The 56,826-nt window shown below is 62.3% G+C and carries 51 protein-coding genes (2 of these 51 running past the window's edge); 22 read left to right on the top strand and 29 right to left on the bottom strand.

The features are described 5' to 3' along the window. Together E8Q41_RS06080 and E8Q41_RS06075 are read left to right on the top strand one after the other, a co-directional pair. A protein-coding gene (locus tag E8Q41_RS06080) for a PAS domain-containing protein (RefSeq protein ID WP_137154626.1) crosses the window boundary here: on the top strand, positions 1–864 show its end. It extends 2,019 nt beyond the left edge of the window; the window shows 864 of its 2,883 coding nt (coding positions 2,020–2,883); its start codon lies off the left edge, out of view; its stop codon occupies positions 862–864. A gap of 174 nt (positions 865–1,038) precedes the next feature. Continuing rightward, the gene (locus tag E8Q41_RS06075) at positions 1,039–1,278 is read left to right on the top strand and encodes a DUF2798 domain-containing protein (RefSeq protein WP_137154625.1); all 240 of its coding nucleotides are present in this window, start codon (positions 1,039–1,041) and stop codon (positions 1,276–1,278) included. Between the two features lie 62 nt (positions 1,279–1,340). Here E8Q41_RS06075 and rpoD read toward each other — a convergent pair whose 3' ends face one another. Further along, a complete protein-coding gene (gene rpoD / locus E8Q41_RS06070) occupies positions 1,341–3,401 on the bottom strand; it encodes an RNA polymerase sigma factor RpoD (protein WP_137154624.1) in 2,061 nt (686 codons plus the stop codon). Between the two features lie 548 nt (positions 3,402–3,949). On the opposite strand from rpoD, the gene E8Q41_RS06065 reads away from it, so the two are divergent. Together E8Q41_RS06065 and E8Q41_RS06060 are read left to right on the top strand one after the other, a co-directional pair. Further along, positions 3,950–4,771 (top strand): calcium-binding protein, encoded by an 822-nt coding sequence (locus E8Q41_RS06065; RefSeq protein WP_170976379.1) that lies wholly within the window; start codon positions 3,950–3,952, stop codon positions 4,769–4,771. 142 nt (positions 4,772–4,913) lie between these two features. After that, on the top strand, positions 4,914–6,209 hold the full coding sequence (locus E8Q41_RS06060) for an MFS transporter (RefSeq protein ID WP_137154622.1): 1,296 nt from the start codon (positions 4,914–4,916) through the stop codon (positions 6,207–6,209). Positions 6,210–6,231: 22 nt separating this feature from the next. Here the strand turns inward: E8Q41_RS06060 and E8Q41_RS06055 are convergent, their stop codons facing one another. The 11 genes from E8Q41_RS06055 to E8Q41_RS06005 all read right to left on the bottom strand — a co-directional run bounded on the left by E8Q41_RS06055 (position 6,232) and on the right by E8Q41_RS06005 (position 19,598). Then, positions 6,232–7,326, bottom strand: coding sequence for a chemotaxis response regulator protein-glutamate methylesterase (locus tag E8Q41_RS06055; protein WP_137154621.1), 1,095 nt, complete (start codon positions 7,324–7,326; stop codon positions 6,232–6,234). Positions 7,327–7,328: 2 nt separating this feature from the next. Beyond that, a complete protein-coding gene (locus E8Q41_RS06050) occupies positions 7,329–8,183 on the bottom strand; it encodes a protein-glutamate O-methyltransferase CheR (protein WP_137154620.1) in 855 nt (284 codons plus the stop codon). A gap of 29 nt (positions 8,184–8,212) precedes the next feature. Further along, entirely contained in the window at positions 8,213–8,698 is a 486-nt protein-coding gene (locus tag E8Q41_RS06045; RefSeq protein WP_137154642.1) for a chemotaxis protein CheW, read from the bottom strand. Positions 8,699–8,700: 2 nt separating this feature from the next. After that, on the bottom strand, positions 8,701–10,740 hold the full coding sequence (locus tag E8Q41_RS06040) for a methyl-accepting chemotaxis protein (protein WP_137154619.1): 2,040 nt from the start codon (positions 10,738–10,740) through the stop codon (positions 8,701–8,703). Between the two features lie 149 nt (positions 10,741–10,889). Then, entirely contained in the window at positions 10,890–12,785 is a 1,896-nt protein-coding gene (locus tag E8Q41_RS06035) for a methyl-accepting chemotaxis protein (protein ID WP_137154618.1), read from the bottom strand. A 62-nt stretch (positions 12,786–12,847) separates the two neighbouring features. Beyond that, the gene (locus E8Q41_RS06030; RefSeq protein ID WP_137154617.1) at positions 12,848–14,656 is read right to left on the bottom strand and encodes a methyl-accepting chemotaxis protein; all 1,809 of its coding nucleotides are present in this window, start codon (positions 14,654–14,656) and stop codon (positions 12,848–12,850) included. An 85-nt stretch (positions 14,657–14,741) separates the two neighbouring features. Beyond that, positions 14,742–16,421: a methyl-accepting chemotaxis protein gene (locus E8Q41_RS06025; RefSeq protein WP_137154616.1), complete on the bottom strand. Its 1,680-nt coding sequence runs from the start codon at positions 16,419–16,421 to the stop codon at positions 14,742–14,744. A 48-nt stretch (positions 16,422–16,469) separates the two neighbouring features. Continuing rightward, a complete protein-coding gene (locus E8Q41_RS06020) occupies positions 16,470–16,952 on the bottom strand; it encodes a chemotaxis protein CheW (RefSeq protein ID WP_137154615.1) in 483 nt (160 codons plus the stop codon). Next, complete coding sequence (locus tag E8Q41_RS06015; protein ID WP_137154614.1) at positions 16,949–18,931, bottom strand: chemotaxis protein CheA; 1,983 nt, start codon at positions 18,929–18,931, stop codon at positions 16,949–16,951. The genes E8Q41_RS06020 and E8Q41_RS06015 overlap by 4 nt, the downstream gene beginning before the upstream one ends. Further along, positions 18,928–19,296, bottom strand: coding sequence for a response regulator (locus tag E8Q41_RS06010; RefSeq protein ID WP_137154613.1), 369 nt, complete (start codon positions 19,294–19,296; stop codon positions 18,928–18,930). The genes E8Q41_RS06015 and E8Q41_RS06010 overlap by 4 nt, the downstream gene beginning before the upstream one ends. Continuing rightward, complete coding sequence (locus E8Q41_RS06005; protein WP_137154612.1) at positions 19,296–19,598, bottom strand: STAS domain-containing protein; 303 nt, start codon at positions 19,596–19,598, stop codon at positions 19,296–19,298. The genes E8Q41_RS06010 and E8Q41_RS06005 overlap by 1 nt, the downstream gene beginning before the upstream one ends. A 485-nt stretch (positions 19,599–20,083) precedes the next feature. Here E8Q41_RS06005 and E8Q41_RS06000 point away from each other — a divergent pair, with 485 nt between their 5' ends. Beyond that, a complete protein-coding gene (locus E8Q41_RS06000; protein ID WP_137154611.1) occupies positions 20,084–21,700 on the top strand; it encodes a chemotaxis protein in 1,617 nt (538 codons plus the stop codon). A 45-nt stretch (positions 21,701–21,745) separates the two neighbouring features. On the opposite strand, the gene E8Q41_RS05995 is transcribed toward E8Q41_RS06000, so the two are convergent. The 4 genes from E8Q41_RS05995 to efp form a co-directional block, all read right to left on the bottom strand. After that, positions 21,746–22,225, bottom strand: coding sequence for a GNAT family N-acetyltransferase (locus E8Q41_RS05995; protein ID WP_137154610.1), 480 nt, complete (start codon positions 22,223–22,225; stop codon positions 21,746–21,748). Beyond that, positions 22,222–22,944, bottom strand: a complete 723-nt coding sequence (locus E8Q41_RS05990; protein ID WP_137154609.1) for a ParA family protein — start codon at positions 22,942–22,944, stop codon at positions 22,222–22,224. The genes E8Q41_RS05995 and E8Q41_RS05990 overlap by 4 nt, the downstream gene beginning before the upstream one ends. Before the next feature lie 131 nt (positions 22,945–23,075). Further along, positions 23,076–23,753, bottom strand: a complete 678-nt coding sequence (locus tag E8Q41_RS05985; RefSeq protein ID WP_137154608.1) for a hypothetical protein — start codon at positions 23,751–23,753, stop codon at positions 23,076–23,078. A gap of 138 nt (positions 23,754–23,891) precedes the next feature. Next, a complete protein-coding gene (efp, locus tag E8Q41_RS05980) occupies positions 23,892–24,461 on the bottom strand; it encodes an elongation factor P (protein ID WP_137154607.1) in 570 nt (189 codons plus the stop codon). 141 nt (positions 24,462–24,602) lie between these two features. Between efp and epmA the strand changes: the two genes are divergently transcribed. Together epmA and E8Q41_RS05965 are read left to right on the top strand one after the other, a co-directional pair. Further along, the gene (epmA, locus tag E8Q41_RS05975; protein WP_137154606.1) at positions 24,603–25,658 is read left to right on the top strand and encodes an EF-P lysine aminoacylase EpmA; all 1,056 of its coding nucleotides are present in this window, start codon (positions 24,603–24,605) and stop codon (positions 25,656–25,658) included. 451 nt (positions 25,659–26,109) lie between these two features. Beyond that, positions 26,110–27,150, top strand: a complete 1,041-nt coding sequence (locus E8Q41_RS05965; RefSeq protein WP_137154605.1) for a lysine-2,3-aminomutase-like protein — start codon at positions 26,110–26,112, stop codon at positions 27,148–27,150. 3 nt (positions 27,151–27,153) lie between these two features. Here E8Q41_RS05965 and E8Q41_RS05960 read toward each other — a convergent pair whose 3' ends face one another. Further along, positions 27,154–27,468: a DUF6678 family protein gene (locus E8Q41_RS05960; RefSeq protein WP_246660097.1), complete on the bottom strand. Its 315-nt coding sequence runs from the start codon at positions 27,466–27,468 to the stop codon at positions 27,154–27,156. 49 nt (positions 27,469–27,517) lie between these two features. Beyond that, complete coding sequence (locus E8Q41_RS05955; RefSeq protein WP_137154604.1) at positions 27,518–28,036, bottom strand: MarR family winged helix-turn-helix transcriptional regulator; 519 nt, start codon at positions 28,034–28,036, stop codon at positions 27,518–27,520. Between the two features lie 129 nt (positions 28,037–28,165). Here E8Q41_RS05955 and E8Q41_RS05950 point away from each other — a divergent pair, with 129 nt between their 5' ends. Further along, positions 28,166–29,692, top strand: coding sequence for an MDR family MFS transporter (locus E8Q41_RS05950; protein WP_137154603.1), 1,527 nt, complete (start codon positions 28,166–28,168; stop codon positions 29,690–29,692). A 58-nt stretch (positions 29,693–29,750) separates the two neighbouring features. Next, complete coding sequence (locus E8Q41_RS25485) at positions 29,751–29,915, top strand: hypothetical protein (RefSeq protein WP_170976378.1); 165 nt, start codon at positions 29,751–29,753, stop codon at positions 29,913–29,915. 59 nt (positions 29,916–29,974) lie between these two features. Here the strand turns inward: E8Q41_RS25485 and E8Q41_RS05945 are convergent, their stop codons facing one another. The 5 genes from E8Q41_RS05945 to E8Q41_RS05925 form a co-directional block, all read right to left on the bottom strand. After that, entirely contained in the window at positions 29,975–31,036 is a 1,062-nt protein-coding gene (locus tag E8Q41_RS05945; RefSeq protein ID WP_137154602.1) for an ABC transporter ATP-binding protein, read from the bottom strand. A gap of 12 nt (positions 31,037–31,048) precedes the next feature. Further along, positions 31,049–31,831, bottom strand: a complete 783-nt coding sequence (locus tag E8Q41_RS05940; RefSeq protein WP_137154601.1) for an ABC transporter permease — start codon at positions 31,829–31,831, stop codon at positions 31,049–31,051. Next, entirely contained in the window at positions 31,828–32,709 is an 882-nt protein-coding gene (locus E8Q41_RS05935; protein ID WP_137154600.1) for an ABC transporter permease subunit, read from the bottom strand. The genes E8Q41_RS05940 and E8Q41_RS05935 overlap by 4 nt, the downstream gene beginning before the upstream one ends. Positions 32,710–32,865: 156 nt before the next feature. Next, positions 32,866–33,921 (bottom strand): ABC transporter substrate-binding protein, encoded by a 1,056-nt coding sequence (locus E8Q41_RS05930; protein WP_137154640.1) that lies wholly within the window; start codon positions 33,919–33,921, stop codon positions 32,866–32,868. A 180-nt stretch (positions 33,922–34,101) separates the two neighbouring features. Continuing rightward, complete coding sequence (locus E8Q41_RS05925; protein WP_137154639.1) at positions 34,102–34,983, bottom strand: MurR/RpiR family transcriptional regulator; 882 nt, start codon at positions 34,981–34,983, stop codon at positions 34,102–34,104. 163 nt (positions 34,984–35,146) lie between these two features. Between E8Q41_RS05925 and E8Q41_RS05920 the strand changes: the two genes are divergently transcribed. From E8Q41_RS05920 to E8Q41_RS05890, 7 genes are all read left to right on the top strand, one after another. Then, on the top strand, positions 35,147–35,902 hold the full coding sequence (locus E8Q41_RS05920) for an N-formylglutamate amidohydrolase (protein WP_137154599.1): 756 nt from the start codon (positions 35,147–35,149) through the stop codon (positions 35,900–35,902). An 89-nt stretch (positions 35,903–35,991) separates the two neighbouring features. Beyond that, entirely contained in the window at positions 35,992–37,542 is a 1,551-nt protein-coding gene (locus E8Q41_RS05915) for an amino acid permease (protein WP_137154598.1), read from the top strand. Positions 37,543–37,652: 110 nt separating this feature from the next. Further along, a complete protein-coding gene (locus E8Q41_RS05910; protein ID WP_137154597.1) occupies positions 37,653–39,020 on the top strand; it encodes a glutamine synthetase family protein in 1,368 nt (455 codons plus the stop codon). A 77-nt stretch (positions 39,021–39,097) separates the two neighbouring features. Further along, positions 39,098–39,583: a helix-turn-helix transcriptional regulator gene (locus tag E8Q41_RS05905; protein ID WP_137154596.1), complete on the top strand. Its 486-nt coding sequence runs from the start codon at positions 39,098–39,100 to the stop codon at positions 39,581–39,583. Then, the gene (locus E8Q41_RS05900; protein WP_137154595.1) at positions 39,576–39,992 is read left to right on the top strand and encodes a type II toxin-antitoxin system VapC family toxin; all 417 of its coding nucleotides are present in this window, start codon (positions 39,576–39,578) and stop codon (positions 39,990–39,992) included. The genes E8Q41_RS05905 and E8Q41_RS05900 overlap by 8 nt, the downstream gene beginning before the upstream one ends. Before the next feature lie 16 nt (positions 39,993–40,008). Next, positions 40,009–41,391: an aldehyde dehydrogenase family protein gene (locus E8Q41_RS05895; RefSeq protein WP_137154594.1), complete on the top strand. Its 1,383-nt coding sequence runs from the start codon at positions 40,009–40,011 to the stop codon at positions 41,389–41,391. Position 41,392: 1 nt separating this feature from the next. Then, positions 41,393–42,538 (top strand): iron-containing alcohol dehydrogenase, encoded by a 1,146-nt coding sequence (locus tag E8Q41_RS05890; RefSeq protein WP_137154593.1) that lies wholly within the window; start codon positions 41,393–41,395, stop codon positions 42,536–42,538. Positions 42,539–42,592: 54 nt separating this feature from the next. On the opposite strand, the gene E8Q41_RS05885 is transcribed toward E8Q41_RS05890, so the two are convergent. From E8Q41_RS05885 to E8Q41_RS05875, 3 genes are all read right to left on the bottom strand, one after another. Continuing rightward, complete coding sequence (locus tag E8Q41_RS05885) at positions 42,593–43,309, bottom strand: autoinducer binding domain-containing protein (RefSeq protein ID WP_170976377.1); 717 nt, start codon at positions 43,307–43,309, stop codon at positions 42,593–42,595. 331 nt (positions 43,310–43,640) lie between these two features. Next, the gene (locus E8Q41_RS05880; protein ID WP_137154591.1) at positions 43,641–45,017 is read right to left on the bottom strand and encodes an aminotransferase class I/II-fold pyridoxal phosphate-dependent enzyme; all 1,377 of its coding nucleotides are present in this window, start codon (positions 45,015–45,017) and stop codon (positions 43,641–43,643) included. Between the two features lie 253 nt (positions 45,018–45,270). Continuing rightward, the gene (locus E8Q41_RS05875) at positions 45,271–46,614 is read right to left on the bottom strand and encodes a L,D-transpeptidase (RefSeq protein WP_246660095.1); all 1,344 of its coding nucleotides are present in this window, start codon (positions 46,612–46,614) and stop codon (positions 45,271–45,273) included. Positions 46,615–46,821: 207 nt separating this feature from the next. On the opposite strand from E8Q41_RS05875, the gene E8Q41_RS05870 reads away from it, so the two are divergent. The 4 genes from E8Q41_RS05870 to E8Q41_RS05855 all read left to right on the top strand — a co-directional run bounded on the left by E8Q41_RS05870 (position 46,822) and on the right by E8Q41_RS05855 (position 51,052). Beyond that, a complete protein-coding gene (locus E8Q41_RS05870; RefSeq protein ID WP_137154589.1) occupies positions 46,822–47,652 on the top strand; it encodes a DUF4432 family protein in 831 nt (276 codons plus the stop codon). Between the two features lie 77 nt (positions 47,653–47,729). Continuing rightward, positions 47,730–48,062: a TIGR01244 family sulfur transferase gene (locus E8Q41_RS05865; protein WP_137154588.1), complete on the top strand. Its 333-nt coding sequence runs from the start codon at positions 47,730–47,732 to the stop codon at positions 48,060–48,062. Between the two features lie 227 nt (positions 48,063–48,289). After that, the gene (locus tag E8Q41_RS05860; RefSeq protein ID WP_137154587.1) at positions 48,290–50,179 is read left to right on the top strand and encodes a methyl-accepting chemotaxis protein; all 1,890 of its coding nucleotides are present in this window, start codon (positions 48,290–48,292) and stop codon (positions 50,177–50,179) included. 168 nt (positions 50,180–50,347) lie between these two features. Continuing rightward, positions 50,348–51,052, top strand: coding sequence for a pentapeptide repeat-containing protein (locus E8Q41_RS05855; RefSeq protein ID WP_137154586.1), 705 nt, complete (start codon positions 50,348–50,350; stop codon positions 51,050–51,052). 50 nt (positions 51,053–51,102) lie between these two features. On the opposite strand, the gene E8Q41_RS05850 is transcribed toward E8Q41_RS05855, so the two are convergent. The 3 genes from E8Q41_RS05850 to E8Q41_RS05840 all read right to left on the bottom strand — a co-directional run bounded on the left by E8Q41_RS05850 (position 51,103) and on the right by E8Q41_RS05840 (position 54,649). Beyond that, the gene (locus tag E8Q41_RS05850) at positions 51,103–52,764 is read right to left on the bottom strand and encodes a thiamine pyrophosphate-binding protein (RefSeq protein ID WP_137154585.1); all 1,662 of its coding nucleotides are present in this window, start codon (positions 52,762–52,764) and stop codon (positions 51,103–51,105) included. 53 nt (positions 52,765–52,817) lie between these two features. Then, a complete protein-coding gene (locus E8Q41_RS05845; RefSeq protein ID WP_246660094.1) occupies positions 52,818–53,630 on the bottom strand; it encodes a tellurium resistance protein TerC in 813 nt (270 codons plus the stop codon). Positions 53,631–53,692: 62 nt separating this feature from the next. Continuing rightward, on the bottom strand, positions 53,693–54,649 hold the full coding sequence (locus E8Q41_RS05840) for an alpha/beta hydrolase (protein ID WP_137154584.1): 957 nt from the start codon (positions 54,647–54,649) through the stop codon (positions 53,693–53,695). Between the two features lie 226 nt (positions 54,650–54,875). On the opposite strand from E8Q41_RS05840, the gene E8Q41_RS05835 reads away from it, so the two are divergent. Beyond that, positions 54,876–55,589: a ribonuclease gene (locus E8Q41_RS05835; RefSeq protein WP_170976376.1), complete on the top strand. Its 714-nt coding sequence runs from the start codon at positions 54,876–54,878 to the stop codon at positions 55,587–55,589. A gap of 114 nt (positions 55,590–55,703) precedes the next feature. Continuing rightward, positions 55,704–56,826, top strand: partial view of an energy-dependent translational throttle protein EttA gene (gene ettA, locus E8Q41_RS05830; RefSeq protein WP_137154582.1) — the 5' portion only. It continues 527 nt past the right edge of the window; 1,123 of the gene's 1,650 nt are visible here — the first part of the coding sequence; the start codon lies at positions 55,704–55,706; its stop codon lies off the right edge, out of view.

Below are 56,826 nucleotides of genomic sequence, written 5' to 3'. Positions count from 1 at the left end.
ATCCGCATCTACCTGCCGCGCAGCGACGCCCGCGAAGAGATTGCGGCCCAGTCGCCGGCGCCGCTCAAGGGCGGCGAAGAAACCATTCTGCTGGTCGAGGACGACGATGCGGTGCGCGAGACCGCCGTCGCCATCCTCCGCGATCTCGGCTACAGCGTGCTGACGGCGCGGGATGCGGCGAGCGGGCTTGCGGTGGTCGAGAGCGGCGCTGCGATCGATCTCCTGTTCACCGACGTGGTCATGCCCGGACCGATGAAGAGCACCGAGCTCGCCCGCCGCGCGCAGGCCATGCTGCCGGGACTCGCGGTGCTGTTCACCTCCGGCTATACGCAGAATTCCATCGTTCACGACGGCAAGCTCGACAGCGGCATCGAATTCATTTCCAAGCCCTATGGACGCGAGCAGATCGCCCGCAAAGTGCGGCAGGTGCTGGATGCGTCGCGCGAACCGCAGCGGCTGGCCTCGCTGCGGCCGCTTGAGACGCCCGCGCCGGCGCCGGCGCAGAATGTGTGGCCCAGGCGGGCGCTTCTCGTCGATGATGAAGCGCTGATCCGCATGACCACGGTGGACATGCTGGAAGATCTCGGTCTCGGCGTGGCCGAGGCCGGCACGGTCGCCCAGGCGGAAGCGGCCTTCGACGCGACGATCGACCTGCTCGTCGTCGACCTGCATCTGCCCGACGGCCATGGCCTCGACCTCGCGCGCAAACTGCGGGCGCAGAAACCCGATCTTCACGTGGTCATCGCCACCGGCGAAACTCCGAAATCGGTGAACCACCAGCTCGACGGGGCAGTGGTGATCGGCAAGCCCTACGACCAGGGAATGCTCGAGGCGGCGATCCGCGATCTGATCGGGGAGGGGTGAGCGCCCTCGCAACCCGGCTCTGGACACGGATCGAGAGAAACGCTAGGAAAACGACGCTCGCCGCTCGGCGGGCCGTAAGCGTCTGACGTCAGGCTACGCGTATCAACCCGGATCGTCCCTCTGGCGCTCTCGATACGCTCGCGCGCCGACGATCCCCATCTTGAAAGTCTGATCATGAAGATTGCGCGTCTGCCCGCCCGGTATGCGGGCCTTCTCCTGCCCTTCGTTCTGTCTTTGCTGATGACCTTCGTGGTCTCCGGCGTCTCCACCATCAAGGTCATCGGCTTGAGCCCCGACATCCTGGGCCACTGGATGTCCGCCTGGGGCGTCTCCTGGCTCATCGCCTTTCCCACGCTGCTCGTCGCCATGCCCACGGCGCGGCGAATCGTGCGGGCGGTGACGGAATCCGCCTGAAACGAAGAGGCCCGACTGGATCGCTCCGGCCGGGCCTGAAGATTTCGGGACTTCGACAGAATTTAGCTGTCCAGGAAGCTTCTCAACTTCCGGCTCCGGCTCGGATGCTTCAGCTTCCTGAGCGCCTTGGCTTCGATCTGGCGGATGCGTTCGCGGGTGACCGAGAACTGCTGGCCGACTTCTTCGAGCGTGTGGTCGGTGTTCATGCCGATGCCGAAGCGCATGCGCAGCACGCGCTCTTCGCGCGGCGTGAGCGAGGCGAGCACGCGGGTGGTGGTTTCGCGCAGGTTGGCCTGAATGGCGGCGTCGATCGGCAGAAGCGCGTTCTTGTCTTCGATGAAGTCGCCGAGATGGCTGTCTTCTTCATCGCCGACAGGCGTTTCGAGCGAGATCGGCTCCTTGGCGATCTTCAGGACCTTGCGGACCTTTTCGAGCGGCATGGCCAGCTTTTCGGCCAGTTCTTCCGGCGTCGGCTCGCGGCCGATTTCATGCAGCATCTGGCGCGAGGTGCGGACGATCTTGTTGATCGTCTCGATCATATGCACCGGAATGCGGATGGTGCGGGCCTGGTCGGCGATCGAGCGGGTGATCGCCTGACGGATCCACCAGGTCGCATAGGTCGAGAACTTGTAGCCGCGACGGTATTCGAACTTGTCGACCGCCTTCATCAGGCCGATATTGCCTTCCTGGATCAGGTCGAGGAACTGCAGGCCGCGGTTCGTATATTTCTTGGCGATCGAGATCACGAGACGGAGATTGGCTTCCACCATCTCCTTCTTGGCGATGCGCGCTTCGCGCTCGCCCTTCTGCACCATCTGCACGATGCGGCGGAATTCGGTGATCGAGATGCCGGTTTCCGAGGCGAGGTTCTGGATTTCCTGGCGGAGGTCCTTGATCGTCTGGTTTTCCGAGCGGGAAAATTCCTTCCAGCCGCGGGCGGAGAGATTGCCGATCGACTTCATCCAGTTCGGATCGAGTTCGGCGCCCATATACTGGTTGAGGAATTCGTCGCGGCTGACGCCGAAGCTTTCGGCCAGACGCAAAAGCTTGCCTTCGTTCTGCACCAGGCGCTTGTTGATCTCATAGAGCTGCTCGACGAGGCTGTCGATGCGGTTCTGGTTGAGCGACAGCGACTTGACGGCCGTGATCAGTTCGTCCTTGAGCTCCTTGTAGCGGCGCTCCTGGGCGGGCGACAGCGTGGCGGAGGCGGCGAGGCGGGCTTCCACCTGCTGGTCCTGCAGCTTGCGCAGCTTCTTGTAGGTCTCGGCGATCTGGTCCAGCGTCTCCATGACCTGCGGACGCAGTTCGGCTTCCATGGCGGCGAGCGAGAGGTTGGACTCGTCTTCGTCCTCTTCCTCTTCTTCGAACACCATGGCTTCGCCGACATCGGTGATGTCGTCGTCATCGCCGGTCGGCGGGCCGGAGCGCGCCTTGCGGTTCTTTTCCTTCTCTTCGGCCGCCTTGCGGTCGGCCTCGATCTTTTCCGGGCTCTGGAACTGCGGAGCCGCCTTGGCCTCCGGGCCGGAATAGGTGGTTTCGAGATCGATGATCTCGCGCAGCAGGGTGGTGCCTTCGTTGAGCTCGTCGCGCCAGATGATCAGCGCCTGGAAGGTGAGGGGGCTTTCGCACAGCCCCTGGATCATCGTTTCGCGGCCGGCCTCGATGCGCTTGGCGATGGCGATTTCGCCTTCGCGCGACAGAAGCTCCACCGAACCCATTTCGCGGAGATACATGCGGACGGGGTCGTCGGTCCTGTCGGTCGGTTCGCGCTTCTTGGCGGTGGCGACGGCGGTGCCGGCGGTCGGGGCGATCTCGCCGCCTTCGGACTCGCCGTCGGAGTCGGCTTCGCTGTCGTCTTCCTGCGCCTGCTCCTCGATGTCCTCGTCCTCGACGACGTTGATGCCCATGTCGGACAGCATCGCCATCGTGTCCTCGATCTGCTCGGAGGTCACTTCCTCGGAGGGCAACACGGCGTTCAGCTCGTCCATGGTGACATAGCCGCGCTTCTTGGCGGCCTTGATCATCTTCTTGACGGCGTCATCGGAAAGGTCGAGAAGAGGGCCATCCGGCGCGGCGTCGCGTTCGGTTTCCGCTTCTTCGTTTTCTTTGACCTTGGTTGCCATAGTCTATTGCTCTCTCTGACGCATTAAGCCTTAAACTTCGCGCTGCCGCAAAATGTTCGACCGCATTGCGGGCCGCAACGCGAATCAGCAGCTACGAGCTAACAGCATCACGGTTTAACGGGCGATTAACCGCGTCGAGATCCGCCTTTGATTTCCAGCGGTTGGCTCTGTTCGCGATCGTTTTCCCGTTAGGCCGCGTCCTGCTCGGTGTCTTGTTCATGATGTCTGCCTGAGACGGTGATTCCCGCTATTTTGTGTCACGTCAAGCATTTCGGCGCAAAAATCGTTCAACGGCGTGAATCTCACGGACTTGAGCACAGGGCGGGACACCCTTTGGCGCTGTCGTGTGTATTTAGGGCACAGACGCGAAGTTTCAAGGCCGGACGGCGAGGAGCTTGCTCGAGGCTTGCCGCGCAAGCTTCGTTCCCGCCCGGCGAGGGGGCCTTTGTTGCCGCCAGGGGCCATTGCCGCTTAGGTGGATCGCAATGGCGGCGCGGTTCGCGCAGGCGAGGCGCCGCGACGGGACGAGTGCTGAAGGAACTGTGACAATGGCCAAGCAGGTTGGAACTGGCGACGATGATACGCTGACCGGCGGTTCGCAAGCCGACTACATTATCGGCGGGGCGGGCGGCGACCGGCTCTATGGCGGCGGCGGAGCCGATCGTCTCGATGGCGGTTCGGACGCGGATTTTGTTTTCGGCCAAGGGGGCGACGATCGCCTCTGGGGCGGCAGCGACAACGACTATCTCAACGGGGGATCCGGCGCCGATCGCCTTTGGGGCGAGGACGACGATGATATCCTCTATGGCGAAGACGGGGTCGACACGCTGATCGGCGGCGACGGCGACGACGTGCTGGGCGGAGGCTCCGGTTCCGATACGCTGAAGGGCGGCGCCGGCAACGACACCTATTTCAACCAGACCGGCGCCGATATCATCTCGGACAATTCGGGCTCCGACGAATTTCACATCCAGGGGTCTCGCTCGCGTCCGGAGATCACCGACAAGAACGGCTCCGACACTTATATCGTCGAAAGCCCCGAAAGCCGCGCCTGGATTTTCGACACGGCCGGCGGCAGCGACGAAATCGAGTTTCATGCCGATGCCGGCTCGTCCGACAGCACTCTGGCCGAATTGGACGAACTCGAATTCCTGCGCGACGGTTCGGACCTTCTGGTGCGCGTCGACGGCAATCGGCAGTACACGACCTTATCCTATTTCTTCGAAGGCGCGAAATATCGCATAGAAACTATGATCGTGGGCACCGGCAAGCAGGACAGCGACGGCGACTATGTGACCAAGGAATATGATCTCGGCGATCTCGCCAAGCAGGAACTCGGTCATTGGACCGCCGGCGACGACCTCTGGTGAGCTCCGGTCGAGCCATCCATTCACAGGGCTGAAAGCTGCTATCAAAACATTTGAGCGAAGTCCGGATTGTGCCGGTTCCGGCGCGGGTCTATCTCGATGCGCTCACGAATGCGCTGGCCCTCGGGCCTGACTGGAGGCACTCATGGCGTCACGCGCCCTCGCATCCTGGCTACAGGCCCGAAACATCCACTATGGCTGGGCGGTGGCCGGGGCTACGTTTCTCACAATGCTGTCGACCGCGGGGGCCATGGGGTCTGCCGGCGTGCTGATAGGGCCGCTTGAGACCGAGTTCGGCTGGACCAATGCCGAGATTTCGTCGGCCATGGCCGTTCGGCTCGCACTGTTCGGCCTGTTCGGCCCCTTCGCGGCCGCCTTCATGAACCAGTTCGGCATCCGCAAGGTGGTCACGACGGCGCTGTTGATGATTTCGTCGGGGCTGGTCGGCTCGTTCTTTATGACGCAGCTCTGGCAGTTGCTGCTGCTGTGGGGCGTGGTGATCGGCGTGGGCACCGGCATGACGGCGTTGGTTCTCGGCGCCACCGTCGCCACGCGCTGGTTCTCCGCCCGCCGGGGCGTGGTGGTGGCGATGATGACCGTCTCCACGGCCACCGGGCAGCTCGTGTTCCTGCCGCTTCTCGCCTATCTCACCGAGCAGATCGGTTGGCGACCGGCTCTGACGGTGGTGGTGGCCGCGTTGCTCGCCGCCCTGCTGCTCGTTCTCGCCATCGTGCGCGACTACCCGGCCGATGTCGGTCTCGCGCCTTACGGCGACGACAAGATCGTGGCGCCGCCCGTCAACAACCGGCGTCTGCCGGAGCTGCTGGCGCTGCCGCTGAAGACACTGTGGGAGGTTCGCGCCAATCCGGTGTTCCTGGTGCTGTTCTTCACCTTCTTCGTCTGCGGGCTGAGCACGAACGGCCTCATCCAGACGCATTGGATCTCGATCTGCGGCGATTTCATGATGCCGGCGGTCACCGCCGCCAGCCTGCTCGCGATGATCGGCATCTTCGACTTCGGCGGCACGCTGTTGTCCGGCTGGCTGTCGGATCGTTTCGACAACAGATGGCTGTTGTTCTGGTTCTACGGGTTGCGCGGTTTGTCGCTGATCTATCTGTCGGTGTCCGGATTCGACATCTATTCGCTGACCTTGTTTGCCGCCTTCTACGGCCTCGACTGGGTCGCCACCGTGCCGCCGACCGTGCGGCTCTCGGCGGAGAATTTCGGCCGCGAAAAATCCAACATCGTGTTCGGATGGATCTTCGCCGGCCATCAGCTCGGCGCCGCCACCGCGGCGTTGGGCGCGGGCACGCTGAGGACGGACTACGAATCTTATATGCCGGCGCTGCAGATCGCCGGCGGCATGTGCCTCGTCGCCGCCATGAGTGTATTCCTCATCGCCCGGCCGGGCGGAGAGCGCCTGACGCCCAAGCCGGCCTGATGCGGATATGGGAAGGCGCGGTTCAGAACCGCGCCTGCGCCGCCATGATTTCCCGGGCGATGTTTTCGAGCGGAGAGATGCGGTCGACGCCGCCCCGGGCGATGGCTTCCTTGGGCATACCGAACACCACCGAGGTCGCCTCGTCCTGCGCCACCGTGAAGGCGCCGGCGTTGTGCATCTCCTCCATGCCGCGCGCGCCGTCGTCGCCCATGCCGGTCATGATCACGCCCATGGCGTTGGCGCCGGCGTTACGGGCGGCGGAGCGGAACAGCACGTCCACCGATGGACGGTGACGCGACACCAGCGGCCCGTTGCGCACCGACACGTGGTAGCGCGCGCCGCGCCGCTCCAGCATGGTGTGCAGCCCGCCCGGCGCGATCAGCACATGGCCGCGCAGCACCGGGTCGCCGTCGGCGGCTTCCTTGACCTCGACTTCGCAGAGCGAATTCAGCCGGCTCGCGAAGGCGGCGGTGAACTTCTCCGGCATATGCTGCACGATCACCATGCCGGGCGCATTGGCCGGAAGTTTTTCCAGCATTTCCCTGAGCGCCTCTGTACCGCCGGTGGAGGCTCCAACGCAGACCACCATTTCGGTCGTCTTGGCCATCGCCTTGCCGGTGGGGGGAGGGAGCACCGCGTCCGCCGTCAGTTTTTCCTGAGGATTGAGGGATGCCGGGGCCGAGGTGGCCCGGAAGCGGCGGTGATTGTCGACGCGGGCTCTGGCCGCGCCCTTGACCACCGCGCGGATATGATCGGCCGTTTCGGCCAGATGATCGGCGACGCCGATCTTCGGCTTCAGGATCACGTCGACAGCGCCGGCCTCCATGGCCTGAAGCAATGTTTCAGACCCGGCTTCGGTCAACGAGGAACACATCACCACCGGCAGCGGATGCTGACTCATCAATTTGCGAAGGAAGGTGATGCCATCCATCTGCGGCATTTCCACATCGAGCGTGATGACGTCGGGTACGTCTTCCCGCAGGCGCCGGGCGGCGACGAACGGATCCTGCGCCGCGCCCATCACTTCGAAATCGGGATCTTCCTCGAAGATGCTGGTCAACGTCTGACGGACGCTGGCGGAATCGTCGATGATAAGGACGCGCACCTTCTTCTTCATGTTCAGACCTTCTGGAAAACAGTGTTTGCAACGGTCTTCAGCGGCAAATCGAAGCCGCTGATGGTCTCGGAATGGCCTATGAACAAAAATCCGCCCGGCTCGAGGCAGTCGCAAAGCCGGGTGAGAACCCTTTCCTGGGTGGGCTTGTCGAAATAGATCATTACATTGCGGCAGAAGATCATGTGCATGGGATCGCCGACCGGATAGGCGTCGTCCATCAGATTGAGACGGGCAAAGCCGACCTTGGAACGCAGTTTCGGCGTAATGCGCACGTCGCGGCGCTCGCGTGCGACCGCCGTCATCACATAGCGCCGGCGCATTTCCGCCGGCACTGGATCGATCATTTCCTGGGGATAGATGCCGCGCCGCGCCGTCTGCAGCACTTCCGTCGACAGATCGGTGGCGAGGATATTCCAGGCGATGTCGTGCCGGTCGCCAAAGAAGTCGTCGAGCACCATGGCGATCGTATAGGGTTCGGCCCCGGTCGAGCAGGCGGAACTCCACACCCGCAGACGTCTTCCGCCCGACCTCAGAAAGGCGGGGAGGGCCTTCTGGGTCATGAAGTGGAAGTGGTTGGGCTCCCGGAAGAAATCGGTCTTGTTGGTCGTGACCGCGTCGATCAGGAAGATCGCTTCCTTCTCCATTCCACCCTGGCTGAAGAGAAAATTACAATATTGTTCAAAGTTGGCGTGGCCTGTGGCGCGCAGCCGGCGTCGCAGGCGTCCCTCCAGCATGGTCTGCTTGCTCGGCGGCATCTTGATGCCGCTGTAGTTATAAATATAGGCGGCCAGCCGTTCGAAATTACGTTTGCTGATGCCGTCTTCCGACGGCGCCGCAACGCGTTGGGCGGTCTGCATTCCGGTTACTCCACGCATACAATCTGACGTCAGGCGGCGACATTCCGCTGGGTGAGGAAGGCTGTGTCGTCAGACGACAAAAGCCGAGCCAGATCGATGATGACCACGAAACCCGTCTCCTTGCGGACCACGCCGGCGATGTAGTCGGAATTCCAGCGAATTCCGATGTCCGGCGCCTGCTCGATCTGTGCGGAGCGGAAGGGCGTGACCTCATGGACGCGGTCGGCGACGAGCCCGAGCGTCAGCATGCGGTCGTTGAGCGGCACATCGAGCACCAGCACGCGGGTATGCGCGGTCGGCACCGTCCGGCTAAGGCCGAGCTTGAGTCTGAGATCGATCGTGGGGACCGCCTGGCCGCGCACATTGCGCAGCCCGAGCAGATAGTCGGGACCATTCGGGATCTTGAAGGCGTCCTCATGATCCAGAATTTCCCGGACGACCTCGACGGGGACAGCGAAGGCTTCCTCGCCGAGGCTGAAAGTCACAAATTGAGCTTCGCTTTGCTGTGTGGTCATGGTCATGCGCTCTCCTTGAAATCATCATCAAAATTGTCGGCCCCTCCATGGCTCAAATCCAAGGCGAAGCCGCGCGCGCGTCCCTGCTGGGCCTTTACGCTGTTGTCGGGACGGCGCGTCTGCGTGGCGGAGCCCGCTTTGCCTCCGCGTTGCCTGTCGTTCGTCTCGACTCTGTCGTCCCGGGTATTCGCCTGTTCGACCTGGAAGAAGGCGATCGAGTTCTGCAATTCCTCCGACTGGGCGGCGAGCTCTTCCGATGTCGCGGCCATTTCCTCGGCTGCAGATGAATTCTGCTGCGTCACCTGGTCGAGTTGCTGGATCGCCTGGTTGATCTGCGAGGCGCCGATGTCCTGCTCGCGGCAGGCCGCGGAGATTTCCGCCACGAGTTCGGCGGTCTTGCGGATATCGGGAACCAGGCGCGAGAGCATGTCGCCGGCTTCCTGCGCGGCCTTGACCGTGTCCGAGGACATGTCGGAAATCTCGGCGGCGGCGGACTGGCTGCGTTCGGCGAGCTTGCGCACTTCGGAAGCGACGACCGCGAAACCCTTGCCGTGTTCACCGGCGCGGGCGGCTTCGACCGCTGCGTTGAGCGCCAGCAGGTCGGTCTGACGGGCGATTTCCTGGACGATGCCGATCTTCTGGGCGATCGTCTGCATGGCGGCCACGGCGCGATTGACGGCGTCGCCGGAGTTTTCCGCGTCCTTGGCCGACTGGCGGGCGATCTTCTCGGTCTGGGCTGCGTTGTCGGCGTTCTGCTTGATGTTGGCGGCCATCTGCTCCATCGAAGCGGAGGCCTCTTCAGCGGCGGCGGCCTGTTCGGTCGCCCCCTGGGAAACCTGTTCGGAGGATGCTGACAGCTGCTGGCTGCCAGAGGATACGTTGAGCGAAGCAGAAAGAGAGTCGGAAACCACGCCGCGCAGACGCGACACCATGGCCTCGAGCGCAAGGCCGAGCACGTCGCGATCCGATTGCGGCTTTGGCTTCACCGTCAGGTCGCCATTGGCGATCTGATCGGCGATCCTGGCTGTCTGGCGCAGATTGCGAACCATGCTGCGCATGGCGATGCCGAGCGTGTCTGCATCCGACAGTGGTTTGACGTCGACCGAGAGGTCGCCCTGGCCAATCAGGGTGGCGACGCTTGAGGTCTGGGATAGATTGCCGACCATGTTTTTCATCGCGAAGCCGAGCGTGTCCTTGTCGGACAACGGTTTGGGCTCGACGGACAAATCTCCGGCAGCGATGCGGTCGGCGATCGTCGCCGTGGCGCGGAGATTTCCGGTCATGATGTTGATCGTGTCAACCAGATCCTTGATCTCGTCATTCGTAGCGACTTCCACGGTGTTGTTCAGGTCCCCGATCGCCACGGCGTCGGCGGCGTGCTTGACCCGGGCGAGGCCGCGGCTGACGCCGAGGGCTATCCAGACTGCGATGCCGACCGACAGGAGGACGCCTGCCGCCACCGCCGCGATCAGAGCTATTTTGGATTCGGCGTAGAGCTCATTGGCGCCCGTTTCGGTGCCCTTGAGATCGGTTGCAATATGCTCGTCGAGCTTTTCCAGCACCGCGAGGACTTTTCTGGTCGCCTCATATCCTTCTTCCATGGACAAGGTTTCGGCGCGTGTCTTGCTCTCGGTGGTGTTCATTGTCGCCAGAGTGAGGATCTGGTCCTGCTTCGCCACCCAGTTCGGCAACACGTCGCGGAAATCGGCGACCGCTTCGCGGATCATCGGGTTGCTTTCGGCGTCCAGCGTGCGGAGGATTTTTTCGATATCGTCGCGGTTCTGGTTGATGCCTGCGACATATTCCCTGATCTTTTCAGGCTTGGCGGTCAAGATGGCGTTCTTTTCGTCACGGATCGACGCGTAGACGTCCTCTTTCAGATGTGAGGACATTCTCAGATTGGTCGCCGGTCCCTCGACAATGTCGACCACAGATGAGTTGAGCGATGAGAGATTGAAGATCGCCACCGTCGCCATCGCGCAGCTGAGCAGGATCGTTAATGTAAAGGCCAGAGCCAGTTTTGCCTTGATCGTGAATCGCATGTTTTTACTCCACCCGTTTTCCCTGTTGCCATTTTGCCGGTTTTTCCTTGTTGGAAATTTCCGGTCCTGCATTCCGGGCGGGTCGGCCGCGATCGGTCTTTCGGTCGATCGCGGCTGAGGCCGTCCATTTCATCTGCGCATGCTATTCCTCACGCTGTTTCGCGGAAATGATCGTCGTCAGGGTCAGATCCGCCCAGGCGCAGGTCAAGCGCAAAACCGCGCGCGCGCGCCTGTTGGGCGGAAATGCTGTTGTCCTTGCGATAGCCCGGCTTGACCGGCTGAGCCTTTTGACGGCGATCGTCTCTCGCTGCGTTGTCGACGCGGAAGAAGGCGATCGAGGTCTGTAATTCTTCCGACTGGGCAGCCAGTTCTTCTGATGTAGCCGCCATCTCTTCAGACGCCGACGAGTTCTGCTGCGTCACCTTGTCGAGCTGCTGGATCGCCTCGTTGATCTGGGCTGCGCCGATATCCTGTTCGCGGCATGCGGCGGAGATCTCGGCCACCAGTTCAGCGGTCTTACGGATATCAGGCACCAGGCGCGCCAGCATGTCGCCGGCTTCCTGCGCAGCCTTGACGGTGTCCGAGGACATGTCGGAAATCTCGGCTGCGGCGGACTGGCTGCGTTCGGCGAGCTTGCGCACTTCGGAGGCGACGACCGCGAAGCCCTTGCCATGCTCGCCGGCGCGTGCCGCTTCCACCGCTGCGTTGAGCGCGAGCAGGTCGGTTTGACGGGCGATTTCCTGCACGATGCCGATCTTCTGAGCGATGGTCTGCATGGCGGCCACAGCGCGATTGACGGCGTCGCCAGAGTTTTCCGCGTCCTTCGCCGACTGACGGGCGATCTTCTCGGTCTGGGCGGCGTTATCGGCGTTCTGCTTGATGTTGGCGGCCATCTGTTCCATCGAAGCCGAGGCTTCCTCGGCGGCGGCGGCCTGTTCGGTCGCGCCCTGGGAAACCTGTTCGGAGGATGCCGAGAGTTCCTGGCTGCCTGAGGAAACGTTGACCGAGGCGGAAATCGCATCGGCGACCACGCCGCGCAAGCGATCGACCATGTTGCGCAGGGACACGCCGAGACGATCCTTTTCGGATTGTGGCGTGATGTTGATCGTGAGGTTGCCGCTCGCGATTTCTTCCGCCACCTTGGCCGAAGAGTTGAGGTTCTGGACCATATTGCGCATCGAATGGCCAAGCGTGTCCTTGTCGGACAGGAGCTTGATCTCGACGGCGAGATTGCCCTTGGAGATTTCGTCCGCCATGGCGGCCGTACCGCGCAAATTGGCGGTCATCACGTTGACGGTGTCGACGAGATCCTTGATTTCGTCATTGGTCTTGACCTTGACGTCGGAGTTCAGATCGCCGAGCGCCACGGCGTTGATCGCGGTCGCCGCCGACTTGAGACCGCGGCCGATACCCATGGCGATCCAGATCGCGATTGAGACGGACAGGATGAGAAGTAGGCCCGACATGCCGGCAAGCGCATTGAACGCCTGTGCATATTGCTGATTGGTAGCCTCGTCGGTCTTTTTGAGATCCTGTTCGATCTGCTTGGTGATCTCATCGATTTCCTTGAGCAACGCCTCTGTGAAGCGAGCACCGTCGCTCATCGATAGCTTGGCCGCTTCGGCATTGCTTTCGGTGGTGTTGATCGTGGCGAGTTCGATGATCCGGTCCTGAATCCGCGCCAAGTCCATGTAGTTCGCCTTGATTTCGACGACGAGGGCCTTGAGGTATTCCGGCGCATTTGCATGCAGACCGGATAGGGACGCTTCGGCCTGCTTGCGGCTTTCAGAAAAATGCGTCCTGTATCCGGCGATCGCTGCTGGATCCGTGTTCATGATCGCATTCTTTTCGGCGCGGATGCCGTCGGAAATAGCATCCGCCAGCGCCTTGGAGAGCGATAACTCTTTCACCGGGCCGGCCACCATGTCGGTAATTGCCGTATTGAGCGAGGACAGGTTTGTGATGCTCAAAATCGCCATTGCCGAGACCATCACGATGATGACGGAAAATGCGGCTGTTAGCTTGGCTTTGATCGTGAAACGCATGGATGCTTCCTCGGTTGTCCAATGGAGACGGCGCGGAACCCTGTCGCGCCGCCTGGTCTAAATCAGGCGCTCGCCCGGAAGTCTTGATCGTTCTCGTCTGGCCCGCCCTGGTCCAGATTGAGGGCGAATCCCTTCACTCTTTCCTGCTGGGCCTTCACACCCTGGGACGGCGCAGCGGGGCGACGCGGCTGGGTTTTCGCAGGCGCGGCATGAGCGGCGGCGCGCTTGACCGGCGCGGACGCGGCGCGATGGTTCTGCTCGACCTTGAAGAAGGAAATCGAGGTCTGCAGTTCTTCCGACTGGGCGGCCAGTTCTTCCGATGTCGCGGCCATCTCTTCAGACGCCGAAGAGTTCTGCTGGGTCACCTTGTCGAGCTGCTGGATCGCCTCGTTGATCTGGGAGGCGCCGATGTCCTGCTCGCGGCAGGCGGCGGAGATTTCGGAGACCAGTTCGGCGGTCTTGCGGATGTCCGGCACCAGGCGGGCGAGCATTTCGCCGGCCTGCTGGGCGGCCTTCACGGTGTCCGTCGACATTTCCGAGATTTCGGCTGCGGCGGACTGGCTGCGTTCGGCGAGCTTGCGGACTTCGGAGGCGACGACCGCGAAACCCTTGCCGTGTTCGCCGGCGCGGGCAGCCTCGACGGCCGCGTTCAGCGCCAGCAGGTCGGTCTGACGGGCGATTTCCTGGACGATGCCGATCTTCTGGGCGATGGTCTGCATGGCGGCCACGGCGCGGTTGACGGCGTCGCCGGAGACTTCCGCATCCTTGGCCGACTGGCGGGCGATCTTTTCGGTCTGCGAGGCGTTGTCGGCGTTCTGCTTGATGTTGGCCGCCATCTCTTCCATCGAAGCGGAGGCTTCTTCAGCGGCGGAGGCCTGCTCGGTCGCGCCTTGCGACACCTGTTCGGAGGAGGCCGACAGTTCCTGGCTGCCCGAAGACACGTTGACCGATGCGGCGATAGCGTCGGCGACGACGCCGCGCAGGCGCTCGACCATGCTTTCCAGCGAAAGACCCAGCGTGTCCTTGTCCGACAGCGGCTTCGGCGTCACGGTCAGGTCGCCATTGGCGATCAGGTTGGCGATCTGGGCCGTGTTGCGCAGATTGCCGACCATCACATTGATCGTGTCCACGACGTCCTTGATCTCGTCATTGGTCTTGATCTCGATGTTCTGGTCGAGATCGCCGATGGCGACGGCGTCTGCGACGGCCTTGATCTTCTTGAGACCCGTATTGATGCCCACGCCGATCCAGACAGCGACCGCGAGAGAGAACAGAAGCACGAAACTGACAATACCGATCAAAATGTTGCGGGAATTGTCGTATTGCGCGTTCGTGGCTTCGTCAGTCTGCTTGAGATCGGCGGCGATCTCTTCGTTCAAGCCTGCAAGCGTCGCGAGGAGGTTGGTGTTGTTTGCGGCGCCTTCGCCCATGGAGATTTCACCGGCGCGCATGTTGCTCTCGGTGGTGTTCTCGACGGCGAGCGCGATAACCCGGTCCTGGATCGGATACCAACCGGAGAGGAGAGTCCGGAACTCGGCGATTTTCTCGCGGATTTTAGGGTTTTGTTCCTTATCGAGTTCCTTCAACAAACGCTCGATCGTGGCGCGGCGTTCTTTCACATCCGCAACATAGCCCTGGATCTTGGTGGGATCTGTGTTGATGATGGCGTTCTTTTCAGCGCGGATGCTGTAGAGAACCGCATCCGAGAGATCGCTGGAGTTACGCAGATTGGCCGCCGGACCCTGAATAATGTCCGTAATTGCGGTGTTGAGCGACGACAGATTGACAATAGCCATGAAGGCCATGACCCCTGTCATGAGGATCACCAAAGAAAAGGCGGCGGCTAACTTAGCCTTGATCGTGAAGCGCATGTGTGATGCATCCTTGAATGCAGGTTGTCGTCGTCAGATTTGTGCCCTGGGCCACGAGACGCAGCCCAGGACTGTTTCGTTCGGATCAGCCGGCGGCGCGGAACTCGTCGTCGGCGCTGTCGGGGCCGCCATGGTTCAGATCCAGCGCGAAGCCGCGCACGCGGGCCTGCTGTTCGCTGACGCCGAGACCGGCCTTGCGGGCAGCCGGCTTGGCGGCAGGCCGGGCGATTGCCGCCGGAGATTTGCGGACGGCGGCGGTCTTGTTGTTTTCCCGCGCGTTTTCGACGCGGAAATAGGAGATCGACGACTGCAGCTCTTCGGACTGGGCGGCGAGCTCTTCCGAGGTCGAGGCCATTTCTTCCGAGGCCGACGCGTTCTGCTGGGTGACCTTGTCGAGTTGCTGGATCGCCTCGTTGATCTGGGAGGCTCCGATGTCCTGCTCACGGCAGGCCGCGGAGATTTCAGAGACCAGTTCGGCGGTCTTGCGGATGTCGGGCACCAGGCGCGACAGCATTTCGCCGGCTTCCTGCGCGGCCTTCACCGTGTCCGAGGACATGTCGGAAATCTCGGCTGCGGCGGACTGGCTGCGTTCGGCGAGCTTGCGCACTTCGGAGGCGACGACGGCGAAGCCCTTGCCGTGCTCGCCGGCGCGGGCGGCTTCGACCGCTGCGTTGAGCGCCAGCAGGTCGGTCTGACGGGCGATTTCCTGGACGATGCCGATCTTCTGGGCGATCGTCTGCATGGCGGCCACAGCCCGGTTGACGGCGTCGCCGGAGATTTCCGCGTCCTTGGCGGACTGGCGGGCGATCTTTTCGGTCTGGGCGGCGTTGTCGGCGTTCTGCTTGATGTTGGCGGCCATCTGTTCCATCGAAGCCGAGGCCTCTTCAGCGGCGGCAGCCTGCTCGGTGGCGCCCTGCGACACCTGCTCGGAAGAGGCCGACAGTTCCTGGCTGCCCGAAGACACGTTGGTCGAGGCCGAAAGCGCATCGCCGACGACGCCGCGCAGGCGCTCGATCATCGCGTTGACATAGCCGAGCAGTTCGCCGATCTCGTCCTTGCTGGTGATGTCGGCGAGCTTGGTGAGGTCGCCTTCCGACACGCTGCGGACAGCGGCGTTGGCGCGCGTGAGGCCGGCGGAGATCGTCTTGGAGATCCAGAAGGCCGCGCCGAGGGAGATGAGAAGCGCTACGGCGCTGATGCCGATCATGATGCTGCGGGCGGAAAGATATTGCGCCTCGGCATTGGTCTCGGCGTCCTGCATGCGGCCGCTTTCGATCTCGATCAGGTCGTAGATGACCTTGTCGATCTCTGCGATTGCAGGACGAAGATCGACCGTCGCCTGGGTGGCGCCGGCAAGATCGCCTGCGGCGAGGCGCTGGCGGGAATAGTCGTCGCCCTTGATGAATTTATCGCTGTTTTCGCGGATCGAGGCCCAGAGCGGACGACCCTTCTCGGTGGCGAGACCCTCGGCGGCGACCAACAGTTCTTCAAAATGCTTGCGCGCCGCGTTGCCCTTCTCGATGGTGCTGGCGCGCTCTTCTGCATCGGTGGCGAGCAGCAGGTTCTTCTGCTGGCGGATCATCTGCAGAAGTTCGATATCGATGGCCTGCGCGGTCTTGAGCCGCTCTGCAGGTCCGTTCAGCACGTCGCTGATCGTCGTGTTGAAAGCGCCGAGCGTGAAGATAGCATATCCGGCCGTCGCCACCATAAGAATGATGAGGAAGCCGAAGGCCACCCCCAATTTCGTTTTAATCGTCAAAGACATAACCCAACCCCTTTTAGGATGTATTCGGAGCCCCCGCTCCATGCAGTGCTATTTGAAGATTGCTCTCATGTTCGGCACGATGATGAAGTCGTTGCCCCGCTTCACCAGGCAGTCGATGAAATCCGGTCGCCAGCGCATGCCGACCGAAGGCGGCGGCTCGCTGGCGGTTTTGGTCAATGTGGTGACCTCGTAGACTTTGTCGGTGCGGATGCCGATCAGGACCGGCTCGCTGTCCAGGTCGAGGTCCAGCTCCATCACGATGATCCGCGTGTCCTTGGTTGTCTTGCTCGTCTCCATGCCGAAGGCCTGGGTGATGTCCGCGAGCGGGATGACCCGGCCGCGGAAATTGATGACGGCGGCGACGAACGGCCGGGCGCCGGGCACCGGCGTTTCAGGCACGAGATCGAGGATTTCCCGCACGCGGATGGCTTCGATGGCCAGTGTTTCTCCGGCGATATCGTAGGTGAGCACTTCGAGTTCGCTGGCGCGGTCCCAGAAGGTGCTGTCGATCTTGCGTTGTGCTTCCATCATCCTGCGGCGCGCAACTGCGCCTCCTCTAGCTGGCCGGCGGCGACGAGATGGGCGACGTCCAGGATCAGGGCGACGGAGCCGTCGCCGAGGATGGTCGCGCCCGAGAAGGTCGCCACGTCATGATGCAGTTTCGACATGGACTTGATGACCGTCTGGTGATCGCCGATGATCTGGTCCACCACCAGGCCGACGCGTTCGGAGCCGGTGGAGATGACCACCACCTTCTGGAACGGATCGGGCTTGGTGCCGGTCTTGAACAGGTCGCGGAGACGGATGAACGGCACCAGGCTGTCGCGCAGCGAAATGAAGCTGCGTCCGCGCGAGCGCATGTCGTCCTCGAGCGAGAGTTCGAGGCATTCCTCGACCGCCGACAGCGGGATGACGTAACGGCCCGAGCCCACCCGCACGAGCAGACCATCGATGATGGCGAGCGTCAGCGGGATATTCAGCGTGATGTCGGAGCCCTTGCCGGGCGTGCTGACGATGTTGATCGAGCCGCGCAGCGCGTCGATGGTGCGCTTGACCACATCCATGCCGACGCCGCGGCCGGAGAGATTGGTCACGGTCTGCGCAGTCGAGAAACCCGGCTGGAAGATCATCTGCAGGAGGTCCTGGTCGGACAGCTGCTGATTGGGCTGAATGAGGCCGTTCTGCTCTGCCTTGGCGCGAATCCGTTCGCGGTTCATGCCGCGGCCGTCGTCGCTGATGATAATCTTGACCTCGCCGCCGGTCTGGCGCGCCATGAGCCGCACCTTGCCCGCCGCCGGTTTGCCGGAAGCAACGCGTTCCTCGGCCGTTTCCAGGCCGTGGTCGCAGGAGTTGCGCACCAGATGCACCATGGGATCGGCGAGGCGTTCGATAACGCTCTTGTCGACCTCGGTCGTTTCGCCTTCGGTGACCAGTTCGATCTGCTTGCCGGTTTCATGGGCGAGATCGTGGATCAGGCGGCGGAAGCGGCCGAACAGCTGCGTCACCGGCACCATGCGCAGCACCATCATCGTGTCGCGCAATTCGCCGGACAGGCGTTCGATGTCTTCCGAGACGGCGCGCAATTGCAGGTCGCTGCCGCTGGAGGCGAGCTGCGACAGGCGGGACTGGGCGATGACGAGTTCGCCGACGCGGTCCATCAGTTCATCGAGACGCTCGGCGGGCACGCGGACGTTTTCCGCCGATTTGCTGGATTGCTTGACGTCGATCGCCGCCGGACGCCCTTCCACCGGCTGAATGGGCTTGGGCGCCGGCGCGGAGCGCGGCGCTTCGGCTTTGACCTCGGGCGCGGCGACCGCCGCGGGCGGTTCGTCACGGACAATGTCCAGCTTCATGTCGTCCATCACGAAGATGAACACATCTTCGATGGAGGACTTGCTCGCTGCGCCATCGAGCGTCACGGACCAGGTGACATAGAGTTCGGTCGGATCAAGACCATCGAGCGTCGGAACCGCGCTCGTATCGATCTGCACTTCGCATTCGCCGAGGTCGCGCAACTCGTCGATCAGCGGCAGAGGATTGGTGCCGTTGGTCATGGCGTTGGCGGGCAGCGAGAAGCGGATCTTCCATTTGCCCTTCGGCGCGGCCGCGGCCGGAGCCGGGGCTTCGCGGCCAGCTGCGGCTTCGACGGCGCGATGAAGGCGACCGAGAAGGCTCTCGCTGATAGCGGAATGGTCTGCGCCGGGCTGCTCGACGAGGACGCGCATGTGATCCTTGGCGTCGAGCACGGCCGAGATCAGGTCCTCGGTCGCCGGCACTTCACCTTTGCGCACTCTGTCGAAGGCTGTTTCGCAGTGGTGGGTGAAAGCAGCAAGGGCTTCGAAGCCAAACATGGCTCCGGAGCCCTTGAGCGTGTGGAGACTGCGGAATACCGCATCGACCTGATCCTTGTTGCTCAGGTCTTCGAGCAAATCTAGCAAGCCTGCTTCGATCAGCTCCAGGAGTTCCGCCGCTTCCGTCCGGAAAACGGCTATTGGATCGGGATGGCTCATTTGCCGAGCACCTTGCGCACGATTTTGACGAGATTGTCGGGATCGAAAGGCTTGGTCAGCCAACCGGTCGCGCCGGCGGCCTTCGCCTGTTCCTTGATCGAGCCATCGGATTCCGTGGTCAGGAAGATGATGGGAACGCCCATCTGGCTCGGAATTTTGCGGAGCTCGCGGATCATTGTCAGCCCGTCCATGACCGGCATGTTCAGATCGGTGACGATCAGATCGTAATGACCGGAGGTCGCCTTAGCGATACCTTCGGCTCCGTTGATCGCTTCGGTGACGGTGTACCCGGCGTTCGACAGCGCCACATTGGTGGTCAGTCGAATGCTCGCGGAGTCGTCGACGGTCAAAATATTCGCAGCCATTATTGCATTCCTTCGTGCAGCCAAAATTGCGCGTCCTCTTGAGAGAGGACATCCAGAAAGCCCGCCCGCTTCAGCGCCGCCTTAACGGCGTCGTTCGCGGGGCGGGAAAGAGTGACGGGCTTGCCGCCTGCGGCGGCGCTTTTGCGAACGGATTCAACCAATTGCAGAAAGGAGAGGTCGATATCCTCGCAGTTTTCGAGGTCGAGTTCTATCCTGCTCGAAGAACTCGCATAATCCTGCAGCGCCGCGTGAATATCGCGGATATTTCGAATATTGGCTTTGGAAGGCGCTAAATAAGTCATGTCCTCACCTTTTTACTGGTGTTCGCGCAAATACTTCTAGCGGGTGAGGATCACAGGGAATGGCTAATGAGAGGTAAATTTATAAAGGGAAAAGTTCATCCTATCTAATAGTATGCTAGTTTTGAGAGAGAATGCTAAACGGTTTTTTAATAGACGATAACGATTTGTTTAAATTTGCAGATCGTTGAAATTACTTAGGTTTATATAATTTTAGACAGTCCAAATATTAGATCATTGAAGAGTGCGGGAGAGGATTCGGTAACCAGTGCGCAGATTTATGGGACAACCCCTGCACGAATTTACCGATCGTTTGTCGATTTGCCTTAAGCTTCGCTCACATATGAAATACGTTTGGGGACAAAACGTTGTTGCAAGTAAAACAGAGTAACGTTGCGTCATGGCGCGTCGGCCGAGCGGACCTCGACGCGAAACTCGCCGTTGCACATGGAAAATTAGAGAAAAAGTTCCTCGAAGGCGGAGCGGTTTTGATTGCGATCTCCGATATTCTGAAGCGGCTGATCGCATCGCTCGACGCCCTGACGAGCGTGCTGGACACAGAAGCCTCGAATGCAACGATGCAACGCATTCTCTCGACCGCGAAGGAACTGGCTGAACTTCCGAAATTCGAACAGGCGCGGCTCGCCGGTTTCGAGAAGCTGCGGGCAGCCTGCCAGAAAATGCAGTCCAATGTGGAAGACATGCGCGAAACCATGCGCTATCTCCGCACCTTCGCAATCACCGTCAAGATCACGGGCGCCGGCATCGCGGAATTCGCAGGCTTCGCCGACGAGATCCGTGAGCGTATCCAGTCGGGCGCGCAGGAAGTCGACCGGTTCGGCGACCAGCTGTCGGCCATGGCGGTGCAACTCGCCGCCGCCACGCAGTTCTCGGCGCGCATTTCCCGCGAGTATGGCGACGTCGTCCCCGGCGTGGTCCGCGATCTCGAACGCGACGCCGGCGTCATCGCCGACCATCACCGCAAGCTCTCCGGCATCGCCAATGACGTGAAGTCGCTGGCCCGCGCTATCCAGTCCAAGATCGCCCAGGTGCTGTCGGCGCTGCAGATCGGCGACATCACCCGCCAGCGGCTCGAGCATGTCCGCTCGAGCTTCGAATTCCTCGACGAGTTCAGAGCGTCTCCGGAAGGCGCGGCCCTGAGCTTCGAGATGAACGAGGCGCTCGACGCGGTCATCGACCGCTTGGCCGCGGCCCAGACCGAGAGCATGGTCGACGATTTCGAGCGCGATTGCCGCAAGATCATGCAGCTGATGCAGAGCTTCGTCGACGACGCCCATTCGATCATGGCGTTGCGCGAGACGATGCATCAGAGCGGCGATCGCGGCGGCAATAATTTTCTCGCCACGCTGGAGCGCGGCGTGGCGGCGGCGAGCGGTCTCGTCTCGAACGTCGCCGAAACCAGCGCCAACGCCAACAAGGTCGCGCAATCCACCGGTGAAACGGCCCATAGCCTGGTCGACGGCATTTCGATCATCCGCGGCATAAAGACCGACATTCATTATATGGCGCTGAATTCCAACCTGCGCTGCTCGAAGCTCGGCGACGAGGGCCGCTCGGTCAATGTGGTCAGCGCAGAATTGCGCGTCTTCGCCGAAAAGCTCGAAGAGCCGGCCAACAATGTCGTGGACGAGTTGCACCATTTCGAGAGCGCCGCCGAGGCCTTTTCGCAATGCGCCGAAGCGACGGGCTCCGATCTCAGCGCGCCGTTGCGCGAAGCGCTCGACGACATCCGCGCCATGTCGAAGCGGATGGAAGAGAGCATCTCCTTGTTCGAGCATGAGGGGCAGGAAGTGTTCGCCAAGGTCAGCGCCGCGCTGTCGACGCTGGATTTCGAAAGCGAACTCGGCGATGTGCTTCGCGACTGCGTCGACGTCGCCCGCGATCTCGCCGCCCAAGCCGAAGGCGACGCCTCCATTCTCGGCTCGTCCGCCGATGCGCTCAGCGCGCGGATCTACAAGATCTACACCATGGCGTCCGAGCGCGACCTGCACCGCGAATTCATGGCGGTGAACCAGGCCGCCGACGAACCGGCGGCGAAAGCGCCGATGAGCGACGAGGATCTGTTCGACGACGCGTTGTTCTGAGAACACGGTGGAAAGCGGGGAGGGCGCCCGAGGCTCCCGCCAGTTTCAGAGACATTTCCGCATGACGTGAAACAAGGCGTCGTCGCGAGCGAAAGTCTCCACCGTCGTCCAGCCCAAGGACCTGTAGAGGCCGACGGCGCTCGCGCTATACAGAGACAAGCGTTCTATGCCTGACGCCGCCGCGACAGATTCGATCTTCGCGACCAGCCTGCGCGCATGGCCTTTGGCGCGATGTTCGGGCGTCACATAGAGGCCGGCGAGCCAGGGGTTGAGATCGGGACGATCGTCGAGGTCGTCGTCGCAGAGCGCGACCATGCCGATGGGTTCTCCCGCATCGAGCAACACATAGACCTGCGGCAACAAAGCGTGATCGGCTGTCGCCGCGCGTTCCCGCTCCATCAGGTCTTCGAAGGATAAGCCGCTCTCGGAGAAAAATGCGTTCCATCGCCAGCGACCCGTGACGACCGCAAGATCGGGCCGTTCACGGGTCGTCACGAAAGACAGGCGGGAACTTGATACGGTCACGCCACCGCGCGGGGGCGGGGCAGGGCGACGGCCGGCCGGGCCGGGCGGACGCGGTTGCGGTTCGGCACATAGCCCAGCACTTCCTCGGCGAAGGCGGCGGCGTTTTCCTTGGCCTTGTCGAGATTGCTGACCCGTTCCGGGTTCATGTCGTGGAGGCTGCAGCCGTAATCGAACAGGTCGCGATAGGCGGAGCGTTCGATGATCGGCGTGTCGAGCACGCGCACTTTCCGTTCGGCGAGCATCTGCTTGACCACCTGCAGGGCGCGAGTCGTCACCATCGAGTTAACGCGGGTCAGCACCACCGAATGCGGGATGCGGATGGAGGCCTTGTCCTCGAGATATTGCAACAATTCCAGCACCTGAGCGCCGCCCTTGGCGTCCATGGCGCAGCCTTGGATGGGTATCAGCACATGATCGGACACGCCCAGGGCGGTGGCGATGAGTGGCGAGCAGGCGCCGGGAAGGTCGAGAAGGAAGTAATCTGTCTTGTCGCGATACAACGCCATCTGTGACTGCAGGTTGGCGACGGTCACATAGGACACGACATTGATGTTGGCGAGCGGCGAACCGGTCTCATGCCAGCGGCTGATCCAGCGCTGCGGATCGGCGTCGAGAATGGTGACGCGCTCGCCCTGCCGGGCGAGTTCGGTGGCGAGAAGCAGCACGGCGGTGGTCTTACCCGCGCCGCCCTTGGTGTTTGCGAAAGTGATGACCGGCATTGCTTGACGTCCTGAAAAAACATTGCTCGCGCCAGCCCGATCCATCGGCTGAAGCTCTTCCACGATCTTTGCCAATCGTGGTTAAGAAAGTCTTTCGGCCCGCCTACTAGTTTGTGCACCTCAGGATGTTTCTACCGCTCGCGGGCGCAGAAAAACTGCCTCCCATCGGGCAGCGAGATGCGCGCGTCATCACCGCGGATCTCGAAGGTCACGCCTTCGGCGCCATAATCCGAGCGTTCGACGAAACGGTCGCCATCCGCTACGCCGACATGGACGGCGTTTCGCCATTCGATCGCGCCGACGGGGGGATTGCTTTCGATGAGCGTCGCGGTTACCGGCAGGTCGATCTTCCGACAGTTGAGCACGAAGGGGCCGCGAGCCAATGCGTTTTCGGCTTGCCGCGCTTCTTCATGCTTTTCGAGAAGACGATGAATGCGCCGCGCATAGGCGGCTATGATGCAGCTTCGCGTTTCCTGCGCCAGCCAGCAATCGTTTCGGGCGCTTTTCCAGCCGGCCGCATCCGCTTTCATCGCCGCCGCCCGCTTGGGCTCCGCCGCCTTCAGGGCGAGCGCATAAAGACGCGCCGCCTCGCGATCGAGCAATGACAGTTCGTAATCGCCGCAGATGGTCTTTTCGGCGCGTCCAGCCGGATTGGCGCAATCGAAAGACGGGCTCCCCGCAACGGCGGGGGAAGAAAAAGCCGCCGAAGTCAAGACAGTCGCCGCTGCTGCAACCGTCAGCGCCAGTGTCCGATAGGACGACAGGCTGCGTTGAAACGCGATGAACATGGGTCGACGGATCGGGGTCATAAGCGTCACCTCTGCCTGTGCGACACCTCGTTGAAAGGGCGCCGTGTCAGGCTGTAACGCGCGAATCCGCCGGATGATCCCCAAAAGAAAAGGCCCGCGACGAAGGCGGGCCCCGATCTGTTTTGTCTCGCGCGGGAATTAGCTCTTGGCGCGTTCGACGTAGGAACCGTCTTCGGTCAGCACGACGATCTTGGTGCCGGCGTCGATATGCGGCGGGACCATCGAGCGAATGCCGTTGGACAGCATGGCCGGCTTGTAGGACGACGAGGCCGTCTGGCCCTTGACCACCGGCTCGGTTTCCATGACTTCGAGCACGACGTGGCGCGGCAGTTCCATGGCGATCGGGTTGCCTTCGTGGATCGACAGGATCACCGTCATGCCATCGGCGAGATAGGCCTTGTCGTCGCCGATCATGTCGGGGGTCGCCACGACCTGATCGTAGTTTTCCGGGTTCATGAAATGGAAGCCTTCGCCATCCTCGTAGAGGAACTGGAAGTTGATGTCTTCCACGATGGCGCGCTCGACCTGTTCGGTGGTCTTCCAGCGCTCGGACACCTTCACGCCGTCGGAAATGCGGCGCATGTCGATCTGCGTGACCGGCGTGCCCTTGCCCGGATGAAAATTCTGCGCGGTCAGAACCACATAGAGCTTGCCTTCGATGTCGAGGACATTGCCCTTGCGGAGCTGAGAAGCGATGACCTTTGCCATAGGACTTCCTTGTAACTTGTTTGAACGCGCATTAAAGGACGGTCGAAACCGGCCAACTGCCCGCCTTTTTCAGGATGTGGCGCGCCAATAACCCGAAAACGGGCAAATTGCCAGTCTGAATCGAACACGAAGATGAGAAACATGGCTTCGACGACGCCGTCCCGTTGGTGGGCGCCCGATGTGCATGCCGACCGGCGCCCCTTTCTGCTCGCCCGCAATCGCGTGCAGGCGGCGCTGCGCGCCTATCTTGCCGGTGGCGATTTCATCGAGGTCGATACGCCGGCGCTGCAGATTTCGCCTGGAAACGAGACGCATCTGCACGCTTTCAAGACAGAGTTGATCGGCTCCGATGGGGAGCCGCGCGATTATTATCTCCATACTTCGCCTGAATTCGCCTGCAAGAAGCTGCTGTCGGCGGGGGAAAAGCGCATTTTCACCTTCGCGCATGTCTATCGCAATCGCGAGACCTCGCCGACCCATCAGCCTGAGTTCACCATGCTCGAATGGTATCGAGTGGGCGAGCCCTATCAGGCGCTGATGGTGGATTGCGGGCGCATGCTGGCGCTGGCCGCCGAGGCGGGCGGGACGACGACCTTCTCCTATCGCGGCATGAGCTGCGATCCCTTCGCCGCGCCCGAGCGGTTGACGGTGGCCGAGGCGTTCTCGCGCCATGCCGGCATCGATCTTCTCGCCACGATCGCCAAGGATGGCGAGACCGATCGCGACGAACTGGCGGCGCGAGCCTCGGGGGCTGGCATCCGCATCGCCGAGGACGACACCTGGTCCGACATCTTCTCCCGCATCCTGGTCGAAAAGGTCGAGCCTCGTCTGGGCGAGGGGCGCGCGACCATTCTCTGCGAATACCCCGCCGCCGAAGCCGCGCTCGCCCGCCGCTCGCCCAGGGACGGCCGCGTCTCGGACCGCTTCGAGCTTTACGCCTGCGGCGTCGAACTCGCCAACGCCTTCGGCGAACTCACCGACCCCATCGAACAGCGTCGCCGCTTCGAGATGGAAATGGCGGAGAAACAGCGGATCTATGGCGAGACCTATCCGCTCGACGAGGACTTCCTCGCCGCGCTCGCGATCATGCCCGAAGCGTCGGGCGCAGCGCTCGGCTTCGACCGCCTGGCGATGCTGGCGAGCGGCGCCCGCCGCATCGACCAGGTGATGTGGGCGCCTGTGGCGTGGGGGGCGTGATGCGGAATGTTCTTAAGGCAGGCGCGCGCGCGGCTTGTTTTCCGGTTGTTGCTGAGACGACGGCGTGCACAGCCCCTCATCCGGCTGCCGCTGCGTTCTCCCCGCAGTTGCGGGGAGAAGGGCAATGGAGCGCCGTCCTTGCCACATCCTCCTTCTCCCCGCTCGCGCCGGGAGAAGGTCCCGGCAGGGGGATGAGGGGCGGAGCACGCCCCAGCGATGCCTCGCATTCGTGGCTCACCCCCCTCTGTCCTGCCGGACATCTCCCCCTCAAGGGGGGAGATCGAAGGAGGCGAGGACATCGCCCCACGTTAGGCGTCGAGATGGAGGCGAGCGGGCGCCGCCAGCCAATCTCCCCCCCTGAGGGGGAGATGTCCGGCAGGACAGAGGGGGGTAATACTGGCTCCAGCGTCGCCTTCATTCAAAATCCTCTACCCGCGCGGAGCCGTCCCGCATGACCGCGCTCACCACGCCCAAAGACCTCCTCTCCGCCGGCCTTATCGACGAGGCCGCGCTGGAGCCGGCGGAAAGGGTCGCCGCCCGCTACGCCATCTCTGTCACAGACGACGTCGCCCGGCTGATCGATCCGGCGGACGCCCATGACCCCATCGCCCGGCAATATCTGCCGCGCCCGGAGGAACTGACCATCCTGCCCGGCGAGCGGGAGGATCCGATCGGCGATCACGCGCATGCGCCGGTGGCCGGCATCGTGCATCGTTATCCGGATCGCGTGCTGCTCAAGGCCGTGCATGTCTGTCCGGTCTATTGCCGCTTCTGCTTCCGCCGTGAAATGGTGGGTCCAGCGGGAGACGGGATGCTGGCGGGGGAGGCGCTGGATGGCGCGCTCGATTACATCGCCCGCCATCCCGATATCTGGGAAGTAATCATCACCGGCGGCGATCCGCTGGTGCTGTCGCCCCGGCGGCTGGCCTCGCTGATGCAGCGGCTGGGCGCGATCGATCATGTAAAGATCATCCGCTTCCACAGCCGCGTGCCGGTGGTCGACCCCGGCAGGATCGACGGCGCGCTGATCGACGCGCTCGGGACTCCGGGCAAAACCGTCTATGTGGCGCTGCACGCCAATCACGCCCGCGAATTCACGTCCGAGGCCAGGTCTGCCGTTGATAGACTGATCGCCGGCGGCGTGACGATGGTCAGCCAGTCTGTGCTGTTGAAGGGCGTCAATGACAGCGTCGCGGCGTTGGAAGCGCTGATGCGCGGCTTCGTCGAGATGCGGGTGAAGCCCTATTATCTGCACCACCCCGATCTCGCGCCCGGCACCAGCCATTTCCGGCTGGGGATCGACGAGGGCAGGACGCTGGTCGAAGCTCTGCGCCGCCGCGTCTCAGGTCTGTGCATGCCCGCCTATATCCTCGACGTGCCGGGCGGATCGGGCAAGGTGTCGCTGACGGAGAGCCCGGTCATGGCCGTGGGCGAGGGGGCTTATGAGATATTCGACCGGCACGGCGGAAGGCATGAATATCGGGATCAATAGACTTCAGAGGTAGTCTACGCCTTCACCGTCCCGGATATAGCCGAAAACGCGAAAGCCTTTCGCTGTTTCTTCACCCGGAACGTGGATCCTTTGAAGCGCGACGCGAACAGACTCACGCTGAGCAGGTGTTTCGGTGTGAATGTCCACATGCGCGATGTCTTCATATCCCCCGTTGCGAAAATGATAAAACCATTCGCCGTCTGGTCCATATTCGTGGCCATCGGTCGAAAGCGTGCTCCATTTTGGCGCCGGCTTGAGAGCGTACATTGCCAGTCTCAATTCATTCCATTTGGTGTTGTTCATCACCGGATTGAGCATGGTAATCCATCGGGTCCTGATCGTTATTCAACCTTGATCGTCCGCCTTGTCATTTGCCCGCCTGCGCCGCCTCAAACGCATTGGCCTGTTCCTCCATCCGTTCGGTAAAGCGGTTGAACAGCGTGGCGAAGGCCGCGATGTCTTCTTCCGGCCAGCCTGCCAGCGCGGTGGTCAGCACGTCGCGCTTGGTGTCGTGGACGCTGTCGATCATGGCGCGGCCATTGTCGGTCAGCGTCACGATGGTGCGGCGGGCGTCCTGCTGGGAGGCTTCGCGGCGGAGGAGGTCGCGCTTGACGAGATCGGCCACCATGCGGCTGGCGCGGGAATGATCGATGCGCATATTGTCGGCGATGGCGCCGATGGTGATTTCCTGCTTCTCGCCCAGTCGGCTGACCAGGCTCATCACGTCGAGATCCGAAAGCTCCATACCCGTGCCCAGACGCGCCAGCGCCACGCGGCCGATATAGCGGCGGCCGGTCATCAGGCGCATCCTGGCCATGGCTTCGCCGACGCGATGAATGGCGTCGTCTTTGCGGGTGTCGGAGGATTTGGGTTCGGTATCGCTCATAGTGTCTGTTTATCAGAAAAATCGACGCCGCCAAGATATTTCGTGTCTTTGTCACATATGTGCTGTTGACATATATATGCTAAAAGCACATGAATTGCACACTTGAATTTCGTCAGGACTGGTGCCGCCATGGACGCTCGCGTCGAAACCGCCGAACAAGCCTCTACAGCCTTCACGTCGCTGGTGCCCGATCCGAAGCGGCGCATGCTGGTGTTCCTCATTCTGTTGATGGGCATGTTCATGGCGACGCTGGACAATCAGATCGTCTCCACGGCGCTGCCGACCATTGTCGGCGAGTTCGGCGCGCTGGAACGGTTCGGCTGGGTCGGCTCCGCCTATCTGCTCGCCACGAGCGCGGTCATGCCGGTCTATGGCAAGCTGGGCGATCTGTTCGGGCGCAAATATGTGATCATGACGGCGATCTTCATCTTCACGCTGGGCTCGCTGGTCTGCGGTCTCGCGGTGTCGATGAATACGCTGATCGCCGCGCGCGTGCTGCAGGGGCTGGGCGGCGGCGGCATCATGGTGTCGCTGTTCTCGATCAACGCCGATCTGTTCGAGCCGCGCGTGCGGGCCCGCTACCAGAGCTATTCCAGCCTGGTGCTGATGGCGTCGGGCGCGATCGGTCCGACGCTCGGCGGCGCGCTGTCGGATCTGTTCGGCTGGCGCTCGATCTTCCTCGTCAATCTGCCCGTCGGCATTGCGGTGCTGATCGGCATGGCGATCCTGTTGCCCTATCGCAGGCCGACCCGCAAACCCCGGATCGACTACGCCGGGGCGCTGCTGCTCGCGGGCGCGGTGTCGAGCGTCGTGCTCTGGGCCGACTCGAGCGAGATCTTCGGGTCGCTGATCGCCAAGGAAAGTCTGGCCGTGGTGCTGTTCGGCGCGGTGTCGCTGATCGCCTGGATCATGGTGGAGCGGCGCGCGCCTGAGCCCATCGTGCCGCTCGGCCTGTTCCGTAACCCCACCGTCAGCTTTCTGCTGATCATCTCGCTGACCAGCGGCGCCGTCGGTATCGGCTCGGTGAATTATGTGGCGCTGTTCCTGCAGACCACCACCGGGCTTTCGCCCTCGCTTGCCGGCCTTTTGTTCATCGCCCTGACCGGTGGCATCGCCCTGGGGTCGCTGACGGCAGGCCGGCTGATCTCGAAGACCGGCCGCTACAAGGTTTTTTCGCTGATCAGCACCGCCGGCAGCATGACCATCTTCTTCCTGTTTTCCTTCCTGCATGCCGGCACGCCCATTCCGCTGATCGGCTTCATGATGCTGCTGCAGGGCATGAGCGTCGGCTTCGGACAGCAGGTGCCGGTGATCGGGGTGCAGAACGCCGCAGATCCCCGCGACGTCGGCGCGGCGACGGGGGCGGTGACGCTGACCCGCATGGCCGGCGCCTCCATCGCGATTTCCGTTTATGGCGCGGTGCTGTCGGCGGGGGTGGAGCGGCATGTCTCGACCATTCCAGGCGTCGGCAACATCGCCGAACTGACGCCGTCGGCGCTGGCCACGCTGCCGGAAAGCAGCCGCCTGCTGGTGGCCGATCTCTATGCCGGCGCCTTCCATCATGTGTTCCTGACCATGTCGCTGACCATCGCCATCGGCTTCATCGCCGCCATGCTGCTCAAGAACAATCGCCTGCCGAGCGGCATGAAGGGATAGGTGGAGCATCTGGCATGGGCGTTGCAGCGTCTCTTCCGGGATCACCTGGAGAAACGCCATGCTCAACAATGCCGCAACAGCCGCCGCCGAAGACAAGAGCATTGCTGAAAAAACGCTCATCGATGCGCTTGCGTTCGCCGCTTTGACGGCGCGCTCGGGCAGCCCAGCCGGATGCGCCTTCTCGCCGATCGGCCTCTGGTCGATGCTCACCAAGAAAAACTGACAAACGAAAGGCCGCCGGATCGCTCCAGCGGCCTCGATCTCTTTCAGATTGCGCTCGCGTCAGTCGCCGATCACCAGCAGATCGCGCGGCGCATAATAGGCCGAAACCGTGTCGCCGATCGACGGCGGCGGATGCGAGGGATCGTTGAAGGCGTCGAAGGACAGCGTCGTCCCCTCGACCTTCAGACGCGTGCGCACCACCGATCCGAGGAAGTGCACGCCGTCCACGACGCCGGTCACCGAGAGATCGCGGCCGCGGCTCTGATCGAGCGACAGCGCTTCAGGGCGTACGGCCAGCGTGACCTTGTCGCCGGCCTTCTTGCCGGTGAGCGGCTGCGAAACGGTTACGGTTGCGCCATTGACGGTGACCGAGCCTGCGGCGGGATCGGCGACCACAGCTTCGATCATCGACAGCGTGCCGACAAAGCTCGCCACGAAGCGAGTGGTCGGGCGGTTGTAGATCTCGTGCGGCGTGCCGATCTGGTCGGCCTTGCCCTGATGCATGACGACGATGCGATCGGAGATCGACAGCGCTTCTTCCTGGTCATGGGTCACGAAGATGGTGGTGATGCCCATCTTGCGCTGGATGTCGCGGATCTCCTCGCGCAGCGACACGCGGATCTTGGCGTCCAGCGCCGACAGCGGCTCGTCGAGCAGCAGCACCTGCGGCTTGATGGCGAGCGCGCGGGCGAGCGCCACGCGCTGCTGCTGGCCGCCCGACAGCTGGAACGGATAGCGGTCGGCGAGGTGGTCGAGGCCGACGAGCTTCAGCATGTCGGCGACCGTCTTGTCGCGGTCGGCGCGATTGACGCCGCGGACCTTGAGGCCGAAGCCGACATTTTCCGCCGCCGTCATATTGGGAAACAACGCATAGGCCTGGAACACCATGCCGATATTGCGCTGGTTGGGCTTCAGGTCGTTCTGCCGGGCGCCGCCAATTTTGATCTCGCCGGACGTGGGCGTCTCGAAGCCCGCGACCATGCGCAGCGTCGTGGTCTTGCCGCAGCCCGACGGGCCGAGGAAGGAAACGAATTCGCCTTTTTCGATCGCCATGTTGAAGTCGATGACGACGTTCTGCGCGCCGTAGGATTTCTGGATATTGGTGAGGGTGAGAAAGCTCATGTACAAAAATCCTCAGACCTGGCGGGAGGGCGTTTTCTGGAAGCGGGACAGCAGCTGGATGACGCCGAGGCAGCCCCAGGTGATGCCGAAGGCGATCACGGCGAGCGCGGCCGGCTCATAGGCGCGGTTGGCGCCCAGCAGCTGCATGTAGGGACCGAAGGCCGGGCGGTTGAGCAGCGCGGCCATGGTGAACTCGCCGATGACGATGGCGAAGGTCAGGAAGGCGCCCGAGAGCACCGCGATCATCACATTGGGCAGGATGATGCGGCCGAGAATGGTCACCCAGCCAGCGCCCAGGCTCTGGGCGGCTTCGGTCAGCGTTCCCACGTCGATCGTGCGCAGGCCGGTGTCGACGGCGCGATACATATAGGGCAGCGCCAGCGTCGCATAGCCGAACATCAGCAGCAGATTGGTGCCGAAGGTCGTGCCCGTCAGCGGCAGCCAGCTCGACGTGTTGTAGAGCCGGATATAGCCGAAGACGATGACGATGGCCGGAATGACCAGCGGCAGGAGCGTGATGAATTCGATATAGGGCCGGATATGCGGCAGCTTCAGCCGCACGACATAGGCCGTCGGCACCACCAGCAGCACGCCGAACACGATCGTCGCCAGCGCCTGCGCCACCGAATAGGAGAAGGTCGCCTGGAAGCTCGGATCGGCGAGGACCTTGGCGTAGGCGTCGAAGGAATAGACGCCGCGGCGCATCTTAAGCGAAAAGTTGGTCATGCCGATCAGCGGCAGGGCGAAATAGAGAATGCCGAAGGCGAGCGCGCCCCAGGCCCAGAGCTTTTTCATTTGAGCCACCTTTCGCTGCGGGCGCGCAGCCAGATGTAAAGAGTGTTGGCCGTCGCGGTGATCACGATCATGCCGAAGGCGATGGCGTAGCCGAGATGGGGATTGCCGAGCACGTCGCCGCGGATCTGCGCGAACAGCAGGATCGGCACGATGCTGAGCGAGGAGCCGGTCAGCGCGATCGCGGTTGCCACGGCGCCGAAGGCGTTGGCGAACAGCAGCGCAAACGTGCCGAGCAGAGACGGCAGCAGGATCGGAAAGGCCACCATGCGCCAGTATTGGCCGGGCGTGGCCCCGAGAATGGAGGCGGCCTCGCGCCATTCCTTCTTCAGGCCTTCGAGCGCCGGCGTGATGATCAGCACCATCAACGGGATCTGGAAGAACAGATAGGTGACGGTCAGTCCCCAGAAGGAGAGCAGATTGAAGCCGAGCGCGCGAAGATTGATGCCCAGTTCCGTCTTCAGGTAGAGGGTGATCATCCCTGCCGGGCCGAGCGTCGCCAGAAAGGCGAAGGCCAGCGGCACGCCGGCGAAATTCGAGGCGACGCCGGAAAATGTCAGCAACGGATCGCGGACGCCGCGCGGCAGGCCGCCCACGGTCACCGCCGCCGCCATGCCGAAGCCGATCAGGCAGCCGAGCGTCGCCGAGGCGAGACTGATCTTGATCGAGATCCAGTAGGCCGCAAGAATCGACGGCGTGAACAGCGCAGCGATGTTGTCGAGTGTGAAGCCGCCTTCCGGCGTCTGGAACGCGCCGAGCACGATCTTGAATGTCGGCAGGATGAGAAACAGCAGCGCGAACAGGAAAAAGGGCGCGACCCCCAGCCAATGCGTCGGCAGTTTCATCGGAGCGGATTTCGCTCCGGCGTTGGAAGTGTTCATCAAATCAGTCCCGTGCCCCGAGGGATGGTTTGTCAAAAATACAGAATAGCGGCGATGGCCGGCGGCGGCAAAGAGGCCCCGCATCAGAATTGCGCTTTATCAAGCATAAAACGCCCCGGCGCGGACGCCGGGGCGGCATTTCATGACATCAGACGCTTACTGAACGTTGGCGCCGACGACCTTGTCCCAACCGCCGGTGACGGCGGCCTTGTTGGCGTCGACTTCCTCGAGCGTCGGGAAGTAGGCCTTTTCATAGGAAGCGGCCGGCGGCAGCTTGTCGAGCAGTTCCTTCGGGATCTTGCCGGCGGCGGACATCGCGTTGAAGCGAGCCGGGTGGCAATAGCCCTTCAGCCAGCCGAGCTGACCTTCGTCCGAATAGAGATATTCCATCCAGAGCTTGGCTGCGTTCGGATGAGGAGCGTAGGCCGAGATCGCCTGGACATAGACGCCGGCGAGAACGCCGCTTTCCGGAACGATAACGTCAACCGGCGGGTTGCCGGCCAGCGTGTCGCGCCAGGACAGCGCGTTGTAGTCCCAGGCGACGACGATCGGGGTCGAGCCCTGGGCCAGCGTGCCGGCCTTGCCGATGACGGGAACGAAATTGCCGGCCTTGTTCAGCTCGGCGAAGTAGGCGAGACCGGCTTCGCCGGCTTCCTTGCCAGCCTTGGCGCCGGTGGAGAGACCAGCGGCGAGAACGCCGAGAATGGCCTGGTTGGACGCGCGCGGATCGCCGGCGAGAGCGACCTGACCGGAATATTCCGGCTTTTTGAGGTCAGCCCAGTCCTTCGGCGTGTTGGACACGAGATCCTTGTTCACGATCATCGACATGACGCCGTAATAGTCGCCATACCAGTAGCCGTCGGCGTCCTTGATGTTGGCCGGAATTTCGTCCCAGGTCGACACCTTGTAGGGCTGGATCAGGCCTTCGGCCTTCATCTGCGGGCCGAACGCCAGACCGACGTCGACGACGTCAGGAGCCTGCGGGCCCTTGTTGTCCTTGTTCGCCTTGATGGCTTCCACTTCGTCGGCCGAGCCGGCGTCGGGGTTGAGTTCGTTGACCTTGAGGCCGTACTTGGCCTTGAAGCCTTCGATCACGGCGCCGTAGCCGCACCAGTCGTGGGGAAGGGCGATGACGGTCAGTTCGCCTTCGGCCTTTGCGGCGGCGATCAGTTCCGCCGGGGCTTCGGCGCGAGCAATGGCGGTGGTGGCCATCAGCGCGGCGCAGGACGCGGCGATGAACGTGTTGAGCTTCTTGGACACTGGCTTTCTCCTCTTTGGTGGGGCAGCGATCGCAGCCCTGTTAGTTTTGTTTGATGACGGCTGTGTGACAGTTTCGTTACGCTTCCGAGCAGCTCAGTGGCGGCTCTGTAATGATCATTTCAGCTCCTCCTCCTATCTGCCTGAAATCGGCTTGCGAAACAGTGGGGTGGACTCGAAGAGCCCTTCCAGCATCGCCATCCGCTCCCTGGTCTTCTCCCAATGAGAGCCCTGGATCGCCTCGATCAGCGCCTCGACCACGATCAGCGTCACAACCGAGGAGTCCCAGGCGGAGGGGGCCTCGATGTTGAGCCGGAAACTGTGGCGGGCGTGCTTCACGATCGGCGAGCCCCATTGATCGGTGAACAGCACGATCTCGGCGCCGTGTTCGGCTGCGGTGCGCGCGAGCGCTTCCAGCTGGCTTTCATAGCGCCTGATGTCGAACAGGATCAGCACGTCGCCGCGGCTCATATTGAGCACGTAATGCGGCCAGCTCGACGCATTCGACGAGATGCGCGCCACGCCTGGACGGATGACCTGGAGATGGGTGAAGAAATATTCGGCGATCGCGCCGGTGATGCGGCCGCCGGCCAGATAGACCGATCGCTTGCGGTCGCCGATGAGCCGGGCGGCGGCGTCGAAATCCTGCGGGTCGAGCGCGCCGAGCGACTGGCGCATATTGGCCATCACCGCCTCGGCGAAACGATTGAGAATATGGGCGCCCGGCGCATTGGGCGCCATCCGCTCATGCTTGGTGATCGGGTTGGAAATGGTTTCTTCCAACTCCTGATGCAGGCGAGACTGGAATTCGGTGAAGCCCTTGAAGCCGAGCTTCTGCACCATGCGCACGACCGTGGGGGTCGACACCCGCGCCGCTTCCGCGACCGTGGTGATGGAGCCCAGGCCCGACACGGGATAATTGTCCAGCAGGCTGTTCGCTAGTTGTTTTTCGGCGCGGGTCATGGCGTCATAACCCGCGGTGATGAGATCCGAGACCGTGGTGGCGGTGGTCACCAGTGATGTTCCCCTTCCAGTCTTTGCTGGAGTTTTGCAAAATATGAAGGGCAAAGCTGGAACGGAGTCAACAGATTTTTCGTATCGGCCTGTTCATGATGTGGATTGACAGAAAATTAATTTTGAAGAATTCTTTTCAGAACGGGGAACCAGAGGCGAAAAAGCCGTGCATCTTTTGACCGACCAGGACGGGCAGCCCGTCACTGTGATCAATCAGGGCGGATCCAGCGCCATCCTGCTCGTTTGCGAGCATGCGTCCCGCCGCCTGCCGGAAAAACTCGGCGCGCTCGGGCTCGACGAGGCGGCGCTTTCGGCGCATATCGCCTGGGATCCCGGCGCGCTCGCCGTCTCCAGGCTGATTTCCGAAAGCATGGACGCCGCGCTGATCCAGCAGAATTTCTCCCGTCTCGCTTATGACTGCAATCGTCCGCCGGAAGCCCCGGACGCGATGCCTGAAGTTAGCGAAGTCTATGAGATCCCGGGCAATCGCGGTCTTGACGACGAGGCGCGCCAGGCGCGGATCGACGAGATCTACCGACCGTTCGAAGGCGCGCTGTCTCGCGAGATCGAAAGCCGCTCGAAAGCCGGGCGTCGCACCGTTATCGTCACCATGCACACCTTTACGCCCATCTATAAAGGCGTCGCCCGCGACGTGGAGATCGGCATTCTTCACGACGCGGATTCCCGCCTCGCCGACGAGATGCTGGCCCGGGCCGACAGCCGCTACGTCGTCAGGCGCAACGAGCCCTATGGCCCCGCCGACGGCGTGACCCACACGCTGAAGCGGCACGGACTTGAAAACGGGCTGGTGAATGTCATGATCGAGATCCGCAACGATCTCGTGCGGGATGAGGCCGGCCAGGCGCGCGCCGCCGGTTTCCTGTCGGGCCTGCTCGGCGAAAGCCTTGCCGCGCTCGGCTAGTGAATGACCTGAACAACCGGGCGCAAAGACCCGGGTTCAAGCATGATGCATGAACAACCGGTCCAGAGGGGCCACTGGGGAACTCAACAATGTCTGACGGTTATACTGATACAGATAAGCAGCAGGATCTTAAGATCCTGCATTCCATGGGCTATGCCCAGGAACTCGAGCGACGGATGAGCGGATTTTCCAACTTCGCCATCTCCTTTTCCATCATCTGCATTCTTTCGGGCGGCATCAACTCTCTCGCACAGGCGACGTCGGGCGTCGGCGGCGCCGGCATCGGCATCGGCTGGCCGGTTGGCTGCCTGGTGTCGGCGGTGTTCGCGCTCGGCATGGCGCAGATCGCCTCGGCCTATCCGACCGCGGGCGGCCTCTATCACTGGGCGTCGATCCTCGGCAACCGTTTCACCGGCTGGTTCACCGCCTGGCTCAATCTTCTCGGCCTGATCACCGTGCTCGGCGCCATCAATATCGGCACGGCGCTTTTCGCAGCCGGCGCGTTTCCGGAACTGGGGCTCACCGGTTCTGAAAACGAACAGATGGTCATCGTCCTGGTGATTACCGCCATTCAGGCGCTGATTAACCATTTCGGCATCGGCCTGACCGCCAAGCTTACCGATTTCTCGGGCACGCTGATCATGATCACGGCTGCGGTCATCACGGTGCTGTGCCTGGTTCTGGCGCCGACGCATGATTTCTCGCGGCTGTGGACCTTCACCAACTATTCGGGCGAAACGGGCGGCTCCGTCTGGCCGCAATCCGACAGCATGCTCTATGTGTTCATGCTCGGCCTGTTGCTGCCGGTCTACACGATCACGGGTTATGATGCGTCCGCCCATACGTCGGAAGAAACGCACAAGGCCGCGCATTCGGTGCCGAAGTCCATCGTGATGTCGGTCTTCTGGTCGTCGCTCGCCGGCTGGATCATGCTTTCCGCCTTCGTCATAGCCATTCCGGACATGAATGCCGGCGCCGCTTCCGGTTGGGGCGTGTTCTTCGGAACCATGTCCGCCATTATGCCGGTCTGGCTCACCAAGATCATCTACATCGCCATCTTCATCGCCCAGTTCCTCTGCGGTCTGGCCACGGTGACGTCGGCGTCGCGCATGATCTTCGCCTTCTCGCGCGACGGCGGCATGCCGGTCGGTTCGAAGTCGCTTGCAACCGTGCATCCCAAGCTGCGTTCGCCGGTCACCGCCATCTGGACCGCCGCCGCGCTCGCAGTCGCCTTCGTGTTCCTGGCGCTCAAGATCAAGATCGGCGAAGCCTCGTTGTATGTCACCGTCGTCAACGCGACGCTGATCTTCCTGTTCCTGTCCTTCGCGATCCCGATCGTGCTCGGCTTCTTCGCTTACGGCACGTCGAAATGGCCGGCTCCCGGCCCGTGGAATCTCGGCGCGGGTCTGTTCAAGCTGATCGCGGTTCTGACCGTCATCGGCATGGCGATTATCATCTTCGTCGCGATCCAGCCGCCGAATGACGCGGTGGGCGAAATCACCCTCGGCTTCATCGTGCTCGCCGTGGTGATCTGGTTCGCCTTCGAGCAGCGCCGCTTCAAGGGCCCGCCGATCGGTGACGAAGTCGCCAAGCGGCAGGCGGAAATCGCAGCTGCCGAACGGGCGGTGGGCGAAGCCTGATCCGATCTCGAAAGCCGCCTCCGGTCCCGGAAGGCCGGAGGCGGCTTTCTCGTTAAATAATGGGAACAACCGGCGCGAAGAGCCCGGACAAAACAAGAATGGATTTCCTCATGAGCACTGCCTATTCATTCGACGACCTCAAGAAGGACGTGGCGGAGGGCCGCATCGACACGGTTCTCGCCGTCCAGGTCGACATGCAGGGCCGCCTGATGGGCAAACGGTTCCAGGCGCAGTATTTCGTCGAGAGCGCTTATGAGGAAACCCATAGCTGCAACTATCTGCTCGCGACCGACATGGAGATGGAGACCGTCTCCGGCTACAAGTCCACCTCCTGGGAAAAGGGCTATGGCGACTATACGATGAAGCCGGATCTTTCCACGCTGCGTCGGATTCCCTGGCTCGAAGGCACGGCCATGGTGCTGTGCGATATGCTCGACCATCACACCCATGAGGAAGTGCCGCATTCGCCGCGCGCCATCCTCAAGAAGCAGGTCAAGCGTCTGGAAGCCATGGGCATGAAGGCCTTCATGGCGACCGAACTCGAATTCTTCCTGTTCGACCAGACCTATGACGACGCCCGCCAGAGCGGCTATCGCGATCTCAATCTCGTCTCGGCTTACAACGAAGACTACCACATCTTCCAGACCACCAAGGAAGAAGATGTGATGCGGGCGATCCGCAACGGCCTTCAGGGCGCGGGCATCCCGGTTGAGAATTCCAAGGGCGAGGCCTCCGCCGGCCAGGAGGAGATCAATGTGCGCTATGCCGAAGCGCTGACCATGGCCGACCGGCACGCCATCATCAAGAATGGCTGCAAGGAAATCGCCTGGAGCCGCGGCAAAGCCATCACCTTCCTCGCCAAGTGGAATTACTCGGCGGCCGGCTCCTCGTCTCACGTCCACCAGTCGCTGTGGTCGCTCGACGGCAAGCCGCTGTTCTTCGATCCCAATGGCCGATATGGCATGTCCAAGCTGATGGAGCATTATGTCGCCGGACTTCTGGCGCATGCCGGCGAAATCACGCTGGCGCTCGCGCCCTATATCAATTCCTACAAGCGTTTCGTGGCCGGCACCTTTGCACCGACCAAGGCCGTCTGGTCCAAGGACAACCGCACTGCCGGCTATCGCCTGTGCGGCGACGGCACCAAGGGCATTCGCATCGAATGCCGCGTCGGCGGCTCGGATCTCAATCCCTACATCGCCTTTGCGGCGCTTTTGGCCGCCGGAATCGACGGGATCGAGAAGAAGATGGAGCTCGAAGATCCGTTCAGCGGCGACGCCTATGGCGCAGCCGGCGTGCGCGAAGTGCCCAAGACGCTGCGCGACGCCACCGACATGTTCACCAATTCCAAGCTGCTGCGCGACGCCTTCGGCGACGACGTGGTGGATCACTATACCCGCGCGGCGCGCTGGGAGCAGGAAGAGTATGACCGTCGCGTGACGGACTGGGAGGTGGCGCGCGGCTTCGAGCGTGCGTAAATCGCAACGCTTCCTCCGCTGGTTTTGACGAAATCACAACGATCGGGTAGAATGGTCTCTTACCCATGGAGGCTGCTATGGCTATCGATACGGCATGGTTTCATCGACAGTTGGAGGCGCGTGGAAGCTCGGTTCGGGGACTGGCGCGGCATCTCGGGCTCGACGCCAGCGCCGTGTCCCGCATGTTGACGGGCGAGCGCAAGATGAGCGCCGACGAGCAGGACCGGATAGCGGAGTTTCTCGGCGTCAGTCTCGAAGAGGTCGCTGTGCACCGTCGGGGACAGGCAGTCGGCTTCAGCGAGAGCAAGCAGAGCCCCTACAGCGTCGAGGGGGATGCGACTGAGCAGACAACACCGTCCAAGCAGTGGTATTCGGGGACGGATGTCATCTACAGGGACGGCAAACGCTGGATGGAGGGACGCAACGGGGACCTCGTCGAACTGCATTCTGTGTTCGGCTGCATGAGGGGCAGCGTCACGATCATGCCGGGGGTCGATCTGACCGAGCCGATGGAATTCGAATGGAGCGACGAACTTTACACTGGCGAGCGTGGCAATGGGTAGCGGACTGTTGCTCGACACCTGCGCAGTCATCTGGATGTCGAGACACGAGACTATGACCAAGAAGGCAATGGACGCGATCAACTATGCGGAGCAGGACGGAAGGAAGGTTCTTGTCTCTCCTGTGACGGCATGGGAAATGGGCATGCTTTTATCGCGCCGGCGGATTGCTGAAACGAGGGCGGCGAAGGAGTGGTATTGGGTTTTTTTGGATGCGGCCAAGTTCGAGGAGGCGCCTGTCACGGCCGATATCTTCATGGCCTCTTGCGAGCTTCCCCATCTGTCCCACAAGGACCCTATCGACCGCATCCTCATCGCCACCGCGCGCGAACACGATTTGACCATCATTACCCGCGACCAGGCCATATTGGCCTATGGCGCGGCGGGCCATGTGAGAGTGCTGGCCTGTTGAACTGGAGTGAAGAAAGATGACGATAATCCAATGCATATCGCCGGTCGACGGCTCGGTTTACGCCGAGCGTCCGGCGCTCAGCTATGACGACGCGGCCGCCGTCGTGGCGCGCGCCCGCAAGGCGCAGAAATCCTGGGCCAAGCGCCCGCTCGAAGAGCGCGTCTCGCTGGTGCTGAAGGGCGTCGCCCGCCTCAACGAAATGGCCGAGGACGTGGTCAAGGAACTGGCCTGGCAGATGGGTCGTCCGGTTCGTTACGGCGGCGAGTTCAAGGGCTTCAACGAGCGCTCCAACTATGTCGCCTCGATCGCCCATGATGCGCTCGCGCCGCTGCTCATCGAGAAGAGCGACAAATTCGAGCGCTACATCAAGCGCGAAGCCCATGGCGTCGTCTTCGTCATCGCGCCGTGGAACTATCCCTATATGACCGCGATCAACACGGTCGCCCCGGCGCTGATGGCCGGCAATACGGTGGTAATTAAGCATGCCAGCCAGACGCTGCTCGTCGGCGAACGCCTGGTGCGCGCCTTCACCGAAGCCGGCGTGCCGGAAGACGTGTTCCTGAACGTCTTCCTCGATCATGACACCACGTCCAAGCTGATCGCGGCCGGCTCGTTCAACTTCATCAACTTCACCGGCTCCGTCGAAGGCGGCCGCTCGATCGAACGCGCCGCCGCAGGCACCTTCACGGGCATCGGCCTGGAGCTCGGCGGCAAGGATCCCGGCTATGTGATGGAAGACGCCGATCTCGACGCCGCGGTCGACACGCTGATGGATGGCGCGACCTATAATTCCGGCCAGTGCTGCTGCGGCATCGAGCGCATCTATGTGAACGAGAACCTCTACGACGCCTTTGTCGAGAAGTCGGTCGCCTGGGTGTCCAACTACAAGCTCGGCAATCCGCTCGACCCCGAAACCTCGCTCGGGCCGATGGCGCATAAACGCTTCGCCGCCACCGTGCGCGCCCAGATCGAGGACGCTGTCGCCAAGGGCGCCAAGGCGCTGGTCGATCCCAAATTGTTCCCGGCCGATGACGGCGGCGCCTATATCGCGCCGCAGATCCTCGTCGACGTCGATCACTCCATGTCCTTCATGACGGAAGAGACCTTCGGCCCGGCCGTCGGCATCATGAAGGTGAAGTCCGACGAAGAAGCCATCGCGCTGATGAACGACAGCAAATACGGCCTGACCGCCTCGGTCTGGACCAAGGATGCGGAGCGCGCGACCCGCATCGGCGACGAGATCGAAACCGGCACCGTGTTCCTGAACCGCGCCGACTATCTCGATCCCGCGCTGTGCTGGACCGGCGTCAAGGAAACGGGCCGTGGCGGCTCGCTCTCCGTCATCGGCTTCCAGAACCTCACCCGTCCGAAATCCTACCACCTCAGAAAGTCGTTCTAACATGTCGATCACCGCAAACTGGAGCTATCCGACCGCCGTCAAGATGGGCGCTGGCCGGATCAAGGAACTCGCCGATCACTGCAAGGCCGTCGGCATCAAGAAGCCGCTCCTGATCACCGATCGCGGCCTCGCGCCGATGGCGATCACGCAGAACGCGCTCGATATTCTCGACGCCGCCGGCCTCGGCCGCGCGATCTTCGCCGATGTCGATCCCAATCCGAACGACATCAATCTCGAAGCCGGCGTGAAGGCGTTCAAGGATGGCGGCCATGACGGCGTCGTCGCCTTCGGCGGCGGCTCGGGCCTCGATCTCGGCAAATGCGTGGCCTTCATGGCCGGCCAGACCCGCCCGGTCTGGGATTTCGAGGATATCGGCGATTGGTGGACGCGCGCCTCGGTCGATGGCATCGCGCCGATCATCGCCGTGCCGACCACGGCGGGAACGGGCTCGGAAGTCGGCCGCGCCTCGGTCATCACCAATTCGGCGACGCACACCAAGAAGGTCATCTTCCATCCGAAGTTCCTGCCGGCGATCACCATCTGCGATCCGGAACTGACGGTGGGCATGCCGAAGGTCATCACCGCAGGCACCGGCATGGACGCGTTTGCGCATTGCCTCGAAGCCTATTCCTCGCCCTTCTATCATCCGATGAGCCAGGGCATCGCGCTCGAAGGCCTGCGGCTGGTCAAGGAATATCTGCCCCGCGCTTACAAGGACGGGACCGATATCGAAGCCCGCACCCATATGATGAGCGCCGCCGCCATGGGCGCCGTCGCCTTCCAGAAGGGCCTCGGCGCAATTCATTCGCTCAGCCATCCCGTGGGCGCGATCTACAACACCCATCACGGCATGACCAACGCTGTGGTGATGCCGCCGGTGCTGGCCTTCAACCGTCCGGCGATCGAGGACAAGATCGCCGCCGCCGCCGCCTATCTCGGCATTTCCGGCGGCTTCAATGGTTTCTATGATTATGTGCTGAAGCTGCGCGAAGAACTCGGCGTGCCCGACAAGCTGTCGGCGCTCGGCGTCGGAACCGATCGCATCGACGAAATGGCCGAGATGGCGATCGTCGACCCGACCGCCGGCGGCAATCCGGTGGAACTGACGCTGGATGCGGCCAAGACGCTGTTTGCGCAGTGCATCTGATCGCAACGTTCTGACAAGTAGAGAGAGCCCGGCCGCCGCGCCGGGCTTTTTCGTTCAGGCGATGATCGCCAGCGAATGGGCGAGGCTCACCAATTCTGCGCGGTTCTGCGCGGCGAGCTTCTGCTTGGCGCTTTCGATCAGCGCATGAACGGCGCCGCCGCCGAGGCCGAGCATTTCGCCGGTCTTGACGTCGGACAGGCCGGTGGCGAGCAGCCTGAGGCAGGCGATTTCTTCTGAGCCGAGGCCGGCTGGCGGCGTGCGGAACCCCTCCTTGGGCGCAAGACAGCGAAGTCGTTGATGGAAGGCGAAAGCAGCTGCGGTCAGTTGCGCCTTCTCGACAGGCGCTATCCGATGTGTGGAGACCAAGTTCGCCACGCCATAGCGCAGCCCGCCGCGATGGATGGGCACGCACAGCGCATCATGCCAGCCAAAGGCGCCGAAGCGCCGTAGGATGTGGCCGGCATCCGTGCAGGGCCGGTTCCTTTCCATTCGCTCGGTCAGCGTGAACGCGCCATGGTCGCGCTCGATCATTGTCAGGAGGGGGTCGTGATGGAGGTGGCCGGACTGCAGGCAGAAGCTCCGCCAGCGGTCGTCCCAGGCATGGGCCAACATGACATCGCGTTGACGACAGCCGAGATCCGTCTCGAGAATGGTGAAATTCTTGACCCCAAAGGCAGAGATGAAATTTGAAAATACTTCAATACAGTCCGAATAACTGGCCTTGCTGTAGATTTCGAAAATCGCATGCGTTGCGTCCTCGGTTCTTGTCACGTCCAGTGGTCCGTTATTCTTGTCGCGTTGGTTCATGAGACGCTAGTATTCATTTGTGGCGAAAACAGAGTCCAGTAAAATTTAGGGGTAAAAATACAGTATATAGTCCTAGAAATTCATTCCAAGTTTCGAGATGAGGCCTCACGTAACGTGAAGCAGGCGTTCCTGCACCAGTAAATTTCACGCGCAAATTGGCGATTGCCGGCGCGGATGCGTTTCAGCAGGTAGATCTGTCGGATTGTTGCGGTGAGGGGCGGCGTAGCCGGAGCCTTGTCGGCTTTGCTGATTGGCGAAAGGAGCGCAGGATGCGCCCCTTTCGAGAGCGCGTACGTTATTCGGCGGCGGCCGCAGTCGTGAAGACCGCGTCGTTGGCGGCCACGAGGCGGCGCTCGCTCTCGTCATTGTCGTTGGCGGAAAGCCATTCGACATGGGCTTCGGCCATGTCGCGCGCCTTGACGGCGATCTCGATCATGGCGTCGATCTGTTCCTCGGTGTGATCAGCCATCACCTGCAGGCGCCAGCGGCAGGCGTTCTTGGCGACCGCCGGATGTTCGACGAGATTGACGATGCCGCCCATTTCGACCGCATAGCGGGTCATCAGGCGCGCCAGCAGCACGTCGCCGATCAGCATCGGCACCACCGCGCTCGGCTTGCCCAGCACTTCGAAGCCTTCTTCCTCGAGGCCGGCGCGCAGGCGCAGGCTGTTGCGCATCAGGCGTTCGCGGCGCTCGCGGCCTTCCTCGCCCTCGATGATGTCGAGCGAGCCGAGCACGACGGCGGCCTGGATCGGCGACATCGCGTTGGTGAAGGTGGAGGGGCCGCACTGGCCGCGAAGACCGAAGCGAAGACCGCGGCTGTTGGAGGCGACGAAGCCACCCATCGAGCCGAAGCTCTTCGAAAAGGCGCCGACGAGGATGTCGACGCCGCCGACGATGCCGAAGTCTTCGAGTTTGCCGCGACCGTTCTCGCCGAGCGCGCCGAGGTCATGGGCGCAATCGACCAGCAGGGTGGCGTTGTGGCGGCGGCAGACCTCCTGGATTTCCGGAATGTTGGGGACGTCGCTGTCCATGGAGAACAGGGTCTCGGTCACCACCAGGATGCCGCAGTCCTCGTCTTCGCGGCGGATGCGCGCCAGACGGCTTTCGATCGCCTTGACGTTCAGATGCGAATGGACATGGACGTTTTCGGTGGCGTCGCGGGCGGCTTCCTGCAGGCAGGCATGGGCGAGGATGTCGATGACGACATGGTCGGTCGGCTTGACCAGCGTCTTGACGGAGCCATAACCGGCGGCCCAGCCGATCGGGAAGACGACGACGTCTTCATAGCCCGTGAAGGCGGCGAGGCGGCGTTCGAGTTCGACCGACAGCGCAGTGTTGCCCATCAGCGCGGCGGAGCCGGCGCTATGCAGGCCATATTGGTCGATCGCGTCCTTGGCGCGCTGAATCAGCATCGGATGCGAGGCCAGAGAGAGGTAATCCTGACTAGCGAAGTTATGACCGGCGAAAGACGAACCGTCGCGGTGCGCGCCTTCGATATAGTTGCCGACCCGGCTCGTCGAGTATTTCTGGTAGGGGTCGAGCTTATGCTGCACGCGGCATTCCCACCAGGCGCCGGACTCGGACCAGCGGTCCAGAAGATTGGTCGGCTGGTTGTACTTCTCGACTGCGGGAAGACTTGTTCTCAATTGTCCGGGAATGTTTTCGAACATAACGCCACCTTTGCCAATACGCGCTGAACTATCGAGGCATCCGGTTCAGAGCGGGAGTGCTCAAAATCCCGTCTTTCCAGCGGTTCTCAACACCCCGCTGTAACCTTTTAGAAAGATTAACGAATGATAAAAAATAGTCAATTGGCCCAGAATGGGACATGCGCCAAAACGGGAAAATCTCTAAAGAAGTGGTTAATGCAAAAGGCCCGGCGTCATATTCGTCGGGCCTGATGTAATAGGGTAATCAATGAGCTCAGTCGATGAACTCGACTGTAACTCCAGGTTTAACCATTTTCGCGAGTTCAGTGGCGTCCCAATTGGTCAGGCGGATGCAGCCATGGCTCTGGCTGCGGCCGATGCGCGAGGGATCGGGCGTGCCGTGAATACCGTACGTAGGCTTGGACAGCGCGATCCACACCGTGCCGACGGGACCGTTGGGGCCGGGCGGAATGGTGAGAACCTTGGTGTTGTTGCCCTGCTGGAAATTGATCTTCGGATTGTAGGTGTAATTCGGGTTCAGCGCGACGCGTTCGACGGTGTGCACGCCCGAGGGCGAGGGCGTGTCGCTCGAGCCGATCGAGGCCGGGTAGGCGGCCAGCAACTGGCCCGCGGCGTCATAGGCGTAGACCTGCTTGCGGAACTTGTCGGCGACGATGCGCGCGACCTCGCCCTTCTTCGGTTGGCCAGGATTGACGACCTTGACGATGGTTCCGGGTATGGTGAAGTCCACGCCCGGGTTCAGCGCCTTGAGATAGGCTTCGTCCATATGAAACCGTTCGGCAAGCGCCTCGGTGACCGAGGTGTAGTTCATGCCGGGCAGAGCGGCCTTGTGGGCATAGTCTTCCGGGATCGATGCGACATAGGGGCCGGCGGCGTCGGCTGCGGTGATCTCGTAATCCATGATCGGCAGGCCGCCGGAATAGCCGAGCCGGGTCATGATATCTTCGATATTGTTGGGGTCGAGCGTTTCGCCGGTGATCTTGTCGTATGCGGCGACGGCCTTGGAGACGTTCATGCCCATCTTTCCGTCGATCACACCGGGCGACGCGCCTTCGCGGTCGAGGAATACCTGCAGCGCGGTGATCTCATATTGAGACTTCTTGCCGTCGAGCTGGATTGCGGGATCGGGCTGGCGCTCTTCGGTCGCCTGCGGATCGGGATCGAGCGAGGCCATGTCATTCTCGCCGGCGCCCATATTGTCGTTGGCGATGCCGTCGCTCGGCAGCGGCTGGTCCTGATATCCCTCATTGTTGTCGGAATAGGTCGGCAGGGATCCGGTCGATCCGTCATAGTCGCTCTGGGGGGCGGCGGGGAAATAGCCGGGATCCTCGTTGCTGCCGCCGGCGCGCGCATAGTCCTCCACCCCCGGCAGGCCGTCCTGGCTGCGGCGCTGGCCGCCGAGATCGCCAGGGCGCATCTCCGTAGCGACGAGATTGCCGTAGTGATCGATCAGCACGCGCTGGCCGCGCTTGTTGGTCCGAACGATCACGTCGGCGGCGTCGGGCACGTAGTCGAGCACGTCTCCCTCGGGCGTCACGAGGATGACATTGCGATCGTTCAGGCTCTGGGCCGATGCGGGGCTGGCCGCAAGAAGCATCAAAAGAGAAAATGCAAGCGTTCTTGTTAACATGATCCTCAGGTTCCGGCGTCGCATCCGCCGTGGCGGCGCTGTGAGAGCCAAACATCTCGAATTTGACTCTATTGTGGAATTTCGACAAACGCAGTGAACAAATGCTGAATTTCACCCTTTGGTTCAAGCCGTTTCATGTAAATTAGGCGTGACGATGCAAATGAGGATCATGGAATGAAACTGGGAGACGCGCGGTTCGAACTGGAGCTCGACGAACAATCGGCGCTCGATGTGCTCACGGCGAGGGCCGACGGCGTCGATCTCGCCCCCGGCGGCGCGGTGCCGGATGACGGCGATCCCCGCATTTTGCGGGCGGTGCATGGCTTCCTGTTCACCTGCGGACCCGACCATATCCGCCACCCCGAACCCGTGGATAGGGGTGATGAGGCGATTTTTCCCCTGCATGGCTCGATGAGCGGCAACGGCGCCGTCATCACCGGCAGGAGCGTCAGCGAAGCGGGCCAGTCGGTCGAGGCGCGAATCAAAGTGACGCTCGCCGATGGCGGTAAAGCCGAGATTCTCCGTCTCTGGCATTTCGACGCCGCGTCCGGCGGCTTCACACTCGAGGACACGGTGCAGAATGTCGGCGCTACGCCGTTTCCGCCGATGATGATGTATCACATGAATGTCGGCGCCCGGCTGTTTGACGACGCGACCGGCTTTTCCGGCGCGTCTTTTCCCGGCGGGCGGATCGGCTGGCGTTTTGGTGATGGCGAGGGGGCGGTGATCTGCTCGCCGGCGACTGCGGAGGGCGAAGGAAAGGCGTATGTGTCACTTGGTCCCATTCCAGGCGCAGCGGACGGCCGGCTTGATGTCTGGTTCGACGCCGAAGCCATGCCGCATTTGCAGATGTGGCGCAACGAGGCTGGCCATTGCAACGTCATCGGCATAGAGCCCGCCAGCCATCCGCTGATGAAGCGCGACAAGCTCGAGGAAAGCGGCCTGATGCCTGTGCTTCAGCCCGGCGACGCCCGGCATTTCCGGCTCGGCTTCCGGTTCGTGTGAACGCGCGAAGGAAAGCTGTTTTCCCGCCGCCGTTGATGCAGTAGGGACAGACGAGAGACTTCAAGAAAGGACAGACTATGCAGATTCGCCAGTTGACCGAGGAATACTCCGTTTCGCCACAGATCTCGCTTGAAGATGTCCAGACCCTCAAGGATATGGGCTACAAGTCGATCGTCTGCCATCGCCCCGACGATGAGGATCCGGGCCAGCCGTCGTTCGACGAGATTGCCGCCAAGGCGGCCGAACTCGGCCTCGAGACTGCCCATATTCCTGTCGTGGGACAGATTCCCGCCGACGCCGTGCGCGCGATGGTTGACGCGCTGGACGAGCTTCCGAAGCCGATGCTGGGCTATTGCCGCTCTGGAAACCGCTCGACAGTGATTTATCAGCAGACCTTGCATCTGCGCTGAAGCTTGAAGACGCCAGTGTTTCCCTCTTCGATGGCTGGCGGTTTGATCGATATTGATTAAAATATTATGGGCTGGCTTTACTCGAAATAGCGCCATCCCCCGGTTGTTTTCGGGATTTACCCCTGATTTTCAGGGGTTTTTCGTTTAACGCTTATTTAAGTGCGGCGTGATCCAATTAACGTAATATCGGCGGAGAAGGGCTCCGCTCGGCGTTGATGGGGTGCATTGTGAGAATTTCCGGAAAAATCTACAGTCTGGTCGGCGTGATGTGCGCCGCTTCGCTGGTGATTGGCTGCGTATCGCTGTTTGCGATCTCCAAATATGACGAGAAGCTGCGCGAATACCAAAACGTTTCCGAGCGCGCCTATTACGGCGAGCGCCTGAACCGCTATGTCACCGCCGTGGTGATGGAAGCGCGCGGCATCTATCATGCAGCCTCCACCGAAAAGGCCAAGAAGTTCGCCGATGGCCTGATGGAAAACCTGGCCGAGATGGATAACGTGCTGTCCAGGTGGGCTCCGTTGGTTCCGGCGGAACAAAAGGCTCAATTCGATGCGATGACCGCCAAATCCGTCGAATTCCGCCAATTCCGCGCCGAAACCGCGCGTCTCGGCACGCAGGTTAACCCCAAGGACGCCGACGCCCAGGGCAATAACGAAGCCAACCGCGAAAACCGCAAGGCTTTCCAGAAACAGATCGACGCTATCGTCGAAACCGATCAGGCCGCGCTGACCGAAATCGACGCGTCGATCGCCAGCTTCAAGTCCTGGATCTTCACTGTGGTGATGGTCACTGCCGCTCTCGGCATCTTCGCCGGCGCCGGCCTCGGCTTCTACATCGCCCGCTTCCATCTCAGCGCGCCGATCAAGCGCATCACCGATACGATCCGCGCCGTCGCCGCCAACAATTTCGACATCGCGGTTCCCTATCTCGACCATAAGGACGAGATCGGCGAAATGGCCGGCGCCGTCGGCGTGTTCAAGGACAACGGCCGCGCCGTCGTCCAGCTCAACAGCCTCGAAGCCGCCCGCCGCGCCCGCAACGATGACCTGCAGGCCCGCATGTCGGAAGTCGTGGCCGCTGCCGCTGCCGGCGACTACAGCCGCCGCATCGACAAGGATTTCGGCGACGCCAACCTGAACGCGGTCGCCAACAACATCGACAACCTGCTCGCCAGCGTCGACGCCGGCATCACCGAAATGCGCGCCGTGATGGCCAACCTCGCCGAGGGCGTACTCACCCGCTCGATGAACGGCCAGTACAACGGCGCCTTCGCCGAACTGCAGGGCAACGTCAACGGCACGATGGACAGCCTCAAGCGCACCATCCGCGAAGTGCTCGCGACCTCCGACTCGATCAACGGCAACATCAACGAGCTCGGTTCTTCGACCAACGACCTGTCGCGCCGCACCGAGCAGCAGGCCGCCGCTCTGCAGGAAACCTCCACCGCGCTCAAGGAAATCACCGGCGTCGTCCGCACCGCCACCGACAAGGCCCAGGAAGCCGCCAGCATGGTGACCCAGGCGAAGGACAACGCCGCCCGCGCCGGCCAGGTCGTCGGCCAGGCGATCGACGCCATGGGCCGCATCGAGCAGGCCTCGCAGGAGATCAGCCAGATCATCAACGTGATCGACGAGATCGCCTTCCAGACCAATCTGCTGGCGCTGAACGCCGGCGTCGAAGCCGCGCGCGCCGGGGAAGCCGGCAAGGGTTTCGCCGTCGTCGCCCAGGAAGTGCGCGAGCTCGCCCAGCGTTCGGCCAACGCCGCAAAGGACATCAAGGCGCTGATCACAAAGTCCGGCGGCGAAGTGCAGACCGGCGTGCAGCTGGTTCAGGCCACCGGTTCGGCCCTGTCCGAAATCGAGCAGCGCGTCTATTCGATCAACAGCCACATCCACTCGATCGCGCATTCGGCCAGCGAACAGGCGACCAGCCTGCACGAGATCAATCAGGCCGTGAACCAGATCGACAACGTGACCCAGCAGAACGCCGCGATGGTGGAGGAAACCTCCGCCGCCACGATGAAGCTGGCAAGCGAAGCCGACCGTCTGGTGCAACTCATCAGCCGCTTCCAACTGGAAGAAAAGTCGGGCGGGCAGCGTCGCTACGCGGCCTGAGGAGAGGCCTCCCGAACACCCATCCGGAGGCCGGCGCAAGCCGGCCTTCGTCGTTTGAGTGTCGGCGTGATCCGAGACCCTTTCCCTTCTCGGCGCAGACCCCTAGAATGAGCGCCGCGTGCTTCGTCTTGTAAGAAGGCGCGACCCCGTCAACCGTCGGAGCCGATCATGCGCATCAAACATCTTGTCGTCACCAGCGTGATCGCCATCGCAACGTCCTGCATGAGCGGCGCGACCATGGCCGCCGACGATTGCCATGATTCCCCGCGCGCCGGCATCGACTGGCGCGATTGCAATAAACGCAACCTGATGCTGCCGGGCGGCGAGCTGCGCGGCGCCAATCTCACCAATGTCGATTTCTCCGGCACCGATCTCGGCGGCTCCGATCTCGTCTCGGCGATTTTCGAAAAAGCCACACTGGTGCGCGCCAATCTCGCGGGCTCCCAAGCGTCGGGGACGCGCTTTTCGCGCGTCGAGGCCTATCGCACCGATTTCAGCGAGATCAACGCGCCGGGCGCGATTTTTCGCAGCGGCGAATTGCAGCGGTCGAACTTCCATGCTGCGGTGCTGACCGATGTGGATTTCACCAAGGCGGATATGGGCCGGTCGCAATTCGACAAGGCCGATGTCAGCGGCAGCCGCTTCGCGCTCGCCAATCTCGCCCGCGCCGATTTTCGCGGCGCCAAGTTTGCCAAAGGGGCGGATTTCGACCGCGCCTTCTTCTTCCTTACCCGCATCGAAGGCGTCGATCTCTCCACCGCCACCGGCCTCAACCAGTGGCAGATCGACATGGCCTGCGGCGACAAGGACACCAAGCTGCCGCAGGGGCTGAAACCCTCGAAGGGTTGGCCCTGCAAGTTCGGCGACGATTGAGACTGCGCGCCGCGCGGCGAAAGCGCGGCGCACAGTATTGTCTGGGTTGATCAGCCTCTGGCGGCTTCGCGGATCTGGGTTAGCGTGCGCGTCGGCGTGATGGCTTCCGGATCGAGAATCACTTCGATGATCGCCGGCTTGCCGCTCTCGCGCGCCCTGAGATAGGCGGCGGCGAAGTCCGACGTCTTCGTGACCTTCTCGCCATGCCCGCCGAAGGCGCGGGCATAGTCGGCGAAATCCGGATTGGTGAGGCCGGTGGCCGAGACGCGGCCGGGATATTCCCGCTCCTGATGCATGCGGATCGTGCCATAGATGCCGTTGTTCACCAGCACCACGATGATGGGGAGATTGTAGCGCACGGCGGTGGCGAATTCCTGGCCATGCATCATGAAGCAGCCGTCGCCGGCGAAGCAGACGACTTCGCGCTCGGGGAAGGCGGCCTTGGCGGCCACGGCGGCGGGCAGCCCATAGCCCATCGAGCCCGAGGCCGGCGCCGCCTGCGTCGCAAAGGCCTGGAAGCGGTGGAAGCGGTGCAGCCAGGTGGCGTAGTTGCCGGCGCCGTTGGTCATGATGGCCGTTTTCGGCAGATTGTCCTCGAGCCAGGACATGATCGGCCCCATGGCGACCTCGCCGGGGCCTTCCATCGGCGGCGTCGACCAGGCGAGGTAGTCGGCGCGCATGGCCTTGGTGCGTTCGGACCAGCCGACAGGCGCAGTCGGGGCAACGCCCGCGAGCGCTTCGACGAAGCTGGTGGGATCGGCGTTGATGGCGAGATCCGGACGATAGACGCGGCCGAGCTCGGACGAATCGGGATGGATGTGGACGAGAGTCTGGCGCGGATATGGAATGTCGATCAGCGTATAGCCCGAGGACGGCATTTCCGAGAAACGGCCGCCGAGCATGATCAGCAGATCGGCGTTCTTGACCGCGTCGCCGAGCTTGGGGTTGACGCCGATGCCGACATCGCCGGCGTAATTCGGATGCGCATGATTGAACAGCATCTGGCGGCGGAAAGAGACGGTGACCGGCAGATCCCAGGCTTCGGCGAAGGACTGGAAGGCGGCGACGGAGGTCTCGTTCCAGCGGGTGCCGCCGAGAATGACCAGCGGCCGCTCGGCTTTTTCCAGCCGCGCCTTGAGGTCAGTGATCTGGCTGGGCGCGGGATGGGTGGCGACCGGCTGATAGGGGCGGGCGTCCGCCGCCTCGACCAGATCGGTCAGCATATCTTCCGGCAGCGACAGAACGACGGGACCGGGGCGGCCCGAGGTCGCCACCGCAAAAGCGCGGGTGACGAATTCCGGAATGCGGCGGGCGTCGTCGATCTCGCCCACCCATTTGGCGAATTCGGTCAGGGCGCGACGATATTCGACTTCCTGGAAGGCTTCGCGTTCGCGGGCGTCGCGCTGGACCTGGCCGATAAACAGGATCATCGGCACGGAATCCTGCCGGGCCACATGCAGGCCGGCGGTGGCGTTGGTGGCGCCGGGGCCGCGGGTGACCATGCAGATGCCGGGCGCGCCGGTGAGGCGCCCCCAGCAATCGGCCATCATCGCCGCGCCGCCTTCCTGGCGGCACACCATCACGTCGATCTCGGCGTCATGCAGCGCGTCCAGCACCGCAAGATAGCTCTCGCCCGGCACGCAGGCGATACGCTTCACGCTATTGGCGACAAGCGCCTCCACGATCAGTTGGCCGCCGGTCTTCTTGGTCATCGCGCACACTCTTCGTCAGCTTCAAGGGAGCCGAGAAGGCGCGCGCGACGCCGTCAATGGTTGTTGCGCTCCTGCTCGGCCAGGATGCGCTTCTGATAGCGGCCCTGGATGATTTCGACAATGATCAAAGTCACCAGCACAAAGTAGAATGTCGACTTCGCCATGGGCTCGACCGGATAGCCGAAGAAGGACAGATGGGCGAGGTGGCCGCCTTCCGACATCAGCATATAGCCGACCAGCAGCAACACGAAGAGGCCGAGCACCTCATACATGCGGTTTCTCTTGAGGAAGTTCGACACCGTATCGGCCATCACCACCATCAAAACGCCCGAGACGATGATGGCGGCGGCCATGACGATGAAATTATGCGTCAGCGCCACCGCCGACAGCACCGTGTCGAAGGAGAAGACGATGTTCATGATCAGGATCATGGTGAGCGCGGAAGCGACGCTGCGGCGGGCGGCGCGGGTGGCGTTCTCCTCCGCATGCGGCGCGCCGATCATGTGGTAGATCTCCTTGATCGCCGTGTAGATAAGGAAAACGCCGCCGAACAGCACGATCAACGAATGGCCGCTGATCGCTGCGCTGAAGAAGCTGGTATGCGCCTCCCAGAGCGGCGCCTGGAACGTATCGATCAGTTTCAGCACCACGAAGAGCAGCGCGATGCGCAGGCCGATCGCCAGAATGATGCCGGTGCGGCGGACATAGGCCTCGCGGGCGGGGTCGACCTTCTTCGCCTCGATCGAGATGTAGAGAAGATTGTCGAAGCCGAGCACGGTCTCGAGCGCGGTCAGGATCAGGAAGGTGATCAGGCTTTCGAAGGTGAAGAGGTTTTCGAACATCGGCAAAGGGTCCCCATCGGCCATTTTGTCGCGGCCATTGATAACGGTCCGGCTCGTGAAGGCAAGCTGCGGCGGCAAGGAAAAGATTATGCAGCGCGATCGGTTCCCGGCTGTTTTGCGGAAAATGCGGCGTCGAGCCAGGCGACGAAATTCCGCATGGCTTCCTCGCGCCCGATTTCGTTCAGCGTTTCATGCCGCATGTTGCGATAGATGGCCGTGGTGACGCGACGGGCGCCTGATTTTTTCAGACGCTTTTCCAGCCAGAGCATGTCCGCTCCATTGTTTGTCGCGGGATCTTCGCCGCCGCCGACCAGATAGATCGGTAGATCGGCGGGGAGTCGCGCCAGCCGCCTGAGCTCGCCGCCCTGCCGCGACAGCGTCATCAGATCGAGCCACATCGACACCGAAGCGGCGAAGCCGCAGAGAGGATCGGCGACATAGGCGTCGACCTCAGCGGCGTCGTGGCTCAGCCAGTCGAAATCGGTGCGGGCCCGCGGAATGTTCCTGGCCCAGACGTCGAACGTGGCTTTCGGCCCGATCATGCTCGGCACGTCCGAGCCCTTGAAGAAGCGTTCGGCCTTGATCGCCAGCACGCCGAACGCGCCGGCTGCGCCGGGATTGAGCTTGCTGTTGAACACGGCCAAGGCCGCGTAATCCTGCGGGCGCTGCTGCGCGGCGTTGATGGCGATCATGCCGCCCATGGAGTGTCCAAACAGCGCGACCGGCAGATCGGGATGCCGCTCGGCTGCCAAAGCGCGGACTGCGGCGACATCCTCAAGCACGATCGCGCTGCCGTTGCGCGCCGCAAACCGCCCTTGCGGGGCGTCGGGGGCGGTGGTGGCGCCATGGCCGCGATGATCATGGGCGTAGACGTGATAGCCGCGCGCGGCGAGGAACGCGGCGAAGCGTCCATAGCGTCCGGCATGTTCGGCGAGGCCGTGGCAGATCATCACCACGCCGCGAACCGGGCCGCTTGCGCCGACGCTGCGCAGCGCGATTTCGGCGCCGGCGCGGCCGATCGATTCTATCCTGTCGAATGCCATATCTCGCTCCCCGGGCGATTGCAGCGCCTGTTGAGGCTCCCGTCTATCCTGACGCAAAAAAAAATCCAATCCGAGTCAAATCGTTAACGGTTGCATATGGTTTTTGATTAAGTTCAGAATTGAAAAATCCCTCGATGTATTCATTATGTTCCCTAAGTGTTCATACGGATTTTAGGAAACTGTCATGTGCGAGCGCAAAATAAATTCAAGGATCGTTAATATATTGATGATCTTACTCCTGTTTTCCGTTGGTCCGCTCGCTGCGGCGGAAACGCAGACCACGGAGAAAACGGTGATGGCGCTGGGGCTCTCCTGGCATTCCGCCTTCTGCGAAGGTCAGCGTAAGCGACCGGAATGCGCCGAGACATCCTCTCAAGCGCCGTCGGCGCGGCAATTTTCGCTGCATGGTCTCTGGGTGCTGCGCAAGACCTATTGCGGCGCGCCGGACACGTTGAAGGCGGCCGACAAGGCCGGCGACTGGACCAAGATGCCGGCGCTGGCGCTGTCGCCGGACCTCGCCAAGAGCCTTGCCGAGAGCATGCCGGGCGTCGCTTCTGGGCTCGACCGGCACGAATGGGTGAAGCACGGGCTTTGCACCGGCGGGCTCGCCGAGGATTACTTCCGGACGGCTTTGAGCCTGACCGCCGAGGTCAATCAGTCGGCGGTGGGGACGCTGTTCTCGTCCAATATCGGCAAGACGCTCGACGAGGCTGCGATCAAGGCGGCCTTCGACGAGGCGTTTGGTCCCGGAAGCGGCGACAAGGTGAAGATGCGCTGCCGCAAGGACGGCGGCCGGCGCTTGATCTCCGGTCTCTCGGTCGGGCTCGGCGGCGAGAAGGAGGGAGAAAAGGGGCTTGGTCTCGCCACGCTCATCAAGCGGGCCAAGGCCACCAAGTTCGGCTGCCCCTCGGGCGTCGTCGACGCGGCGGGCCTGCAATAGACGGACCGGGTGGCGCGCCCTGGCCTGGGGGCGACGGCAAATCGACATTGCCCCTGAACGGGATTTGCCCTACATAGCCCGCAATTCCCGAAATCCGTTCGTCGAGGTTATCGCATGGCGCGTCAATTCATCTATCATATGTCGGGGCTCACCAAAGCCTACGGCGCCAAAAAGGTGCTGGAGAATGTTCATCTCTCCTTTTACCCGGACGCCAAGATCGGCATCCTCGGCCCCAACGGCGCCGGCAAGTCGACGATCCTCAAGATCATGGCCGGCCTCGACAAGGAATATACCGGCGAAGCCTGGATCGCTGACGGCGCGACCATCGGTTATCTGCCGCAGGAACCGCAACTCGACCCCAACAAGACCGCGCTCGAAAACGTGATGGAAGGCGTGGCCAAGAAGACGGCCATTCTCGAACGTTACAACGAACTGATGATGAATTATTCCGACGAGACCGCCGACGAAGGCGCCGCGCTCCAGGACATCATCGACGCCCAGAACCTCTGGGATCTGGAGCAGCAGGTCGAAATGGCCATGGACGCGCTGCGCTGCCCGCCTCCGGACGCCGACGTCACCAGCCTTTCGGGCGGCGAGCGCCGTCGTATCGCGCTCTGCAAGCTGCTGCTGTCGCAGCCCGACCTGCTTCTGCTCGACGAACCGACCAACCATCTGGACGCCGAGACGATCGCCTGGCTCGAAAAGCATCTGCGCCAATATCCCGGCGCCGTGCTGATGATCACCCACGACCGCTACTTCCTCGACAATGTCACGGGCTGGATTCTCGAACTCGACCGCGGCCGGTCCATCCCCTATGAGGGCAATTACTCGGCCTATCTGCAGGCCAAGGCCAAGCGCATGCAGCAGGAAAATCGCGAAGAAGCCACCCGACAGAAGGCGATCGCGCGCGAGCAGGAATGGATTGCATCCAGCCCCAAGGCCCGCCAGGCCAAATCCAAGGCGCGTATCCGCTCCTATGAGGAACTGGTCGACGCGGCTGAAAACCAGCGTCCCGGCGATGCGCAGATCATCATTCCGGTCGGCGAACGCCTCGGCCAGGTGGTCATCGAAATGGATGGCGTCTCCAAGGGCTATGGCGATCGTCTTTTGATCGAAGGCCTGTCGCTGAAATTGCCGCCGGGCGGCATTGTCGGCGTGATCGGCCCGAACGGCGCCGGCAAGACGACGCTGTTCCGCATGATCACCGGCCAGGAAACCCCTGACGCCGGCTCGATCC

The organism is Rhizobium sp. FKL33 (genome assembly GCF_005222915.1).
In the GTDB taxonomy this organism is placed as follows: Bacteria; Pseudomonadota; Alphaproteobacteria; order Rhizobiales; family Rhizobiaceae; genus Rhizobium_E.
The sequence above is the reverse complement of the archived record's forward strand: the minus strand, read 5'-3'. Positions and strand labels throughout refer to the sequence as shown.

What these genes read in the sequence shown, in the direction of transcription:
- E8Q41_RS06075 (WP_137154625.1), top strand. Translation starts at nt 1,039, where the DNA reads ATGAAGATTGCGCGTCTGCCCGCCCGGTATGCGGGCCTTCTCCTGCCC.
- rpoD (WP_137154624.1), bottom strand. Translation starts at nt 3,401, where the DNA reads ATGGCAACCAAGGTCAAAGAAAACGAAGAAGCGGAAACCGAACGCGAC.
- E8Q41_RS06065 (WP_170976379.1), top strand. Translation starts at nt 3,950, where the DNA reads ATGGCCAAGCAGGTTGGAACTGGCGACGATGATACGCTGACCGGCGGT.
- E8Q41_RS06060 (WP_137154622.1), top strand. Translation starts at nt 4,914, where the DNA reads ATGGCGTCACGCGCCCTCGCATCCTGGCTACAGGCCCGAAACATCCAC.
- E8Q41_RS06055 (WP_137154621.1), bottom strand. Translation starts at nt 7,326, where the DNA reads ATGAAGAAGAAGGTGCGCGTCCTTATCATCGACGATTCCGCCAGCGTC.
- E8Q41_RS06050 (WP_137154620.1), bottom strand. Translation starts at nt 8,183, where the DNA reads ATGCAGACCGCCCAACGCGTTGCGGCGCCGTCGGAAGACGGCATCAGC.
- E8Q41_RS06045 (WP_137154642.1), bottom strand. Translation starts at nt 8,698, where the DNA reads ATGACCACACAGCAAAGCGAAGCTCAATTTGTGACTTTCAGCCTCGGC.
- E8Q41_RS06040 (WP_137154619.1), bottom strand. Translation starts at nt 10,740, where the DNA reads ATGCGATTCACGATCAAGGCAAAACTGGCTCTGGCCTTTACATTAACG.
- E8Q41_RS06035 (WP_137154618.1), bottom strand. Translation starts at nt 12,785, where the DNA reads ATGCGTTTCACGATCAAAGCCAAGCTAACAGCCGCATTTTCCGTCATC.
- E8Q41_RS06030 (WP_137154617.1), bottom strand. Translation starts at nt 14,656, where the DNA reads ATGCGCTTCACGATCAAGGCTAAGTTAGCCGCCGCCTTTTCTTTGGTG.
- E8Q41_RS06025 (WP_137154616.1), bottom strand. Translation starts at nt 16,421, where the DNA reads ATGTCTTTGACGATTAAAACGAAATTGGGGGTGGCCTTCGGCTTCCTC.
- E8Q41_RS06020 (WP_137154615.1), bottom strand. Translation starts at nt 16,952, where the DNA reads ATGATGGAAGCACAACGCAAGATCGACAGCACCTTCTGGGACCGCGCC.
- E8Q41_RS06015 (WP_137154614.1), bottom strand. Translation starts at nt 18,931, where the DNA reads ATGAGCCATCCCGATCCAATAGCCGTTTTCCGGACGGAAGCGGCGGAA.
- E8Q41_RS06010 (WP_137154613.1), bottom strand. Translation starts at nt 19,296, where the DNA reads ATGGCTGCGAATATTTTGACCGTCGACGACTCCGCGAGCATTCGACTG.
- E8Q41_RS06005 (WP_137154612.1), bottom strand. Translation starts at nt 19,598, where the DNA reads ATGACTTATTTAGCGCCTTCCAAAGCCAATATTCGAAATATCCGCGAT.
- E8Q41_RS05990 (WP_137154609.1), bottom strand. Translation starts at nt 22,944, where the DNA reads ATGCCGGTCATCACTTTCGCAAACACCAAGGGCGGCGCGGGTAAGACC.
- E8Q41_RS05985 (WP_137154608.1), bottom strand. Translation starts at nt 23,753, where the DNA reads ATGACCCCGATCCGTCGACCCATGTTCATCGCGTTTCAACGCAGCCTG.
- efp (WP_137154607.1), bottom strand. Translation starts at nt 24,461, where the DNA reads ATGGCAAAGGTCATCGCTTCTCAGCTCCGCAAGGGCAATGTCCTCGAC.
- epmA (WP_137154606.1), top strand. Translation starts at nt 24,603, where the DNA reads ATGGCTTCGACGACGCCGTCCCGTTGGTGGGCGCCCGATGTGCATGCC.
- E8Q41_RS05965 (WP_137154605.1), top strand. Translation starts at nt 26,110, where the DNA reads ATGACCGCGCTCACCACGCCCAAAGACCTCCTCTCCGCCGGCCTTATC.
- E8Q41_RS05960 (WP_246660097.1), bottom strand. Translation starts at nt 27,468, where the DNA reads ATGCTCAATCCGGTGATGAACAACACCAAATGGAATGAATTGAGACTG.
- E8Q41_RS05955 (WP_137154604.1), bottom strand. Translation starts at nt 28,036, where the DNA reads ATGAGCGATACCGAACCCAAATCCTCCGACACCCGCAAAGACGACGCC.
- E8Q41_RS05950 (WP_137154603.1), top strand. Translation starts at nt 28,166, where the DNA reads ATGGACGCTCGCGTCGAAACCGCCGAACAAGCCTCTACAGCCTTCACG.
- E8Q41_RS25485 (WP_170976378.1), top strand. Translation starts at nt 29,751, where the DNA reads ATGCTCAACAATGCCGCAACAGCCGCCGCCGAAGACAAGAGCATTGCT.
- E8Q41_RS05945 (WP_137154602.1), bottom strand. Translation starts at nt 31,036, where the DNA reads ATGAGCTTTCTCACCCTCACCAATATCCAGAAATCCTACGGCGCGCAG.
- E8Q41_RS05940 (WP_137154601.1), bottom strand. Translation starts at nt 31,831, where the DNA reads ATGAAAAAGCTCTGGGCCTGGGGCGCGCTCGCCTTCGGCATTCTCTAT.
- E8Q41_RS05935 (WP_137154600.1), bottom strand. Translation starts at nt 32,709, where the DNA reads ATGAACACTTCCAACGCCGGAGCGAAATCCGCTCCGATGAAACTGCCG.
- E8Q41_RS05930 (WP_137154640.1), bottom strand. Translation starts at nt 33,921, where the DNA reads ATGGCCACCACCGCCATTGCTCGCGCCGAAGCCCCGGCGGAACTGATC.
- E8Q41_RS05915 (WP_137154598.1), top strand. Translation starts at nt 35,992, where the DNA reads ATGTCTGACGGTTATACTGATACAGATAAGCAGCAGGATCTTAAGATC.
- E8Q41_RS05910 (WP_137154597.1), top strand. Translation starts at nt 37,653, where the DNA reads ATGAGCACTGCCTATTCATTCGACGACCTCAAGAAGGACGTGGCGGAG.
- E8Q41_RS05905 (WP_137154596.1), top strand. Translation starts at nt 39,098, where the DNA reads ATGGCTATCGATACGGCATGGTTTCATCGACAGTTGGAGGCGCGTGGA.
- E8Q41_RS05900 (WP_137154595.1), top strand. Translation starts at nt 39,576, where the DNA reads ATGGGTAGCGGACTGTTGCTCGACACCTGCGCAGTCATCTGGATGTCG.
- E8Q41_RS05895 (WP_137154594.1), top strand. Translation starts at nt 40,009, where the DNA reads ATGACGATAATCCAATGCATATCGCCGGTCGACGGCTCGGTTTACGCC.
- E8Q41_RS05890 (WP_137154593.1), top strand. Translation starts at nt 41,393, where the DNA reads ATGTCGATCACCGCAAACTGGAGCTATCCGACCGCCGTCAAGATGGGC.
- E8Q41_RS05880 (WP_137154591.1), bottom strand. Translation starts at nt 45,017, where the DNA reads ATGTTCGAAAACATTCCCGGACAATTGAGAACAAGTCTTCCCGCAGTC.
- E8Q41_RS05875 (WP_246660095.1), bottom strand. Translation starts at nt 46,614, where the DNA reads ATGCTTCTTGCGGCCAGCCCCGCATCGGCCCAGAGCCTGAACGATCGC.
- E8Q41_RS05870 (WP_137154589.1), top strand. Translation starts at nt 46,822, where the DNA reads ATGAAACTGGGAGACGCGCGGTTCGAACTGGAGCTCGACGAACAATCG.
- E8Q41_RS05865 (WP_137154588.1), top strand. Translation starts at nt 47,730, where the DNA reads ATGCAGATTCGCCAGTTGACCGAGGAATACTCCGTTTCGCCACAGATC.
- E8Q41_RS05855 (WP_137154586.1), top strand. Translation starts at nt 50,348, where the DNA reads ATGCGCATCAAACATCTTGTCGTCACCAGCGTGATCGCCATCGCAACG.
- E8Q41_RS05850 (WP_137154585.1), bottom strand. Translation starts at nt 52,764, where the DNA reads ATGACCAAGAAGACCGGCGGCCAACTGATCGTGGAGGCGCTTGTCGCC.
- E8Q41_RS05845 (WP_246660094.1), bottom strand. Translation starts at nt 53,630, where the DNA reads ATGGCCGATGGGGACCCTTTGCCGATGTTCGAAAACCTCTTCACCTTC.
- E8Q41_RS05840 (WP_137154584.1), bottom strand. Translation starts at nt 54,649, where the DNA reads ATGGCATTCGACAGGATAGAATCGATCGGCCGCGCCGGCGCCGAAATC.
- E8Q41_RS05835 (WP_170976376.1), top strand. Translation starts at nt 54,876, where the DNA reads ATGATCTTACTCCTGTTTTCCGTTGGTCCGCTCGCTGCGGCGGAAACG.